General features: G+C 71.6%; 50 protein-coding genes (1 of these 50 only partly in view). 37 read left to right on the plus strand and 13 right to left on the minus strand.

What is annotated here, in order from left to right:
- Positions 1-396: biotin carboxylase N-terminal domain-containing protein (locus tag ACSC1Q_RS20305; protein ID WP_436760275.1), on the minus strand; the 396-nt coding region annotated here is incomplete at its 3' end.
- Between the two features lie 335 nt (positions 397-731).
- Between ACSC1Q_RS20305 and ACSC1Q_RS20310 the strand changes: the two genes are divergently transcribed.
- Complete coding sequence (locus ACSC1Q_RS20310) at positions 732-1,004, plus strand: WXG100 family type VII secretion target (protein ID WP_344889587.1); 273 nt, start codon at positions 732-734, stop codon at positions 1,002-1,004.
- Between the two features lie 93 nt (positions 1,005-1,097).
- Here the strand turns inward: ACSC1Q_RS20310 and ACSC1Q_RS20315 are convergent, their stop codons facing one another.
- Positions 1,098-5,687 carry a type VII secretion EssC family protein gene (locus ACSC1Q_RS20315; RefSeq protein WP_436760276.1) on the minus strand — a complete coding sequence of 1,530 codons (4,590 nt, stop codon included), beginning with the start codon at positions 5,685-5,687 and terminating at the stop codon, positions 1,098-1,100.
- A gap of 586 nt (positions 5,688-6,273) precedes the next feature.
- On the opposite strand from ACSC1Q_RS20315, the gene ACSC1Q_RS20320 reads away from it, so the two are divergent.
- The 12 genes from ACSC1Q_RS20320 (at position 6,274) to ACSC1Q_RS20375 (ending at position 17,670) form a co-directional block, all read left to right on the plus strand.
- A complete protein-coding gene (locus tag ACSC1Q_RS20320) occupies positions 6,274-6,975 on the plus strand; it encodes a CpaB family protein (RefSeq protein WP_436760277.1) in 702 nt (233 codons plus the stop codon).
- A 1-nt stretch (position 6,976) separates the two neighbouring features.
- Entirely contained in the window at positions 6,977-7,819 is an 843-nt protein-coding gene (locus tag ACSC1Q_RS20325; RefSeq protein ID WP_436760278.1) for a CpaE/TadZ family protein, read from the plus strand.
- Between the two features lie 108 nt (positions 7,820-7,927).
- Positions 7,928-9,229 carry a TadA family conjugal transfer-associated ATPase gene (locus ACSC1Q_RS20330; protein ID WP_436760279.1) on the plus strand — a complete coding sequence of 434 codons (1,302 nt, stop codon included), beginning with the start codon at positions 7,928-7,930 and terminating at the stop codon, positions 9,227-9,229.
- Complete coding sequence (locus tag ACSC1Q_RS20335; protein WP_436760280.1) at positions 9,226-10,110, plus strand: type II secretion system F family protein; 885 nt, start codon at positions 9,226-9,228, stop codon at positions 10,108-10,110. The genes ACSC1Q_RS20330 and ACSC1Q_RS20335 overlap by 4 nt, the downstream gene beginning before the upstream one ends.
- Positions 10,103-11,038 (plus strand): type II secretion system F family protein, encoded by a 936-nt coding sequence (locus tag ACSC1Q_RS20340; RefSeq protein ID WP_436760281.1) that lies wholly within the window; start codon positions 10,103-10,105, stop codon positions 11,036-11,038. The genes ACSC1Q_RS20335 and ACSC1Q_RS20340 overlap by 8 nt, the downstream gene beginning before the upstream one ends.
- Positions 11,039-11,040: 2 nt before the next feature.
- The gene (locus tag ACSC1Q_RS20345; RefSeq protein WP_344750273.1) at positions 11,041-11,292 is read left to right on the plus strand and encodes a hypothetical protein; all 252 of its coding nucleotides are present in this window, start codon (positions 11,041-11,043) and stop codon (positions 11,290-11,292) included.
- 61 nt (positions 11,293-11,353) lie between these two features.
- The gene (locus tag ACSC1Q_RS20350; protein ID WP_436760282.1) at positions 11,354-11,893 is read left to right on the plus strand and encodes a TadE/TadG family type IV pilus assembly protein; all 540 of its coding nucleotides are present in this window, start codon (positions 11,354-11,356) and stop codon (positions 11,891-11,893) included.
- Positions 11,890-12,300: a TadE/TadG family type IV pilus assembly protein gene (locus ACSC1Q_RS20355; protein WP_436760283.1), complete on the plus strand. Its 411-nt coding sequence runs from the start codon at positions 11,890-11,892 to the stop codon at positions 12,298-12,300. The genes ACSC1Q_RS20350 and ACSC1Q_RS20355 overlap by 4 nt, the downstream gene beginning before the upstream one ends.
- A gap of 161 nt (positions 12,301-12,461) precedes the next feature.
- Positions 12,462-12,869: a pilus assembly protein TadG-related protein gene (locus tag ACSC1Q_RS20360; RefSeq protein WP_436760284.1), complete on the plus strand. Its 408-nt coding sequence runs from the start codon at positions 12,462-12,464 to the stop codon at positions 12,867-12,869.
- A 52-nt stretch (positions 12,870-12,921) separates the two neighbouring features.
- Positions 12,922-15,900 (plus strand): BTAD domain-containing putative transcriptional regulator, encoded by a 2,979-nt coding sequence (locus ACSC1Q_RS20365; protein ID WP_436760285.1) that lies wholly within the window; start codon positions 12,922-12,924, stop codon positions 15,898-15,900.
- 134 nt (positions 15,901-16,034) lie between these two features.
- On the plus strand, positions 16,035-16,703 hold the full coding sequence (locus ACSC1Q_RS20370; protein ID WP_436760286.1) for a hypothetical protein: 669 nt from the start codon (positions 16,035-16,037) through the stop codon (positions 16,701-16,703).
- Between the two features lie 46 nt (positions 16,704-16,749).
- A complete protein-coding gene (locus ACSC1Q_RS20375; RefSeq protein ID WP_436760287.1) occupies positions 16,750-17,670 on the plus strand; it encodes a hypothetical protein in 921 nt (306 codons plus the stop codon).
- A gap of 164 nt (positions 17,671-17,834) precedes the next feature.
- Here ACSC1Q_RS20375 and ACSC1Q_RS20380 read toward each other — a convergent pair whose 3' ends face one another.
- The 5 genes from ACSC1Q_RS20380 to ACSC1Q_RS20400 form a co-directional block, all read right to left on the minus strand.
- Positions 17,835-18,371 carry a methylated-DNA--[protein]-cysteine S-methyltransferase gene (locus ACSC1Q_RS20380; protein WP_436760288.1) on the minus strand — a complete coding sequence of 179 codons (537 nt, stop codon included), beginning with the start codon at positions 18,369-18,371 and terminating at the stop codon, positions 17,835-17,837.
- Positions 18,368-19,777, minus strand: coding sequence for an AlkA N-terminal domain-containing protein (locus tag ACSC1Q_RS20385; protein WP_436760289.1), 1,410 nt, complete (start codon positions 19,775-19,777; stop codon positions 18,368-18,370). Before ACSC1Q_RS20385 ends, ACSC1Q_RS20380 begins: the two co-directional genes overlap by 4 nt.
- A 66-nt stretch (positions 19,778-19,843) precedes the next feature.
- Entirely contained in the window at positions 19,844-20,788 is a 945-nt protein-coding gene (locus tag ACSC1Q_RS20390) for an NYN domain-containing protein (protein ID WP_436760290.1), read from the minus strand.
- 101 nt (positions 20,789-20,889) lie between these two features.
- On the minus strand, positions 20,890-21,096 hold the full coding sequence (locus tag ACSC1Q_RS20395) for an acyl-CoA carboxylase subunit epsilon (RefSeq protein WP_436760291.1): 207 nt from the start codon (positions 21,094-21,096) through the stop codon (positions 20,890-20,892).
- A complete protein-coding gene (locus tag ACSC1Q_RS20400) occupies positions 21,093-22,697 on the minus strand; it encodes an acyl-CoA carboxylase subunit beta (protein WP_436760292.1) in 1,605 nt (534 codons plus the stop codon). The genes ACSC1Q_RS20395 and ACSC1Q_RS20400 overlap by 4 nt, the downstream gene beginning before the upstream one ends.
- Before the next feature lie 101 nt (positions 22,698-22,798).
- Here ACSC1Q_RS20400 and ACSC1Q_RS20405 point away from each other — a divergent pair, with 101 nt between their 5' ends.
- The 3 genes from ACSC1Q_RS20405 to ACSC1Q_RS20415 all read left to right on the plus strand — a co-directional run bounded on the left by ACSC1Q_RS20405 (position 22,799) and on the right by ACSC1Q_RS20415 (position 28,072).
- Positions 22,799-23,587 (plus strand): ABC transporter ATP-binding protein, encoded by a 789-nt coding sequence (locus ACSC1Q_RS20405; RefSeq protein ID WP_436760293.1) that lies wholly within the window; start codon positions 22,799-22,801, stop codon positions 23,585-23,587.
- 146 nt (positions 23,588-23,733) lie between these two features.
- A complete protein-coding gene (locus ACSC1Q_RS20410; protein WP_436760294.1) occupies positions 23,734-25,314 on the plus strand; it encodes a hypothetical protein in 1,581 nt (526 codons plus the stop codon).
- A gap of 121 nt (positions 25,315-25,435) precedes the next feature.
- A complete protein-coding gene (locus ACSC1Q_RS20415; protein WP_436760295.1) occupies positions 25,436-28,072 on the plus strand; it encodes a phosphoenolpyruvate carboxylase in 2,637 nt (878 codons plus the stop codon).
- A 218-nt stretch (positions 28,073-28,290) separates the two neighbouring features.
- On the opposite strand, the gene fdhD is transcribed toward ACSC1Q_RS20415, so the two are convergent.
- On the minus strand, positions 28,291-29,238 hold the full coding sequence (fdhD, locus tag ACSC1Q_RS20420) for a formate dehydrogenase accessory sulfurtransferase FdhD (RefSeq protein ID WP_436760296.1): 948 nt from the start codon (positions 29,236-29,238) through the stop codon (positions 28,291-28,293).
- Positions 29,239-29,391: 153 nt separating this feature from the next.
- Here fdhD and ACSC1Q_RS20425 point away from each other — a divergent pair, with 153 nt between their 5' ends.
- The 9 genes from ACSC1Q_RS20425 (at position 29,392) to ACSC1Q_RS20465 (ending at position 36,691) form a co-directional block, all read left to right on the plus strand.
- Positions 29,392-30,216, plus strand: a complete 825-nt coding sequence (locus ACSC1Q_RS20425) for a biotin--[acetyl-CoA-carboxylase] ligase (RefSeq protein WP_436760297.1) — start codon at positions 29,392-29,394, stop codon at positions 30,214-30,216.
- Between the two features lie 33 nt (positions 30,217-30,249).
- A complete protein-coding gene (locus tag ACSC1Q_RS20430; RefSeq protein WP_436760298.1) occupies positions 30,250-30,768 on the plus strand; it encodes a PH domain-containing protein in 519 nt (172 codons plus the stop codon).
- Between the two features lie 3 nt (positions 30,769-30,771).
- Positions 30,772-31,809: an adenylate/guanylate cyclase domain-containing protein gene (locus ACSC1Q_RS20435; protein WP_436760299.1), complete on the plus strand. Its 1,038-nt coding sequence runs from the start codon at positions 30,772-30,774 to the stop codon at positions 31,807-31,809.
- A 75-nt stretch (positions 31,810-31,884) separates the two neighbouring features.
- Positions 31,885-32,970, plus strand: a complete 1,086-nt coding sequence (locus ACSC1Q_RS20440) for an S-(hydroxymethyl)mycothiol dehydrogenase (protein WP_436760553.1) — start codon at positions 31,885-31,887, stop codon at positions 32,968-32,970.
- Positions 32,967-33,584: an MBL fold metallo-hydrolase gene (locus ACSC1Q_RS20445; RefSeq protein ID WP_436760300.1), complete on the plus strand. Its 618-nt coding sequence runs from the start codon at positions 32,967-32,969 to the stop codon at positions 33,582-33,584. Before ACSC1Q_RS20440 ends, ACSC1Q_RS20445 begins: the two co-directional genes overlap by 4 nt.
- 228 nt (positions 33,585-33,812) lie before the next feature.
- Positions 33,813-33,992, plus strand: a complete 180-nt coding sequence (locus ACSC1Q_RS20450) for a (2Fe-2S)-binding protein (RefSeq protein WP_436760301.1) — start codon at positions 33,813-33,815, stop codon at positions 33,990-33,992.
- A gap of 15 nt (positions 33,993-34,007) precedes the next feature.
- On the plus strand, positions 34,008-34,490 hold the full coding sequence (gene bfr / locus ACSC1Q_RS20455; RefSeq protein WP_350975370.1) for a bacterioferritin: 483 nt from the start codon (positions 34,008-34,010) through the stop codon (positions 34,488-34,490).
- A gap of 251 nt (positions 34,491-34,741) precedes the next feature.
- On the plus strand, positions 34,742-35,410 hold the full coding sequence (locus ACSC1Q_RS20460; RefSeq protein ID WP_012888073.1) for a response regulator transcription factor: 669 nt from the start codon (positions 34,742-34,744) through the stop codon (positions 35,408-35,410).
- A gap of 36 nt (positions 35,411-35,446) precedes the next feature.
- Positions 35,447-36,691, plus strand: a complete 1,245-nt coding sequence (locus ACSC1Q_RS20465) for an ATP-binding protein (protein ID WP_436760302.1) — start codon at positions 35,447-35,449, stop codon at positions 36,689-36,691.
- Positions 36,692-36,821: 130 nt separating this feature from the next.
- Here ACSC1Q_RS20465 and ACSC1Q_RS20470 read toward each other — a convergent pair whose 3' ends face one another.
- Positions 36,822-37,385, minus strand: a complete 564-nt coding sequence (locus ACSC1Q_RS20470) for a GtrA family protein (protein ID WP_436760303.1) — start codon at positions 37,383-37,385, stop codon at positions 36,822-36,824.
- Positions 37,386-37,679: 294 nt separating this feature from the next.
- Between ACSC1Q_RS20470 and ACSC1Q_RS20475 the strand changes: the two genes are divergently transcribed.
- The 4 genes from ACSC1Q_RS20475 (at position 37,680) to ACSC1Q_RS20490 (ending at position 41,483) form a co-directional block, all read left to right on the plus strand.
- Positions 37,680-38,624, plus strand: coding sequence for a hypothetical protein (locus ACSC1Q_RS20475; RefSeq protein WP_436760304.1), 945 nt, complete (start codon positions 37,680-37,682; stop codon positions 38,622-38,624).
- A gap of 250 nt (positions 38,625-38,874) precedes the next feature.
- Entirely contained in the window at positions 38,875-39,987 is a 1,113-nt protein-coding gene (locus ACSC1Q_RS20480) for a 5-(carboxyamino)imidazole ribonucleotide synthase (RefSeq protein WP_436760554.1), read from the plus strand.
- Between the two features lie 160 nt (positions 39,988-40,147).
- Positions 40,148-40,651 (plus strand): 5-(carboxyamino)imidazole ribonucleotide mutase, encoded by a 504-nt coding sequence (gene purE / locus ACSC1Q_RS20485; RefSeq protein ID WP_436760305.1) that lies wholly within the window; start codon positions 40,148-40,150, stop codon positions 40,649-40,651.
- A 595-nt stretch (positions 40,652-41,246) separates the two neighbouring features.
- A complete protein-coding gene (locus ACSC1Q_RS20490) occupies positions 41,247-41,483 on the plus strand; it encodes a DUF397 domain-containing protein (RefSeq protein WP_436760306.1) in 237 nt (78 codons plus the stop codon).
- A gap of 652 nt (positions 41,484-42,135) precedes the next feature.
- Here ACSC1Q_RS20490 and ACSC1Q_RS20495 read toward each other — a convergent pair.
- Positions 42,136-43,437 carry a UDP-glucose dehydrogenase family protein gene (locus ACSC1Q_RS20495; RefSeq protein ID WP_436760555.1) on the minus strand — a complete coding sequence of 434 codons (1,302 nt, stop codon included), beginning with the start codon at positions 43,435-43,437 and terminating at the stop codon, positions 42,136-42,138.
- Between the two features lie 163 nt (positions 43,438-43,600).
- On the opposite strand from ACSC1Q_RS20495, the gene ACSC1Q_RS20500 reads away from it, so the two are divergent.
- The 4 genes from ACSC1Q_RS20500 to ACSC1Q_RS20515 all read left to right on the plus strand — a co-directional run bounded on the left by ACSC1Q_RS20500 (position 43,601) and on the right by ACSC1Q_RS20515 (position 46,289).
- Positions 43,601-44,764, plus strand: a complete 1,164-nt coding sequence (locus tag ACSC1Q_RS20500) for an acyl-CoA dehydrogenase family protein (RefSeq protein WP_436760307.1) — start codon at positions 43,601-43,603, stop codon at positions 44,762-44,764.
- A gap of 114 nt (positions 44,765-44,878) precedes the next feature.
- Positions 44,879-45,361 (plus strand): DUF4240 domain-containing protein, encoded by a 483-nt coding sequence (locus tag ACSC1Q_RS20505; RefSeq protein ID WP_436760308.1) that lies wholly within the window; start codon positions 44,879-44,881, stop codon positions 45,359-45,361.
- A 115-nt stretch (positions 45,362-45,476) separates the two neighbouring features.
- Complete coding sequence (locus ACSC1Q_RS20510) at positions 45,477-45,806, plus strand: hypothetical protein (protein WP_436760309.1); 330 nt, start codon at positions 45,477-45,479, stop codon at positions 45,804-45,806.
- Positions 45,807-45,986: 180 nt separating this feature from the next.
- Positions 45,987-46,289: a YchJ family protein gene (locus ACSC1Q_RS20515; RefSeq protein WP_436760310.1), complete on the plus strand. Its 303-nt coding sequence runs from the start codon at positions 45,987-45,989 to the stop codon at positions 46,287-46,289.
- A gap of 96 nt (positions 46,290-46,385) precedes the next feature.
- Here ACSC1Q_RS20515 and ACSC1Q_RS20520 read toward each other — a convergent pair whose 3' ends face one another.
- On the minus strand, positions 46,386-46,769 hold the full coding sequence (locus tag ACSC1Q_RS20520) for a DUF4282 domain-containing protein (protein ID WP_436760311.1): 384 nt from the start codon (positions 46,767-46,769) through the stop codon (positions 46,386-46,388).
- Between the two features lie 356 nt (positions 46,770-47,125).
- On the minus strand, positions 47,126-50,134 hold the full coding sequence (locus tag ACSC1Q_RS20525; protein WP_436760312.1) for a discoidin domain-containing protein: 3,009 nt from the start codon (positions 50,132-50,134) through the stop codon (positions 47,126-47,128).
- Positions 50,135-50,500: 366 nt separating this feature from the next.
- Here ACSC1Q_RS20525 and ACSC1Q_RS20530 point away from each other — a divergent pair, with 366 nt between their 5' ends.
- The 4 genes from ACSC1Q_RS20530 to ACSC1Q_RS20545 all read left to right on the plus strand — a co-directional run bounded on the left by ACSC1Q_RS20530 (position 50,501) and on the right by ACSC1Q_RS20545 (position 57,090).
- The gene (locus tag ACSC1Q_RS20530) at positions 50,501-51,850 is read left to right on the plus strand and encodes a DUF1996 domain-containing protein (protein ID WP_436760313.1); all 1,350 of its coding nucleotides are present in this window, start codon (positions 50,501-50,503) and stop codon (positions 51,848-51,850) included.
- A 237-nt stretch (positions 51,851-52,087) separates the two neighbouring features.
- Complete coding sequence (locus tag ACSC1Q_RS20535) at positions 52,088-54,586, plus strand: glycoside hydrolase family 3 C-terminal domain-containing protein (protein ID WP_436760314.1); 2,499 nt, start codon at positions 52,088-52,090, stop codon at positions 54,584-54,586.
- Between the two features lie 7 nt (positions 54,587-54,593).
- On the plus strand, positions 54,594-55,643 hold the full coding sequence (locus ACSC1Q_RS20540; protein WP_436760315.1) for a LacI family DNA-binding transcriptional regulator: 1,050 nt from the start codon (positions 54,594-54,596) through the stop codon (positions 55,641-55,643).
- Positions 55,644-56,601: 958 nt separating this feature from the next.
- Positions 56,602-57,090 carry a hypothetical protein gene (locus tag ACSC1Q_RS20545; RefSeq protein WP_436760316.1) on the plus strand — a complete coding sequence of 163 codons (489 nt, stop codon included), beginning with the start codon at positions 56,602-56,604 and terminating at the stop codon, positions 57,088-57,090.
- Here ACSC1Q_RS20545 and ACSC1Q_RS20550 read toward each other — a convergent pair.
- Positions 57,052-57,303, minus strand: the 3' portion of a protein-coding gene (locus tag ACSC1Q_RS20550) for an STAS domain-containing protein (protein WP_436760317.1). Its footprint extends 144 nt past the window's final position; only the last 252 of its 396 coding nucleotides appear in the window; its start codon lies off the right edge, out of view; its stop codon occupies positions 57,052-57,054. The two genes, ACSC1Q_RS20545 and ACSC1Q_RS20550, sit on opposite strands and share 39 nt — an antisense overlap.

The raw sequence follows: 57,303 nt of genomic DNA on the forward strand, positions 1-57,303 counted from the left end.
ACCGGCCACGAGCGGCGCGCCGACCTTCTGGGCGATGTGTCTGGCCTGCACCTTGTCGCCGAGCGCGGTGATCGCGGCCGGGGGCGGGCCGATCCAGGTGAGTCCCGCGTCGATCACGGCCTGGGCGAACCCGGCGTTCTCGGCGAGGAAGCCGTAACCGGGGTGCACCGCGTCGGCCCCGGCCTCGGCGGCGACGGCGAGCAGCTTGGCGACGTCGAGGTAGGTCTCCGCGGGAGACCGGCCGCCGAGCGCGCGGGCCTCGTCCGCGACCCGGACGTGGAGCGCGTCCAGGTCCTGGTCGGCGTAGACGGCGACGCTGGCCAGCCCGGCGTCCTTGCAGGCGCGGGCGATCCGCACCGCGATCTCACCACGATTGGCGATCAGGACCTTGTGCACCGACGTCGTTCCCTTCAGTACGTTGCCAGTACGTGCGGACGGAGGACTGGCGGGCCTTCAACGGAGTGTAGGCGTCCTTTGATCGTGAGGGGGTGGCGGGTTCCTCCCCGCCGGCCGTGAGGAGCGGGGCCTGCCCTCTGACCGATCAAGAGGTGTCACCCGCCCCTTGAATTACCAAAAATCAAGACAATGGAGAACGTTTAACCTCTTGGCGACCGAGGGAACGTCCATAGCCGCTCGGCATAACCCGGATACCTCTGTGATCCTTACGCCTATCGTGATTTCGTTTGGCGACTCCCCCCGATCCCCCCGACACCGATTCAAAGGAGACTGGCATGAGCCAGAACTTGCTCGGCGGCAATCCCGCGGAAATGCAGCAGATGGCCACCCAGTTCACCCAGCAGGCCGACCAGGTCAGGGCCACCGTGGCCGCCCTCGACCGGGAGGCCGCGAAGGTCGGCACCGCCTGGACGGGGCCCGGTGCCCAGCGTTTCGGCGAGGCCTGGCAGAACTACCGGGCCGCTTTCCAGCGCATGTCCGAGGAACTCGCCGAGGCCTCCCGGGTCATCAACACCTATCGCGGCAATATCGAGTCCGCCACGCGATAGGAAACGGTCCGCCGAAACGGTCCGTCGAAACGCCCCGGCCCCCATGGGCCGGGGCGTTTTCTCATTGTCGGCCCTCATGCGACGGGACGGCCCTCAGGTGACGGCGGCCTGGACGGGGACCACCGAGCCCAGGGTCACCAGCAGGCCGCGGCCGGGGGGACCGCCGACCGCGCCGCGCGGCAGGCGGACGGTGAACAGGTCGCCGTCCGCGGGACTCTGGACCGACAGCAGCAGGCCCGTACGGCCCTTGCGGGCCTCGGCCGCGAACCCCCGGTAGGCGGTGGTCAGGTCCCCGGTGGTGCCACCGACGATCATGCCGTGCTCGCCGTCCCTGCCGCTGCGCAGCACCTGCTCCAGCGCGGTGCCCAGGGGGGAGTCCGCGGAGATCAGCTCCGCGTCGTCGACGATCACGACGTAGCGGTCCTGCCCCGCGACGGCCTCGTGCAGGTCGCCGCCCGCGTCCAGTACGGCCAGCACGCCCGGGGTGTCCACCAGCGTGCACAGCGGGCTGCGCCGGGGGGTGACGAGGACCGTGGGGGTGCCGTGGGAGAGCAGCGAGTGGGTGGCGGTCAGCAGCGCCGTGGACCTGCCCGACCTGGGCGGGCCCGCGACGACCGCGGCGGGACCGTGGGCGAGCAGGTCGACGCCGAGCGGCGCCAGCGAGTCGCCCCCGGCGCCGAGCAGCGCCCACAGCGGGGACGGCGGCCGGAAGGAGGGCACCAGGTCCAGGACCTGCGCCGCGGTGACGCGCATCGGCAGCGCGTCCACCCGCAGCGGCGGGTCGGCGGCGATCTCCGGTGCCGAGCGGGCCAGTGCCTGGAGCGCGGCGACCTGCGCCGGTCCCGAGGGGTCGTCGCGGAGCAGCGCGATCTGGCTCTCGGTCGTGCCGTGCTCGCCGGTCGACAGCGCGCGGCCCGGCGCGAGGGTCGCGGGCAGGTCCTTGACGGGCAGGCCGGCCAGCGCGTAGTCGGAGGGGTCGGCCAGCCGCAGGATCAGCCGGTCGTCGAAGACCGTGGAGATCTGCCCGATCAGCGCGGACCTGTCGCCGGTCACCACGGCACGCAGCCCGACCGCGGGCCCCTCGCGCAGCAGCTGCATCAGCGACTCGATGAGCCGCCCGTAGTCGTACGCCTCGAACGCGGCGACGAACCCCTCCCACCGGTCGAGCATCAGGACCAGCCACGGCAGCCGGGGACCGTCCGTGGCGGCGCGCAGCTCGGCCAGCGAGGCGTACCCGGCCTCGGCGAGGAGCTGCTGGCGCCGTCCCACCTCCGCGCGCAGCCGGGTCAGCAGCCGCTCCACCCGGTCGAGCTGGTCGCGGGTCACCACCGCCCCGCAGTGCGGCATCGCCATCAGCGGCAGCAGCGAGCCCGAGCCGCAGTCGATCGCGTGCACGTGCACGTCGTCGGGGGAGGCCCCGGCGGCGATCGCCCCCGCCAGCGTGCGCAGCGCGGTGGACCGCCCGCTGCGCGAGGCGCCCGCGACGAGCAGGTGTCCCCCGTGGGCGAGGTCGAGCGCGAGCGCCCGCCGGTCCTGCGCCCAGGGCAGGTCGGTGATACCGAAGGCGAGCGGCGGCACCTCCTCGGCCCCCGCCCGGTACGGCAGCCCGCCGGGCGCGTCACCGGGCAGCACGGGCGCCGGGAGGACGGGGACGGTCACGAGGTCGGGAAGCGGTTCGAGCCAGGGACTCGGCTGCTCGGCGACCCCGGAGAGGCGGGCCGCCTCGACCAGGGCGTCGGCGAGTATGGACAGGTCGGTGACGTGGCCGCTCTCGGCCCCGGCGTGGACCGCCCTGGGATGCCCCAGGGCCTGCCAGCCGACCTCCGTCACCCGTACCCTCACCTCGCCGCCCGACGCGCCGGGGCTCCGGCCGCCGATCCGCGCGGTCTGCACGGCCGTCGCCGCCCCCGCGCCCGACTTCACGTAGCACCGGCCGGGAGCGGACTTGGGGATGTACGAGGCGTCGGGGCGGCCGATGACGTCGGCCGACTCCGACGCCTCGGTGACCCGCAGGGCGATCCGCAGGGAGGTGTTGGCCTGGATGTCGGCGGTCACCACGCCGCCGGGCCGCTGGGTGGCGAGGATGAGGTGGATGCCGAGCGAGCGCCCTCGCCTGGCGATGTCGACCAGCCCGGTCATGAAGTCGGGCAGCTCGCTCACCATCGCCGCGAACTCGTCGATGACCAGCACCAGCCGGGGCAGCGGGGCCGGGGGCTCCATCGAGGAGGATGCCGCGCGCCCGCGCGGCGGCCTGGCCTGCCGGCCGCTCCCGGCGACGAGCAGGTCGCGGGAGGCGCGGGCCGTGCGGGCGTCGCGCAGCTCGTGGTAGTCCTCGATGTCCTTCGCCCCCACGGCGAGCAGCAGGCGCTCGCGGCGGCGGATCTCCGCGGCGAGCGAGGCCAGCGCCCGCTGGGTCAGGTGGCCGTCGAGGTCGCTGACCATGCCCACCGTGTGCGGCAGCCGCACGCACTCCTTGAACGCGGCGCCGCCCTTGTAGTCGATGAGCACGAACGTCATCTCGTCCGGCCGGTTGGCCACCGCGAGCGAGCAGATCAGGGTCTGCAGCAGCTCCGACTTGCCCGCGCCCGTGGTGCCCGCGATGAGCGCGTGCGGCCCGTCCCTGCGCAGGTCGATCGAGAAGGGCCCCTCGGGGCCCGCTCCCACCACAGCCTCGGTGGCCCGGCCCCAGCGCCCGGCCAGGGCCGCGCCGGAGACCGACGGCAGCTCCAGCAGGTCCAGCAGCCGCGCGGAGTCCGGCAGGGCGAGCCCGGCGTCGTCGCGGCTGACGTCGCGGATCGGCGCCAGCGAGCGGGCCAGCCGGTCGCACCAGGCGGACGTCACCTGGTCGGCCAGGATCTCCCCGAGGTCGTCCAGGCCGCCGCCGCGCAGCCGCACCGTGCCGTCGGCCTCCACGGCGGCGACGGTCGCGCACTCCTCGGGCAGCAGCCGCTGGTCGCCGTCGATCGCCAGGGTGTAGACGCCCGCCCTGGGGCCCTGGCGCAGCACCTGGGGCATGCCGGGCAGGGCGCGCAGCACCTGCGCGCCGTCGAGCACGACCAGCACGTCGTAGGGGCGCTCGTCGTAGACGGGGGCGGCGTACGGCTGCTCGGACCCCGTACCCGTGGCTCCGCCCAGGTCGCCCCAGCCGGCCGGGATGCGCCCCGGCTTGGCCGCGGGGCCCCCGGCGGCGTCGTCGCCGAGGCGCTCGTCGATCAGCGCGGCGAGCTCGCTCACCCGGCGGGCCGCGGCCTCCGGGTCGGCGCCGACCAGGGCCACGCAGTCCTCGCCGCCGCGCGGGGCGCAGTGCGGCAGCCAGCGGACCCAGTTCCAGCGCTCCTCGCCGTCGCCGTGCGCGGACAGGACGACGATCGCCAGGTCGCGCGGGCTGTGCAGGGCGGCGGCCTGGCCGACCAGCCAGCGCGCCACCCCGGCCGCCGTGTTCCTGGGCCCGGTCAGGCCGGCGACGCCCAGGCGGCGCATGGCGAGCGCCACCGGCACCGCCTGGCAGGTGGGCGGCGCGGGCAGCGGGGCGTCGACCGGCGCGGAGCGCTCCGCGGCGAACTCCAGGTCGGCGGGGAGGTCGGCGAGGCCGACCCGCAGGCGCAGCGCGTCGGGGTCGTGGTCGCGCCGTTCCCAGAGCCGCCGCCGGGGGCCGGTCACGGTGAGCAGCACCTCGGCGGGGTCGGGCGCGGCGGCGCGGCGGGCGGTCTCGTCGTCGGCGCGGGCGCGGTCCACAGCCGCCTCGAAGACCTTCAGTCGCTGCTTGTACTCCTTGACCTGCTGGCGGTACTGCTTGCGGCCGTGCCGCCTGTCGCTCCACCACTGGCCGATCATGATCAGTGGCGTCATGAACGCGAACAGCAGGAAGTACCAGGAGTTGAGGGCGACGCACATGCCCACCCCCAGCGCGGCGGGCAGGAACGCGGTGAGCAGCTGCAGCCGCATGGTCTCGGCCCGTCTGGGCTCGGCCGGGACCTCGAAGCGCCGCGCGCCGCCCGGCGGCCGGAACCTGGGCGGCCGGTTGTAGGCCAGCCCTCCGTCGGGCTGCGCGTCCAGGTGGGCGTCGGGCGGCTCCACCGCCTTGAGGGTGAGCACGGTCCCGCCGCAGCTCAGCAGGGCGTGCTCGGACCAGGGCAGCGGGCCCTCCAGGGGGTCGCGGTCCAGCAGGGGTGTCGTGCCCTCCCCGGGTTCCACGGTGATGGCGTCCGGGGTGAGCCGCACCACCGCGGCCCGCGCGGGCAGCCGGGGGTCGGTCACGGCCACCGAGCAGGCGGGGTCGGAGCCGATGGTGTGCACCCCCAGGCTGAGGCGGTGTACCGACCCCGCGGCGGGCCCGCCGACCACCCGGATCTCCACGATCCCGCCGGGCTCCTCGGCGAGCGTGGCCACCGCGAGGGAGCGGTCGAGGGTGACGAGGTCGCCGTCGCGGAGCAGGCCGAGCGCGGGGGCGCCGGGGTCGAGGGGACGGCCGTCCATCCAGAGCGTCGGGGGCTCGGCCCCGGCGGAGTCGCGGTCCAGCCCGTACGGGGCCTTGCTGCGCGTCAGCCGCACCACGTTGCTCGGCCGCTCGCCCCCCTGGCCCGCCAGGGACTCCGCGAGCCGTGCCACCGTGGTCGTCTCGTCGCCCTCGACCACGACATCGCGGTCGGCGTGCTCGTTGAGCACGGTGAGCATGATCCGCATCGCCGCTCTCCTCGGGTCAGGCCCCGGATCCACCGTACAGAGTGAAAACCGTCCCCGAGAGAGTGTTCGTGGCAATGTCACGACTCGCGACCGGTATGTGGAAAACGATGAAACCTGTGGATAACTATCTGGGGGCGTTGACCGGTTATGCCGTCCCAGGTGGGCATTTGATGATACGAGGGTCTGCGGGCGGCGGCCTGTGCGCGAGGCCGGGCTGTGGAAAACCTGTTCGGAGAACGAGGGGGGAACGACGGGATTCCGGTCCGTGCCCGATCTGCGTGCGGCCGAGTCCGATCGGCGCCTCGGAGCGTCGGGGAAGGCGGCCGGAGCCGGGCACGTGAATGAAGGGTGAAAAAGGTGGGGCGATTGGTACGAGAGTTAATTACCGTCCTTATCACCCAGATAAGTCTTCCGTCATCTAGCCAAACGGCCATCTTCTTCTGAAGTGGCGTTGACAGACGTGTTCCTATCAAACGAGCATGGGTCCTGGATTTTGCCCGACAGCCCGTCGGCATGGTGCGCATAATGGCGTAAATTCGACCAGTAGTTCCCCATATTTATGATCACTCTGGGAGTCCCCCTACCCATGAGGACCAGTGAGAAGCCAACGGGCCGTGTCCCGGTCAACGCCGAGCGCCAGACTTCGGCGGGCAGCCTGTCGGGCCCGGCGTCGCGCAAGCTTCCCGTGCCCCCACGCGAGCGCAAACCAGCCCTCGCCGCCCTCGCCGTCCTCCTCATCCTGGGCGGCGCCCTCGCCACCACGCTGCTCGTCCTGCGCAGCGGCGACCGCGTCTCGGCGATCGCCATCTCCCAGCAGGTCGGTGCCGGGCAGCCCTTCACCGAGGCGATGCTGAGGGAGGTCCAGATCGCCGACACCGGCATCGGCTACGTGGCCTGGTCCCAGCGCGCCCGCGTCACCGAGAACTTCGCCCGGGTGACCCTCATCCCCGGCACGCTCCTCACCCGCGACATGGTGGTCTCCGCCAGCAGGGAGCTCGGCCCCGGCAAGGCGCAGGTCGGCCTGTCGCTCAAACCCGGCCAGACACCCGGCACCCTGGAACGCGGAGACCGGGTCCAGGTCGTCCACGTGCCGAGCAGGGGCGCCGGAGGCGACCGGGAGAGCCGGGTGCTGGCGCAGAGCGCCCTGGTCCACCAGATCGGCACACCGGGCAGGACCGGGGCGAACGGCCTGGTCACCATCATCGTCGACAGTTCCATCTCGCCGGAGATCGTCGCGTACGCCTCCACCGGCGAGATCGCGCTCGCCGAGCTGCCGGGAGCGCGCTGACGTGGCGCTCATCGTGCTGGCCGCCGACAAGGGCGCACCCGGCGTGACCACGGCGGCGACCGCGCTCGGCGCGATCTGGCCGCGCCCGGTGCTGCTCGCCGAGTGCGACCCGGCGGGCGGCGACCTCGCCTACCGCCTGCCCGCCGCCGACGGCGGCGTGCTCAACCCCGCCAGGGGCCTGCTCACCCTGGGGGCCACGGCCCGCCGGGGCCTGCACCCCGACCAGATCCACGAGCACACCCAGAAGATCATCGGCGGCCTGGACGTGCTGGCCGGGCTCACCCACGGCGAGCAGGCGTCCGGGCTGACCTGGCTCTGGGGCCCGCTCGGCCGCGCGCTGGCCACGCTGCCCGACGCCGACGTGCTGGCCGACTGCGGGCGCCTCGGCGGGCACCCCCAGCTCGCCGAGCTGACCGCGGAGGCCTCGCTCGTCGTGCTGTTCACCAGGGCGAGCCTCGACCACGTCGCCCACCTGCGCGAACGCCTGCAGATCATGCCGCGCGAGCCCCAGGTGGGCGTGGTCGTGATCGCCGACCCCCGCCAGTACCGCACGACCATCGACGAGGTGCGCCGGATCGTCGCGGGCACCGGCAGGCACGTCGCCTTCGTGAGCGGGCTCGCGCACGACCCCAAGGGCGCGGAGCTGCTGCGCGGCCAGTGGGGCGGGCGCCTGGACCGCTCCCTGCTGATCCGCACCGCCAGGGAGCTGGGCGGCCGTCTCGACGCCCAGCTCCGCGCCCAGGAGTCGGCGGAGTCGGCCTACCGCGCCCGGGAGCAGGCCGCCCGCCTGCCCGCCGAGCCGTCCCGCTCGCCCGCCGAGCCGACGGGCGGGGCGAGGCCGTGAGCATCGACGTGACCATCGATCACACGCCGGTCGGGCGCTTCCGGCAGGGGGCGAGGCCGTGACCATCGATCAGATGCCGGTCGGGCGCTTCCGGCAGGGGGCGCGACCGTGACCATCGACCACACGCTGGTCAAGCGCTTCCGGCAGGACGTCGGCGACCGGCTGGCCCACCAGCGCCGCCTCGACCAGGCGAGTGGCCTGCTGCCGATGACCGGCGAGGACGAGCGCCAGTTCGCCCGCGCCCTGATCGCCCAGATCCTGGAGGAGTTCGCCCGCGGCGAGATCGGCGTCGGCAGGACACCGCCCACCGCCGAGGAGGAGGAGGCGCTGGCGGCCGGGATCCACGCGGCCCTGTTCGGCGTCGGCCGCCTCCAGCCGCTGCTCGACGACCCCGAGGTCGAGAACATCGACATCAACGGCTGCGACCGGGTGTTCGTCGGCTACGCCGACGGCCAGGAGCTCATGCGCGAGCCTGTGGCCGAGTCCGACGAGGAGCTCGTCGAGCTGATCCAGATCCTCGCCGCCTACAGCGGCCTGTCCAGCAGGCCGTTCGACACCGCCAACCCCCAGCTCGACCTGCGCCTCCCCGACGGATCCCGTCTCTCAGCCGTGATGGACGTGACGGTGCGCCCGTCCATCTCCATCCGCCGTTCCCGGCTGGGCAAGGTGTTTCTTACCGATCTCGTGGGAAACGGCAGCCTGACTCCGGAATTGGGGCGTTTTCTCTCGGCCGCGGTGTCGGCGAGGAAGAACATCATGATTTCCGGCTCGACGAACGCCGGGAAAACGACCCTGTTGCGCGCGCTCGCCAATGAGATTCCGCCGTCCGAGCGGCTCATCACCGTCGAGCGCGCCCTGGAACTCGGCCTCGACCAGTTTCCCGAGCTCCATCCCAACGTGGTCGCCTTCGAGCAGCGGCTCCCCAACTCCGAGGGCCAGGGCGAGATCACCATGGCGGAGCTGGTCCGCCGCTCCCTGCGCATGAACCCGTCCCGGGTGATCGTCGGTGAGGTCCTCGGCGACGAGATCGTCACCATGCTCAACGCGATGACCCAGGGCAACGACGGCTCGCTGTCGACCATCCACGCCAACTCCTCGATGGAGGTCTTCAACCGCATCGCCACCTACGCGCTCCAGGCCTCAGAGCGCCTGCCGATCGAGGCCACCCACATGCTCATCGCGGGCGCGATCGACTTCGTGGTGTTCATCGAGAAGCGCAACGACTACGCGGTGGGCGGCAGGCTGCGCCGCTTCGTGTCGAGCGTGCGCGAGGTGGCCGGGGTGGACGGCCGGGTGCTCTCCTCCGAGGTGTTCGCCACCGCGCCCGACGGCCGCGTCCTGCCGCACGCGCCCGTGTCGTGCCTGGAGGAGCTGGCCCACTTCGGCTACGACCCGGGAGGCTGGGCATGACCTTCCCGCCGGGCCTGTTCGACCCGCTCGTGCTGCTCTCCGGCCTCGCGCTCGGCGCCGGGCTGTTCCTGCTCTTCCTCTCCCTGTACGGGGTGCCCGTCAAGCCGTCCACCCCCGGCAGGACGGCGGGCAGGCGCGAGTTCCTGCGCGCCCTGTCCACCCGGACCGCGGTGGGGGCGATCGTCGGGGTGGTCGTGCTCGTGGTGACCGGGTGGCCGGTCATGGCCGTGGGAGCCGTACTCCTCGCCATCGCCTGGCGGGGCCTGTCCGGCGGCGCCGCGGAGGAGCGGACCGCGATGCGGCGGCTGGAGGCCCTGGCCGCCTGGACCGAGTCGCTCCGCGACACCATCGCCGGAGCGGCCGGGCTGGAGCAGGCGATCCCGTCCTCGATCCGGGCCGCCGCCCCCACGCTCCGCCCGCACCTGCGGTCCATGGTCGACCGCCTGCACACCAGGATGGCGCTGCCCGACGCGCTCAGGCTGTTCGCCGACGAGCTCGACGACCCCTCCGCCGACCTGGTCGTGGCCGCCCTCATCCTCAACTCCAAGCTGCGCGGCCCCGGCCTGCGCGACGTCCTCGGCGCGCTGGCCGTGTCGGCGCGCGAGGAGCTCGACATGCGCCGCCGCGTCGAGGCCGAGCGCCGCTCCACCCGCCGCAGCGTGCAGATCGTGGTCGGTACGGCCGTCGCCTTCGCCGTGATGCTCGTCGTGTTCAACCCCTCCTACGTCGAGGAGTACGACAACACGCTCGGCCAGGCCGTGCTCGTGGTGGTCGCCGGTCTCTTCGGCGCCGGGTTCGCCTGGATGCGCCGCCTGGCCCGCTTCGACAAGCCCGCCCGCCTGCTCGGCCTGCCCTCCGGAGGTGAGGTACGCGATGACTGAGGCGCTGCTCGCCGGATCGGTGCTCGGGATAGGCCTGTTCCTGCTGTTCAGAGCGTTGTTCCCGGCCCGCCCCGGGTTGGTGACGCGACTGCTGGCCCTCGACGCGGCCAGGGAGGGCACCGACGCGCCCCGGGCCCGGCTCATCCTGCCCGACGAGGAGGTCAGCGCGTTCCGGCGCGGCCTGGGCGAGCGGATGGCCCGCTTCTACGCCGCCAGGGGCTGGGAGGCGCGCTCCGCCAGGGCCGACCTCGCGCTGCTCGGCAGGTCGTTCGAGGGCTTCTTCGCCACCAAGGTGCTGCTGGCGGTCTCCGGGCTGCTGGCGTTCCCGCTGCTGGTCGGCTGGCTGGTGCTGATGGAGTGGGGCGTCTCCCTCACCGTCCCGCTGTGGGCGGCGCTCGCGGTCGCAGGGGTCTTCTTCGTCCTGCCCGACCTGCAGGTCAAGCGGGACGCCGCGCGGATGCGCCGCGACTTCCGGCACGTCGTCGGCTCCTTCCTCGACCTCGTCGCGATGAACCTGGCGGGCGGGCGGGGGGTGCCCGAGGCGCTGATGATGGCGGTCTCCGTGGGCACCCCGGGGCCCGACGAGGAGGGGGCCAACTGGGCGATGTCCCGCATCCGCGAGGCGCTCGGCAACGCCCGGATCGTCGGCATCACCCCCTGGCAGGCCCTCGGCCAGCTCGGTGACGAGATCAACGTCGACGAGCTGCGCGACCTGTCCGCCGCGCTCGGGCTCGTCGCCGACGACGGCGCCAAGGTCCGCTCCTCCCTCACCGCCCGCGCCGCGACCATGCGGCGCCGCGAGCTCGCCGAGATCGAGGGACAGGCCGGCGAGCGCTCCCAGTCGATGCTCGTCGCCCAGCTCCTGCTCTGCGCGGGCTTCGTGATCTTTCTGAGTTTCCCTGCCGCTATGAAGATGTTGGGGTCCTGACCATGCTGAGCCATCCGTGGATCGTCTACGCGGCCGCCGTTCTGAGCGTCCGGATCGAGAAGGCGCGCAGCGCCCCCACCCGGGGAGCCTCCGCCGTCGAATGGGTCATCATCACGGCCATCATCGCCGGGGTGGCGCTCGGACTCGCCACCCTCATCAAGACCCTCGTCGAGGGGAAGCAGGCCGAGATCTCCAACCAGTTCGGCGGAGGCGGGGGCGGCGGGGGCGGGGGCGGCGAACTTGGCGACCCGTGATCGCTCCCGGCCCCGCGACCGGGAGGACCGGAAGCACCGTGAGGTCCGGGAGATCCGTGAAGTGCGGGAGGTCCGTGAGGTCCGGGAGAGGGACGGCGGGCGCTACCGGGCGGAGAGATCGCGGCGCGGCGGGCGCTCCTGCCCCGGAGGCCCCGGAGGCCCCGGAGGCCACGGAGGTCCCGGAGGTTCCGGAGGCCGTGGCGGCGAGCGCGGTGCCACGGTCGTCGAGCTGGCGATCATCATGCCGGTGGTGCTGGTCGTCATCCTGCTCATCGTGCAGACCGCCCTCTGGTTCCACGGACGCCAGATCGCCGACGCCGCGGCGAGGGAGGGGGCGCGGCTCGCCCGGGTCGACACCGAGTCCTGGCAGCAGGACGCCGAGTCCCGCGCCCAGGAGCTGATCCGGACCGTCGGCCCGAAACTCCTCGAAGGCGCCACGGTCACGGCCTGGGAGGAGGGCGACATGCGGGGTGTCGAGGTGACCGCCTCGGCGGTCCAGGTCGTCCCGCTGCTGCCGTCCACCACGTTCACCGTCACCGCGCGCTTCGGCGGTCCCATCGAGTGCTTCCGGCCGGACGACGGAAGCGAAGGGTGTGAGTGATCCGCTTGATCCCCGAGACCGGCGGCGACCGCGGGTCGCTCAGCGCCGAGACGGTGCTGCTCGCCCCGGTCTTCCTGCTGTTCCTGCTGTTCCTGGTGGGCGCGGGAAGGGTGGTGGAGGCCCAGGGGGAGGTCAACGGCGCCGCCAGGGACGCCGCCAGGGCCGCCTCCGTCGAGCGCACCCTGTCCGACGCCGAGGCCGCGGCGGACGAGGCGGCCCGCGGCGCCCTGTCGGGCGAGTGCGAGCCGGAGGTCAGCCTGTCCGGTACGAAATGGGAGGAGGGCGGCCAGGTGCACGCCGAGGTGACCTGCTCCCTGGACCTGGAGTTCCTGGGCTTCGGCGCGGCCAAGGAGATGAAGGGCGACTCGGTGGTCCCGCTGGAGCAGTTCCGGAGGGTCGAGGAGTGAACCCCGTGGATCCGTCCCCTCCGGAGCCCCGGGCGCACCGGAGCCCCGTACGCCCGCCCGCGGCATGGAGAGGGTCCGTGCGGCCGTTCGTGGTGTGCCGGGTGGCCGGGCGTCCGGCGCGCCCGGCCGGTGGGAGGGGGCGGCGCCGGGAACGGGGGTCGATGTCGATCTTCACGGTGATCTTCTCGGTGGTGGTGTTCCTGCTGGCCGGGCTGCTCGTCGACGGAGGGGCGGCGATCAATGCCCGGCTGCGCGCGGCCGACGTCGCCGAGCAGGCCGCCAGGGCCGCCGCCGACCAGATCGACGTCGAGCACCTGCGCGCCACCGGCCAGGCCCGGCTGCTGGGGGAGGGGGAGACCTGCGCGCCGGCCGAGGAGATCGTCTCCGCCCACGGCGGCGGCGACGTACAGCTCACGGAATGCGCGCTCGGCGGCGGCCAGGCCGAGGTCACCGTGAGCGTCTCCGTCACCTGGAAGGCGTTCTTCCTCGCCGCCTTCGGCTTCCCGGGATCGGACATGAGGGCCGAGGCCACGGCCGGCCCGGACATCGGGGAAGACCAATTGCCGTGAATCGCTGGCCCAGCGGTTGACCGAGGACGAATCTGGACGGGGAGGGAGACGAATGCCCACGCGACAGCCCGCGCGCATCAAGGCCAGGCGCACACCGGGAGACCTGCTGGCGGGCCTCGGCGCGCTGATCGTCCTGGTCGCGCTCATCGCGGGGGTTCCCTACGCCCTGTACCGGCTGGCCGGGCCGCCGCTCCCGCCCGAGCTGCTCAACCTCGACCTGCTCACCAGCCAGGTGGGCACGAGCACGATCGTCGCGATCCTCGTGCTGCTGGTCTGGCTCGCGTGGCTGCAGCTGGTCGTCTGCGTGCTGGTCGAGATCTACGCCGGGCTGCGCAGGGTCGGCATGCCGGCCAGGGTGCCGTTCTCCGGCGGCACGCAGATGTTCGCCAACCGGCTGGTCTCCGCGGCCATGCTGCTGTTCACCGTCTCGGCGGTGGCCCTGCCGATCGCGAAGCTGACCAGCCTGCCGCCCTCCGTCCCCAGCGTCGTCTCCACCGGGCTCTCCTCGGTGTCCGGCCCGGCCGCCGACGAGCGGGCCGAGCTGGAGCCGGTGCGGAAGGCCAAGAAGGTGTACGTGGTGCAACCGCCGCACGGGCGCCATCACGAGAGCCTGTGGGAGATCGCGGAGAAGTGCCTCGGCGACGGGCGCCGGTATCCGGAGATCTACCGGCTCAACCAGCACAAGGAGCAGCCCGACGGCAGCCGTCTCCACATGGCCGACCTGATCAGGCCGGGCTGGGTCCTGGACATGCCGGACGACGCGCGCAACATCCACCTCGTCCCGGCCTCCCAGCCGCGCGACGACACCCTCAAGGACCACCGGGACAAGCCGGTGGAGCTGGACGGCCGCACCCAGACCTTCACCCCCGGCCGCGCGGACCTCCCGGCGGAGCCCGCGCCCGAGGTCTCAGACCCCCGCGGCAGATCCGGTGAGAAGGTCGGCGAGCGGGCCGGTGAGAGGGCCGGCGCCGACGGGACCGACGGGACGAGGGAGACAGGCCAGGACCGGGCGCGTCAGGACACCTCCCGCGACCCGGTGCCCGCCGAACGCCCCCCGCGGGCCGTACCCGACACCGTGCCCGACACCGTGCCCGACAGCGAGCGGCGGGCCCCGGCGGTGGCGGACCCCGCCGACAACACCGGCAGCATCGGCAGCACCGGCAACGCCGAGAGCGCCGACAGCGGGCAGGGCGCGGGGCAGGACATCGGGCTTGGGGCGCTCGACTACCTGGCGGGGGCCTCGCTCGCGGCGGCGGGACTGCTCGCCGCGCTCGGGCGCAGGCGCAGGCAGCAGCTCTGGCACCGGGCGTTCGGGCGCCGGATCACCCGGCCCAGGGACGACGCGGCCCAGGCCGAGCTCGCGCTCAGGCTCGGCGCCGACGCCCCCGGCAGCCGGATGCTCGACATCGGGCTCCGGCTCCTCGGCAGGTCCCTCGCCGCCGAGAACCGCGTACCGCCCACGATCTACGCCGCCCACCTGTCGCCGCAGACCCTCGACCTGTGGATCCACCCGCCCGACCCCGACGCGCCCGCGCCCTGGACCGCCCACGACGGCGGCCAGGTCTGGCGGCTCCCCGCGCACGAGGGCCGGATGATCGACGAGCGGGCGCTCGCCGACGCGCCCGCCCCGTACCCGGGGCTGGTCTCGCTCGGTTCCAACGGGGAGGGCCGGGTGCTCGTCGACCTGGAGGCCGCCCACGGGCCGATCGGCGTCAACGGCCCGCAGGCCACCGCCGCCCTCGCCGCGCTCGCCGTGGAGCTGGCCACCAACCGCTGGTCGGACCGGATGCGCGTCACCCTCGTCGGCTTCGGCGAGGAGCTGACCGTGATCGCCCCCGACCGGATCAGGTACGTGGGGGCCCTGGCGGAGATCCTGCCCGAGCTGGAGGCCGGGGCCGAGGGGCGCGTCCACGGCGGCGGGGTGCTCACCGGCCGGATCCACGGGCGCGCGGCCGATCCGGTCTGCACGCCGCACTACCTGCTGTCCGCGATCGCCCCCACCCCCGAGGAGGGCCGCCGGCTGGCGCTGCTCGCCAGGAAGGGCGTGCGGACGGCCGCCGGATACGTCGTCGCGGGCGAGGTGCCGCACGCCACCTGGAACTGGACGATCACCCAGGAGGGCCGCGCGGAGGTGGACGCGCTCGGCTTTGACGTGGCCGCGCAGCTGCTGCCCCGCCGCCAGTACCGGGCGCTGATCGACCTGTTCCTGGCGACCGAGCGGCTGGAGGGCGAGCCGCTCTCCGACGAGCCGGAGCCCGTCACGGACACGCCCTCGGTCGAGGTGCGCGTCCTCGGCCCCGCCGAGGTGGTCGGCCCGCCGCCCATGGAGGAGGGGCGGGCCGTGATCGCCGTCGAGATGGCCGTCTACCTGGCGACGCACCCCGGCGGCGTCCACCCCGTGGTGCTCGGTGGCATCCTCTGGCCGAGGGGCGTGCAGCCGGTGGTCAGGGACGCCACGATCGCCAGGGTCGTCGCCTGGCTGGGCACCGACAGCCAGGGACGGCCCAACCTCTACGCCGACGAGTCCGGGCGGCTCCGGTTCGGCCCCGAGGTGCGCAGCGACTGGATGCTCTTCCGCGACCTCGTCCGCCGCTCGCACGCCAGCCCCGCCGGACGTCCCGAGCTCCTCGACGGGGCACTGAGCCTGGTACGGGGCCCGCTGCTGAACGGCCGCCCGCGTGGCCGCTACGCCTGGCTCGCCGCCGACGACCTGGAGTACGACGTGACCGCGGGCGTCGCGGACGCCGCGCACCGGCTCTGCGAGGTGCGGCTGGCCCGTGGCGAGACCGACCAGGCCGTGGCGGCGGTGCGCGCCGGGCTGCTGCTGGCCGCGGACGACGAGGGGCTCTGGCGCGACCTGCTGCGGGCCACCCATCTCACCGCCGATCCCGTCCGCCTGCGCGCCGTGGTCGACGCCCTGCACCGGCGGGCCGCCTCCCACCCCTACGGCGGCGGGATGGCCCCCGAGACCGAGGCCCTCATCGACGAGCTGCTGCCCTCGTGGCGGATGCGCTCGGCCCCGACGGCATGACGGCCCGGACCGGCTCGCACCGTACGCCGGGGAGCCGCTCGGAGGTCGAGGGGGATGGGGGCGGAGAAGGGGGAGTCATGCCGAATCGTGCATATCGGTGGTCCCGGCGGAGGGGCGCTCCTAGCGTGATCGGTGTGCGTGTTGTGATCGCGCTGGTCCTGGCCCTTGTCGCGTCGGCGGGCTGTGCCCCGTCGGAGGCTGAGCCGTTCACTCCCTCGGACCTGCCCGCGGGCACCTCCCCGCAGGGCGCCTCCGCGCTCCCCTCCCCGGCGGATCCGGCGCGGGCGGCGGCGCCGTGGGTGGAGACGGTCAGGGTCGCGCCGGGGGTGCGGGTGGTGGTCGAGTGGCCCGCCGCCCCCGACGCGGACACGACCGCGATGATCAAGGTGCTCCGCGACTACTTCGCCGGGGCGTTCAGGGCGGTCACGAGCGAGGGCCGCGACACCGGCTACCTCGACGTGGTCGAGCAGGACGCGGTCGGCGACGCGTCCTCCTGGGTACGGGCGTTCCTCGACCGGCGCAGGTCGGTGCGGGGGACCGCCCGGCTGTACGCGCTGAACGTCAGCGCGGTCAGCGGCTCGGGCGACGACCGGGGGGCGCAGCTGGACGTCTGCGTCGACGAGTCGAGGATGCGGCTCCTCGACGCCTCCACCGGCAAGCCGGTCGCCAGGCAGCCCGAATGGACCAGGAAGCCCTTCCTGCAGGCCGCCGCGATGGGGCGGGGCGACGACGGGGGCTGGCGCATCCGGCTCTTCCGCCACGCGAAGCTCCCCGACGAGCGTGCGAAGGGCTGTCTCAGATGACTCTCTCCCCGCGGCCGAGGCCCGGTCCCCACACCGGAGGTGTTTGATGATCGGAAACGTGATCGTCGCGGGGCTGCTGATGTTCGCCCCCCCTGACACCGGAGGAGCGACCGGTGAGGGCTACCAGCGCGGCCCGGAGGCCGGGGTCACGCTGAAGGACTCCCAGATCGTCGTCACGGGGACCGGGCTCAGCGGCAAGAGCGACGGCTACCGGATCAAGCGCCCCTGCTGGTACGAGCCCCGGGGCAACGCCGCCGACATGCTGGACTCGCAGATCGAGGCGCTCCCCGACGCCCTTCCCGGCCAGGAGTGGGAGAGGCGGAAGGAGGCCCTGGAGCCGTTCGAGGCACGGATCGGCCAGGAGGGCACCTGGTGGCAGCGCGCCTACAACTCCGCGGACCCGGCGGGGATGGCGTGCGCGGCGGGGCTCGCCGAGCCCTACGTGTTCGCGCCCCCGAACACCACGCCGCCCAACGGGATCACCATCGCCGAGCTCGTCGAGATCGCCCGCGCCGCGCTGACCGTGCCCGAGCCGAAGATCGAGCTCAACCCGGACGCCAAGAGCTACGTCAACCTGCCGACCTGGGTCTGGCTGGACGGCGCCGGCGACACCACCAGGTCCGTGACCGCGACGCTGCCCGGGGTGATGAGCGCCACCGTGACCGCCAACCTCACGAACCTGGAGATCGACTCGGGCACCACCGACGACCGGGCGACGGTCGAGACCAAGGGGTGCGGCCTGAGCGGCACGCCGTACAAGAAGGGGGGTGACTTCACCTGCGGGGTGAGCTACAAGCGGGCCTCGATCGACCAGCCGCGCGGCGTCTACGTGCTGGAGGTCACCTCGGTCTGGGAGATCGACATCGAGGACGACGTGGTGCCCTTCGCCTACGACCCGGTCGAGGTCGGGGCCACCCGCGACGTCCCGGTGGGCGAGGTGCAGAGCACGGTCAGGAAGACCGGCTAGCCGTACCGCCCACATTGGTTGAACACGCGTCGAGGAGCGGCCGGCCAGGCGCCTGTGACCGGTTGCGACGATGTACGGAGCGCGGTCGGGAGGACCGGCCGGCCGGGCCGTCACGTGCGTGTGACCGGCCCGGCGAGAGGTGTGGAGAACGGAGGGAAGGCCGGTCAGCGGCTCTCCGGCCTGGTCCTGAGACGTTCGGCGGCCGGGGCGCCCTCGTGGGTGAGCAGCCACCGCTTGACCGGGGTGCCGTAGTAGTAACCGCCGAACCCGCCGGTGGACGGCAGGACGCGGTGGCAGGGGACGAACGGCGCGATCAGGTTCCGCGCGCACGCGGAACCGGCGGCCCTCGCCGCGGTCCTGGGCAGCCCCGCCCGCTCGGCGAGCTCGGCGTAGCTGATCGTGACGCCCGCGGGCACCTGGCGCAGGGCGGTGAGCAGCCGCTGCCGGGTGGGCGTGCCCGGCTGTTCCACCGGCACCGCGTCGAGGGCGGTCAGGTCGCCGTCCAGATAGTCGCGTACCGCCCGCGCCGGCCCGCCCAGGTCGCCGGTGAGGGTGAGCCCCTCGGCGCGGAGCTCGGGGGAGAGCCGGGCGAACATCTCCTCGGGGCCGGTGGTGGTGAAGCCCGCCGCGAGCAGCACGCCCTCGCGGGCGAGCATGGCCAGCGGACCGGCCGGGGTGTCGAGAACCTGTGCCTCTATCATTCCGAGCTCCAAAGGTGCAGCGCGGCGTACGCCCGCCAGGGGCGCCACCGTTCGATGTGGTTTTCCGGGATGCCCAGGCAGGCCATGGCCCGCCGCAGGCCGAGGTCTCCGCCCGGCCAGGCGTCCGGGTCGCGCAGCGCCCGCAGCGCGATGTAGCCGGAGGTCCACGGCCCGATCCCGGGGACCTCCAGCAGCCCGGCGACCGCCTCCGCGGGCTCCTGCGCGCCGTCGAGGTCGAGGTCGCCGCCCGCCACCCTCACGGCGAGCGCCCTCAGCGTCGCCACCCGCCGCCCGGTCAGGCCCAGCCCGCCGAGATCGGCCTCGGCGAGCTCCTCCGCGGACGGGAACAGGTGGGTCAGCTCCTGCCCGCCGGTGGGGCGCCCGGCCCTGGCGGCGACGCGGCCGAGGATCGTACGGGCGCCCGCGACGGAGATCTGCTGGCCGATCACCGCGCGGACGGCCACCTCGAAACCGTCCCAGGCGCCGGGCACGCGCAGCCCCGGGCGGGCGGCGACGAGCGGTCCCAGCGAGGTCGCGCCGAGGGCGGAGGAGATGGCCTCGGGGTCCGCGTCGAGGTCGAGGAGGCGGCGGCAGCGGGCGACGATCCTGGCCAGGCGGCGGGTGTCGTCGACGCTCACCTCCAGCCGCACGTGGCCGGGTACGGGGGTGAGGGTGATCGTGCCGCCGGGGACGGCCCGGCTGTAGGACGTGCCGTCCGCGCGCTCCAGCCCGGGAATCGCCCGCGCCCCGAGGAACCGCATCAGGGGCGCGGCGTCGTACGGCTCCCTGCGGTGCAGCCGCAAGGTCAGGGCGTCGCCGCACATCCCGGGCTTGCCGCCCGTCGTCGCCCGCAGCTCGCCGGGGGTGAAGCCGTAGGTGTCCTTCATGGTCGCGTTGAACTGCCGGACGCTGCCGAAGCCCGAAGCGAACGCCACGTCGACGATCGGCAGCCCGGTCTCGGTGAGCAGCTGCTTGGCCAGCAGCAGGCGCTTGGTCCTGGCCACGGCGAGCGGGCCCACACCGATCTCCGCGGTGAACAGCCGGTGCAGGTGCCGTCCGGTGATGTGCAGCCGCCCGGCGAGCCGGGTCATCCCGCCGTCGTCCGCCACGCCCTCGTCGATCAGCCGCAGTGCCCGGCCGACCAGGTCGCCCCGGTGGTCCCAGCCGGGGTCGCCGGGGCTCAGCTCCGGCCGGCAGCGCTTGCACGGCCGGAACCCGGCCGCCTCGGCGGAGGCCGCGTGGCGGTAGAACCGCACGTTGCGGGTGGACGGGGTGCGCGCCGGGCAGATCGGCCGGCAGTAGATGCGGGTGGAGGTGACCGCCGTGTAGAACCGCCCGTCGAACCGGGCGTCCCTCGCGGCCACCGCGCGGTAACAGGAGTCGAAGTCGAGCTCTTTCACGGACACGCCGACGACGCTACCCGCGGCGCACGGGGTGCGGCTGGCGGGAATCGGACGTGGCCGTCACGCCCCTCACTTGGAGGAGACGCCGACCCCGATCTCGAACTCCCGGTAGACGCGGGCCCAGAATCCGTCGCGGAGCCAGACGCGTGCCTCGGGGTACGGGCGCAGGGAGTGGCCCAGCTCCTTCTCCGCCTCGATGAGCAGCTCGGTGTCGATCACCGTGGGCAGGATCGGCCCCGGCAGCAGGTCGCGGATGTTGTCGCGGCCACGGGTGAGGATCCACTTCTGGGCCACGTGCTCGCCGACCTCCTCGACGCGCGGGCGGCTCGGGCCGAGCTTGGTGACCTGGCCCACCGGGACCTTGGGCTTGGCGGCGGCGGTGCGCCCGGCGAAGACCTGGGCGGGGGAGGGGGCGATCGGCGGGACCGGCACCGGGACCGGCGCGGGGGCGCGGCTGAAGTAGGACCGCAGGAAGTCGGCGCTGATGATCTCGACGGTGTCGGACTCCCAGACCAGGCGCTCGGCCTGGTTGGTGCCGTAGGGGGGCTCCACGCCCCACAGGTGGATCCGCACCCCGTACGCCTGGGCGGCCTCGACGGCGGGGACCATGTCCTCGTCCCCGGCCAGCAGTATCGTGTCGCTCACCGCGTGGTGCCTGGCCAGCGCCTCCAGGTCGCTCCGTATCTGCGCGTCCACGCCCTTCTGCTGGCCCCGCGCGTTCAGGTTGCCCAGGCGCACCTTGACCCAGGGCAGCTGGGCGATGACCCGCTGGTCCACGGTCGGCACCCGGTCGCGGGCGGCGTCGTACCAGTAGATCCGGAGCAGCTCCCCGTGGATGCGCTCCTCCGCGTGCTTCTGCAACGCCTGGATCAGCTCGTCCGCCGCCACCCGGTACTCCTTGCGCTCCTTGGCACTCAGGAGCACCTCGCCGGCCGCCGCGTACAGATAGCCGACGTCGACGAGGACGGCGTACTTCGCGGCGATGGGATGCGACGTGAGGTCCAGGATGGTCATGTCGTCCTCCAGGCCTCGGAATTAACTGATCGGCTGACTATATGCGCCCATTTCTTAGATGGTCCCAACTCTCGTGCAACTTGACACCCTGTTCCCGGGATCTATCTCGGCAGTGCGCTGGATCGCCACGCGCCTTGTCCGGTAGGAAGTGCTTTTCGCATGCGATGTGAGTGATTGCTCCAGGATTTCGACGTCTGCGGGGCTTTCGGCGCCGGACTCGCCGGTACGGCACGCGCCGAGAGGGCGATCACCACCGCGGCGATCTCCTCGGGGGTCGCGTCCCCTTTAATGATCTTCAGGTGTCTCATAGCGGGATGTTCCCGTGCTTCTTCGGGGGCAGGGTCGCGCGCTTGTTGCGCAGGGTCCGCAGCGCCTTGACGATCTGGACCCGGGTGTCGGAGGGGCGGATCACGGCGTCCACATACCCACGTTCGGCCGCGAGATACGGGTTGGCGAGCGTGTCCTCGTACGCGGCCACGAACCCGGCCCGCTGGGCGTCCGGATCCTCGGCCGCGGCGAGCTCGCGCCGGTAGAGGATGTTGACCGCGCCCTGCGCGCCCATCACCGCGATCTGCGCGGTCGGCCAGGCCAGGTTGACGTCGGCGCCCAGGTGCTTGGACCCCATGACGTCGTACGCCCCGCCGTACGCCTTGCGGGTGATGACCGTGACCAGGGGCACGGTCGCCTCCGCGTAGGCGTAGAGCAGTTTGGCGCCGCGCCGGATGATCCCGTTCCATTCCTGGTCGGTGCCCGGCAGGAATCCCGGGACGTCGACGAATGTCAGGACGGGAATGTTGAAGGCGTCGCACGTACGGACGAATCTCGCGGCTTTCTCCGAGGCCGAGATGTCCAGCGTGCCGGCGAAACTCATCGGCTGGTTGGCGACGATCCCCACCGAGCGTCCCTCGACCCGGCCGAAACCCACGAGGATGTTGGGCGCGAATTGCGCGTGCACCTCCAGGAATTCGCCGTCGTCCAGAACGTGTTCGAGAACCGTGTGCATCTCGTACGGCTGGTTCGCCGAATCGGGGATCAGCGTGTCGAGCTCGCGGTCCTCGTCGGTCGTCTCCAGCGGCGGATCGGCGGCGAACGCCGGGGCGTCGTCCATGTTGTTGGACGGCAGGTAGGACAGCAGCGCCCTGGCGAACTCCAGGCAGTCGGCCTCGTCGGACGCCTCGTAGTGGGCGACGCCCGAGCGGGAGTTGTGGGTGTGCGCCCCGCCGAGCTCCTCGAACGTCACCTCCTCGCCGGTGACCGTCCTGATCACGTCGGGGCCGGTGATGAACATGTGCGACTTCTCCGACACCATCAGCACGAAGTCGGTGAGCGCGGGGGAGTAGACGGCGCCGCCCGCGCAGGGGCCCATGACCAGCGAGATCTGCGGGATCACCCCGGAGGCGTGGACGTTCCGCTTGAAGATCTCGGCGTACAGGCCGAGCGAGACGACGCCCTCCTGGATGCGCGCCCCTCCGGAGTCGTTGATCCCGATCACCGGGCAGCCGGTCTTCAGGGCGTGGTCCATGACCTTGACGATCTTCTCGCCGAAGACCTCGCCCAGGGAGCCGCCGAAGACGGTGAAGTCCTGGGCGAACACCGCCACCGGGCGGTCGTCGACCGTGCCGTACCCGGTCACGACCCCGTCGCCGTACGGCCGCTCGCGCTCCAGGCCGAAGCTCGTGGACCGGTGCCTGGCGAGCTTGTCGAACTCCACGAAGCTGCCCTCGTCGAGGAGGGCGAGCACCCGCTCCCTGGCGGTCATCTTCCCGGCCGCGTGCTGCTTCTCGACGGCGCGCGCCGAACCCGCGTGGGCCGCCTCGCCCAGGCGGCGCTCCAGGTCGGCCAGTTTCCCGGCCGTGGTGTGGATGTCGGGTCCGGAATCCGACGGCTCGGCGCTCAGGGACTCGCTCATCCCAGCAGGGTAACCGCCGTCTCACATCGCGAACTATCGGGGGCGATCGTTCGTTTCCCGTGCGGGGCGGCCGATCGGCGGGCCGCGGAAGGGGAGGCGCCATGCCGGAGGTCACGGAGGCGGTAAGGACGCGGGGGCTGCTCAAGAGGTTCGGGCAGCAGGTGGCCGTGGGGGGTGTCGACCTGGTGGTGCCGCAGGGCGGTTTCGCCGGGCTGGTCGGCCCGAACGGCGCGGGGAAGACCACCACGCTCAGCATGATCACCGGCCTCCTGCGCCCCGACGGCGGCTCGGTCCACATCGGCGGCGCCGACGTCTGGCGCGACCAGGTCGCGGTCAAGGGCCGCATCGGCGTGCTCCCCGAGGGGCTGCGCCTGTTCGAGCGGCTGTCGGGCAGGGAGCTGCTCTCCTACAACGGCCAGCTCCGCGGCATCCCGAGAGACGAGGTGGGACGGCGGGCGGAGGAGCTGCTGAAGGTCATGGACCTGACCGGCTCGGCCGACAAGCTCGTCGTCGACTACTCCACCGGCATGCGCAAGAAGATCGGCCTGGCCGCGGCGCTGCTGCACAACCCCGCGGTGCTCTTCCTCGACGAGCCGTTCGAGGGCGTCGACCCGGTGAGCGCCAACACGCTCGTCGAGGTGCTCAGGCGCTACACCGCCTCCGGGTCGACGGTGGTCTTCTCCAGCCACGTCATGGAGCTCGTCGAGCGCCTGTGCGACTGGGTCTCGGTGATGGACCGCGGGCGGATCGTCGCCCAGGGGCCGCTGGACGAGGTCAGGGCGGGCCGCGGCCTCAACGAGGCCTTCCTCGGCCTGGTCGGGGCCCGGGGCGGCGACGACGGCCAGGGTGGCCAGGGGGGCCTGTCGTGGCTGGGCGCGACCCCCTCGTGAGCGCGCCGGACGGCACCGGGCGGCGGGGGGACGACGGGAGGGGCGACGGGGTGAGCGCGAGCGCGCGGGGAGACGCCCTCACGGGAGGCGCTTTCGCGGGAGGCACGGGAGGCGCTTTCACGGGAGGCACGGGAGGCACGGCAGGCGTGGGGACCGTGCGGGTCGGGACCATGGTGTTCGTACGGCTCAAGCTGCGGCTCGTCGCCGGGAACCTGAGCGGCAGCACCCAGCGCCTGCTGGGGTTCGTCTTCACGGTGATCGCCGCGTTCCTCTTCGGCACCCTCGGCTTCCTGGCGACGGCCACGCTGCGCGTCGCGCCCGCGGACGTCGCGCTGGAGGCCGTGACCGTGCTGTTCACCGTCTTCCTGGTGGGCTGGGCGGTCGTGCCGCTGCTCGCGTTCGGGCTGGACGACACGCTCGACCCGTCGCGCCTGGCCCTGTTCCCGCTGCGGACCGGCCGGCTGGCCACCGGCATGTTCGCCGCCTCGGTCACCGGCGTGTGGCCGCTCGCCTCGCTGGCCGTGATGGCCGGGGCCGTGGCCGGCCTGGCCACCGGGATCGGCGGGGTGGTCCTGGGCGCGGTCGCGGTGCTGCTCCACTTCGCGCTCTGCGTCACGCTCTCCCGGCTGGTCACCACCTCGCTGTCGGGGGTCCTGCGGACCCGCAGGGGCCGCGACGTGCTGGCCGTCTCGGTGGTCTTCTTCGTCCTGGCGGCCCAGCTGCCCAACCTGCTGCTCAACGGCGGCCTGTCGGCCGACCCCAGGGCCGTGCTGCACGACGTCGCCTCGGTGCTGAGCTGGACCCCCTCCGGCGTCGCGGCCCGCGCCGTCGCCGACGGCGGCCTCGCGGCGGTCGCGGGATCGGCCCTGCTCGCGGTCCTGATCGCCGGGGCCGGGTGGCTGTGGATCGCGGCGCTGCGCCGCTCCCTGGTCTCCCCCGACGCCTCCACCCAGGGCGCGTCGGTGCGAAACTCCCAGGGCCTGCTGGCCAGGATCCTGCCCGACGGCCCGCTCGCCGCGGTCGCGGGCAAGGAGCTCAAGTACGCCCGGCGCGACCCCCGGGGCAGGGTCGGCTGGTTCGCCGCCGTCGCGGTCACCGGCGTGATGGCCTTCTCGATGTACGGGAACGGCGACGGCGCGTCCGGGGGAGCCCTGGCGATCACCCCCGCCTGCATCGGCGCGGTGATGATCAGCATCCAGTGGTGCAACGCCTTCGGCATCGACGGCCGCTCGCTGTGGATGAACGCCGTCGCCTACAGCACCGACCGCGACTGGCGCACCGACCTCGCCGGGCGGCACCTGGCCGTGGCGACGATCGGGGTCCCGCTGCTGCTCCTGCTCGCCACGGTCGCGGCCCTGCTCGCCGGGGACGTCCTGCGGGCGGTCCCGGCCGCGCTCACCGCGTGGGGCGTCCTCGGGGCGGGGCTCGGCGTGGGCGCGCTGACCAGCGTGCTGCTGCCGTACACCGTGCCCGAGCGGCTGAACGCCTTCACCGGCGCGGCCCCCGGGCAGGGCGGCATCGCCTTCGTGGCGTCGTTCGGCGCGCTGATCGGCACGGGCCTGTTCGCGCTGCCGATCGCCCTGCCGGTCCTGATGGGCCTCACGTGGGTGAGCGTGCTGGCGGTGCCGTACGGGCTGCTGATCTCCTGGGGCGGCCGGAGGGTCGCGGGGAAGATCGCTTTCGCCCGGTACCCCGCACTCCTGGAGGCGAGTTCCATGGCCACCTGATGGCCGCCGGATGAAGGGCCGGGAGCCGTCTGAACGACCCGTGAACGGCCTCCCGAGTGGTCTAGTCCAATGGGTGAGACCGGTCTCCGTTCGTCAAAACGGACTGGGTACGCTGGCGGGCATGCCCGCCACCGTGTCCCATCAGGCAGAGCGTTCCACCGCTGTCACCGAGATGCCCGACGAGCTGCGCGCGGACGTGCGACTGCTCGGCGAGCTCCTGGGGCAGGTCATCGCCGAGCATGGCGGCGATGACCTGCTCGCCGATGTCGAACGGCTGAGAAAGGCCGTCATCGGGGCCCGCAGAAAGCAGGTGTCGGTCGACGAGATCACCGCGATGGTGGCCGAGTGGCCGATCGACCGCGCGGTGCAGATCGCCCGCGCGTTCACCTGTTACTTCCACCTGGCGAACCTGGCCGAGGAGCACTTCAGGATCCGCACCCTGCGGGTCCGCGACACCGGCGAGGAGCCGCTGCCGGAGTCCCTGGCCCAGGCCGTCCAGGAGCTCGGCGACGGCAAGGTCGCCGACCTGGTCGAGGGGCTGCGCCTGCACCCCGTGCTGACCGCGCACCCCACCGAGGCCCGCAGGCGCGCCGTGGTCACCGCGATCCAGCGCATCAGCGGCCAGCTCGCCGCGTACAACAGCTCCGACAGGGGCGCGGCCGAGCGGGCGGAGACCCGGCGGCGGCTGCTGGAGGAGATCGACCTGCTGTGGCGGACCGCCCAGCTGCGGTCCACCAAGCTCGACCCGCTGGACGAGGTCCGCACCGCGATGGCGGCCTTCGACGAGACCCTCTTCCGGGTGGTCCCGCAGGTCTACCGCGCCCTGGACGCCGCGCTCGGCGGCGGGGCCGGCACCGGGAAGCCGCGGGCCCGCGCCTTCATCAGGTACGGCAGCTGGATCGGCGGCGACCGCGACGGCAACCCGAACGTCACCTCCAAGGTGACCAGGGACGCCGTGCTCATCCAGGCCGAGCACGTGCTGATCGCCCTGGAGAACGCCACGCTCAGGATCGGCCGCTCCCTCACCCTCACCGCCGACTACACCCCCGCCTCCGCCGGGCTGCGGGCCGCGCTGTCGAGCGCGGTGAACGACCATCCCGACGTGGTCTCGGAGATGGCCACCCGCTCCCCGAGGGAGCCGCACCGGCAGTGGCTGATGTTCGTCGCCGCCCGCATCGCGGCCACCCGGCAGCGCGGCCTCGACCTGGCCTACCGCTCGCCCGAGGAGCTCCTGACCGACCTGCGCGCCGCCCAGGACTCGCTGGTCGAGTCCGGCGCGAACCGGCAGGCGTACGGGGAGTTGCAGCACCTCATCTGGCAGGTCGAGACGTTCGGCTTCCACCTGGCCGAGCTGGAGGTCCGCCAGCACTCGCAGGTCCACGCCGCCGCGCTGGAGGACATCGCCGCCGGGCGCACCTCCGAGCGGACCGAGGAGGTCCTGGCCACGATCCGCACGATCGCCTGGATCCAGGAGCGGTTCGGGGTGACCGCCTGCTCCCGCTACGTCGTCTCCTTCACCCGCTCGGCCGACGACATCGCCGCGGTCCACACGCTGGCCGCGCACGCGCTGGGCGACAGGGCGCCCCGGCTCGACGTGGTCCCGCTGTTCGAGTCGGGCGCCGACCTGGCCGCCGCCCCCACCGTGCTGTCGGGGATGCTGGAGATCCCGGCCGTGCAGGCCAGGCTCGCCGCCGACCGGCGCCTGGAGGTCATGCTCGGCTACTCCGACTCCGCCAAGGAACTCGGCCCGGCCGCCGCGACCCTGAAGCTGTACGAGGCCCAGGAGGAGCTGGCCGCCTGGTCGATCGAGCACGACGTGCCGCTGACGCTGTTCCACGGCCGGGGCGGCGCCCTGGGCCGGGGCGGCGGCCCGGCCAACCGGGCCGTGCTCGCGCAGGCCCCGGGGTCGGTCGGCGGCAGGTTCAAGGTCACCGAGCAGGGTGAGGTCATCTTCGCCCGCTACGGCCACGACGCCATCGCCCGCCGCCACATGGAGCAGGTCACCTCGGCGGTGCTGCTCGCCTCCACCCCGTCCATCGAGGCCCGTACGGCCGACGCGGCGGGGCGCTTCCGCGGCGTGGCCGGGCAGGTCGCCTCCGCCTCGGAGAAGGCCTACCGGCGGCTCACCGAGGCGCCCGGCTTCCCCGAGTGGTTCTCCCTGGTCAGCCCGCTGGAGGAGATCGGCTCGCTCCGCCTGGGCTCCCGCCCCGCCCGGCGCGGCCTCGGTGCCCCCCGCTCCCTGGACGACCTGCGGGCCATCCCGTGGGTGTTCGCCTGGGCCCAGACCCGGGTCAACCTGCCTGGCTGGTACGGCCTGGGCAGCGGCCTGGAGGCGGTGATCTCCGAGGCGGGCCTGGACGAGCTGCGCGCCGCCTATCGCGAGTGGCCGCTGTTCGCCTCGCTGCTGGACAACGTGGAGATGTCGCTGGCCAAGACCGACCGCGACATCGCCGCCCGCTACCTCGCGCTCGGCGCCAGGGACGACTTCGTCGAGCAGGTCCTGACCGAGTACGACCTGACGCGCCGCCTGGTCCTGGAGATCACCGGCCACGCCCGGCTGCTGGAGGACCGCAAGGTCCTGTCCCGCGCGGTGCAGCTCCGCGACCCGTACGTGGACGCGCTCTCCCACCTGCAGCTGCGCGCCCTGTCCACCCTCCGCGCCGACGAGGGGCTGTCGGAGGACGAGCGCGAGCGCCTGTCCACGCTGCTGCTCCTGTCGGTCAACGGCGTCGCGGCGGGCCTGCAGAACACCGGATGATCCGCTGATCCGCGAGCCGTCCGCCCGGGACCCTTCCGGCCCGGGTGGACGGCTCAGAAGCCGATACCGGCGATTCGGGACGGGGATGAACTATCCGGCCAGGAGTGCTCTTTAGGGGCCGGAGCGGGCACCTCAGGGCCGGTACGGGACGGTCTGAGGTGTTCAGGGGAGCGGGGCTCGATCTGAGATGCCCTGAGGGGCGGGGTGCGGGCGGCGGCTCAGGGGCCGATGCGGTGCGCGCCCGCGTAGAGGTTGAAGCGCTCCTCACGCAGGAAGCCGACCAGCGTCATCCCGAACTCCCTGGCCAGGTCGACGGCGAGGGAGGACGGCGCGGAGACCGCGCAGACGACCGGCAGGCCCGCGGTGAGGGCCTTCTGCATGATCTCGTAGCTGGTCCGCCCGCTGACCATGAGCACGTGACCGCCCAGCGGCAGCCTCCCGGTCATCATGGCCCAGCCGACCAGCTTGTCCAGCGCGTTGTGCCGCCCCACGTCCTCGCGGACCGCGAGCGGCTCGCCCCCGGCGGTGAACAGACCGGCCGCGTGCAGCCCGCCGGTCTTGCCGAAGATCCCCTGGGCGCTTCTCAGCCTGCCGGGCAGGCCGTACAGGACCTCGGGGGAGACCAGCACGTCCTCCTGGCCGGGCAGCGGCGAGCAGCGGCCGCGCAGGGCGTCGAGGCTGGCGGTACCGCAGACGCCGCACGCGCTGGAGGTCATGAAGTGCCGGTCGAGCGAGGGCAGGTCGGGCAGCCCGTCGCCGCGCAGCCGTACGGTCACCGTGTTGTAGCGCGCCTCCGGGGGCACGTCCTCGTCGGTGCAGTAGGCGATGGCCCCGATGTCCGCCGGTGCCGCGACGCCCTCGCCGTACAGGAACCCGGCGGCCAGCTCGAAGTCGTGGCCCGGGGTGCGCATGGTGATCGCGACCGTGCGGCGTTCCTCGCCCGCCTGGATGCGGATCTCCAGCGGCTCCTCGGTGGCCAGGTCGTCCCGGCGCTCGCGGATCGTCCCCGACCGCATCTGCCCGACCCGCGCCCGGGTGGTGGGCCCCGGCCTCCGCACGACCTCCACCACCTCGGAGCCCGGATCCACCTCGGAGCCCGGAGCGTCCTTCACACCGGCCACGTCGGCCACGTCGGCACCGCTCCGCGCGGGGAGATGTCTGCTCATGCGTTCATAATCTCTTTTCGCCGCCGTCTGAACGGTTTCCCGCCCCGTCAGAAAGCCGGACCTTGCCCGCCGACCCAGACTTCGATAACAGTATTCCCTGGTCATTGGATTAATTCGGTAACAGGGGGTCGTTAGTGGAGGCAAGATGGCTAAGTGCTCGACTCGCCCTTCACTGATCTCGACCGCCCGCCGCTCTCCCAGGCGGCGCTCACCCGCGCGCTGGTCCGTCCCGGTGGACTCTGGTCCGGCATCTCCGTGGTCGACAGGACCGGATCGACCAACGCCGATCTCGCGCACGCCGTCCGCGACGGCGCGCGGCAGGGCGCCGTCGTCGTCGCCGAGTCCCAGTTCGCCGGACGTGGCAGGCTCGGCCGTGTCTGGAGCGCTCCACCTCGTTCGAGCCTGACGTTCTCGATCCTCCTGCGTCCCGACCCGCCCCTGTCCGAGCACGGATGGCTCCCCCTGCTCGTCGGCCTGGCGGTCGCGTCGGCCGTGCGGAAGGTCGCCGAGGTCGACGTACGCCTCAAGTGGCCCAACGACCTGCTGATCGGCGAGCGCAAGCTCGCCGGGGTGCTCGCCGAGCGGATCGACAGCGCGGTGATCGTGGGCGTCGGGCTCAACGTGAGCGTGCGCCCCGAGGAGCTGCCGGTGGAGACCGCCACCTCCCTGGCCATCGAGGGGGCCGCCTGCGCCGACCGCGATCCGATCCTGCGCGCGGTGCTCCGGGAGATCGAGACCCACTACCGCGAGTGGTCGGAGGCGAACGGCGACGTCGAGGCCTGCGGCCTGCGGGCCGCCTACCTCGCGGTCAGCGCCACAATCGGGCGGGAGGTCAGGGTGGAGCTGCCCGGCGAGCGGGTGCTCACCGGCACCGCCACCGGTGTCGACCGCGCCGGACGCCTGGTCGTCGGCTCCAGGGGAGAGGAGCACACGCTCAGCGCGGGCGACGTCGTGCATGTTCGACCCCACAGCTCATGACGTGGGGCGTGCGGGCGTGCCACGATTTGCCCCATGGGTCTACCCGATCACCACATGACGGAGGGGGAGCGACGGATCAGGTCGTTCCACCCTCACTGGAAGCGACTTATCGGCCCGTTCCTCGCGTTGATCCTGATCATCGTGGGGTCCGGCGCCGCCCTTTTCCTCATGCCCGACTTCGAGTACCGGTCCTACGCGCTCATCGCGGTGGCCGTGGTCGCCGTCGTCCTGCTGACCGTGTGGTCGTTCATCCCGTACCTGCGCTGGAAGAACACCTCGTACGTCCTCACCTCGCACCGGTTCACCATCGGCACGGGGGTGCTGAACACGTCCGTCGACGACATCCCGATGACCAAGGTGAACACGGTCAGCGCCGACCAGACCCTCGTGGAGAGGCTCTTCGGCTGCGGCACGCTGGTCGTCGAGTCGGCGGGCGACCACGGCCGGATCACGCTGCGGGACATCCCCCGGATCCAGGAGGTGCGGGCCGAGCTGTTCCGCGCGATCGACGACGCGGCCGACGGGGAGCCCTCGGAACCCGGCGGGCGGTGACCCATGGGGCGTGACCTCCCGGGCCCGGGGGAGGGCGGGGACGAGACGGAGGTCCCCGCCGGGCGCCCGACGGCCGAGCGGATCGAGCGCCTCTTCGTCGGAGGTTCTCCCCAGTACACCCGGATCCAGGTGGCGAGCCTGGCCCGGGTGCCGCAGGAGCTCACCGAGCGGATCTGGCGCGCGCTGGGCTTCGCCACGCTCCCCGACGACACCGTGGCCTTCACCGACGCGGACGTGGCCGTGCTGGAGCGGGTCAGGACGATGATGGAGAGCGGCCTGCTGGACGACCGGACCGTCATCCGGATGTCGAGGGCGCTCGGCCAGACGACGGCGAGGCTCGCCCAGTGGCAGGCCGAGATCATGATCGGCGCCATGCTCGACCCCGGCCGCCGGCCCACGGACGAGGACCTGGCGGCGGTCATGGAGACCTCGCGCCGGCTGCTCCCCGATTTCGAGAAGGTGCTGGTCCACGTCTGGCGCGCCCAGCTCGCCGCCGCCGGGACCCGCCTGCTGACGCTCGCCGACCTCACCGACGAGATCGTGCCGGCCAGGCTCACCCTCGCGGTGGGCTTCGCCGACCTGGTCTCCTTCACCAGGGTCTCCCGCGAGCTGGACGAACGGGGCCTGGCCGAGCTGGTCGAGGGCTTCGAGTCGCGGGCCTCCGACGTCGTCGCCGAGCACGGGGGGCGGATGGTCAAGACCCTCGGCGACGAGGTGTTCTTCACCGCGGCCGACCCGCGGACGGCCGCGACGATCGCCCTGGACCTGGTCGGCGCGATCCGCCAGTACGGTCCCGACGTGCGGATCGGGCTGGCGTACGGCCCGGTGCTGCCGATCATGGGCGACGTCTTCGGCACCACGGTGAACCTGGCGGCCAGGCTCACCGCCATCGCCCGCCCCGGCACCGTCGTCGCCGACGACAGGCTGGCCGAGGCGCTGAGGGACACGCCGGGCGTCGAGGTCGGCCGCATCCGCCAGCGGCCGGCCCGAGGCCTTGGGGTGGTGCAGCCGTACGTGCTACGCAGGGCTGGTAATCATTGAGGCCGGCGCCCCAGGGCCGTCCGACCGGTAAGCGGGCCCGCGAGGGCCGAAACCATGACAGATGAGGTGCAGGACATGCCGTACACCGTGCAAGGCGTGGTCGCGCGTGGCAAGGGCGAGCCCGTCTCGCTGGAGACCGTCATCGTGCCCGATCCGGGCCCCGGCGAGGCCGTGGTGACGGTCCAGGCCTGTGGCGTCTGCCACACGGACCTGCACTACCGCGAGGGCGGCATCAACGACGAGTTCCCGTTCCTGCTCGGCCACGAGGCGGCCGGGGTGGTCGAGGCCGTCGGCGAGGGCGTCACCGAGGTGGCCCCCGGTGACTTCGTGATCCTGAACTGGCGGGCCGTGTGCGGTGACTGCCGGGCCTGCCTGCGGGGCCGTCCGTGGTACTGCTTCAACACCCACAACGCCACCCAGAGGATGACCCTGGAGGACGGCACGCCGCTCAGCCCGGCCCTGGGCATCGGCGCCTTCGTCGAGAAGACCCTGGTCGCGGCCGGGCAGTGCACCAAGGTCGACCCGCTGGCACCGGCCCAGGTGGCCGGGCTGCTGGGCTGCGGCGTGATGGCCGGCATCGGCGCCGCGATCAACACCGGCGGGGTGACCCGCGGCGACAGCGTGGCGGTCATCGGGTGCGGCGGCGTCGGTGACGCGGCCATCCTGGGGGCCAGGCTCGCGGGCGCCTCGAAGATCATCGCGGTGGACGTGGACGACCGCAAGCTCGATTGGGCCAAGGACTTCGGCGCCACCCACACGGTCAACTCCCGCACCGCCGACGTGGTCGAGACGGTCAAGGAGCTCACCGGCGGCAACGGCGCCGACGTGGTCATCGAGGCGGTCGGCCGCCCCGAGACCTACAAGCAGGCCTTCTACGCCCGCGACCTCGCCGGGACCGTGGTCCTGGTCGGGGTGCCCACCCCGGACATGACGCTGGAGCTGCCGCTGCTCGACGTCTTCGGGCGCGGCGGCGCGCTGAAGTCCTCCTGGTACGGCGACTGCCTGCCCAGCCGCGACTTCCCCATGCTCATCGACCTCTACCGCCAGGGGCGGCTCGACCTCGACCGTTTCGTCTCCGAGACGATCGGCATCGGCGACGTCGAGGACGCCTTCGCCAAGATGCACCGCGGCGAGGTCCTGCGCTCGGTGGTGGTCCTGTGATCGACAGGGTCGTCACCTCCGGCACGTTCTCGCTGGACGGCGGGACGTGGGACGTCGACAACAACGTCTGGATCGTCGGCTCGGCCAGCGAGGTCGTCGTCGTCGACGCCGCGCACGACGCCGCCGCGATCGCCGAGCGGGTCGGTGATCGCGAGGTCAGGGCCATCGTCTGCACCCACGCGCACAACGACCACATCGACGCGGCGGCCGACCTCTCCGCGCGGACGGGCGCGCCGATCCTGCTCCACCCGGCCGACCAGGTGCTGTGGGAGATGGTCTACCCCGACCTGCCGTACACCCCGCTGGAGGACGGGCAGGTGCTCTCGGCCGGGGGGATCGAGCTGACCGTGCTGCACACGCCGGGCCACGCCCCGGGCGCGGTCTGCCTGTACGGGGCCGACATCGGCGCGGTCTTCACCGGCGACACCCTGTTCAACGGCGGTCCCGGCGCGACGGGGAGGTCCTTCTCCTCCTTCGACACGATCATCGAGTCGATCAAGGGGCGCCTGCTCGCCCTGCCGCCGGGGACGGCCGTGCACACCGGCCACGGCGCCTCCACCTCCATCGGCGCGGAGTCGGGGCACCTGGAGGAATGGCTGGCCAGAGGCCATTGATCCGCTGATCCGCTGATCCGCTTTTCGTCGCCGATCCACGTTTCGTGGCCGGCCGGCGTTCGACGCGCCCCGGTTTTCGCCGGGGCGCGTTCGCGTTTCCGGCGGGAAATTCGTGCTCGTGACGACGATATTAAGAATGTGTGTCCCACTTCACATAGGCAAGCCTTACCAAATGAGTTAGCTTAGGTGTGCCTAACCTATGGTAGTCTCCAGAGAGGTCGCATCCCCGTGTACGTATGCGTCTGCCGCGCGGTCACCGAGAACGAGGTGCACGACTGCATCTCGGCAGGTGCCAGGAGCGCGCGCCAGATCCGCGATGCCACGGGTGCCGGTGGCGACTGCGCTTCTTGCGTGCGAAAAATCTGTGCGATCCTAAAGCGGTCCGAAGATTTGATGCCGACCGCATAGCACGAGGAGCCCGCCATGCAGGGCGACAAGAAAATCATCGAACTGCTCAACGAGCAGCTGACCGCGGAGCTGACCGCGATCAACCAGTACTTCCTGCACGCCAAGATGCAGGAGAACTGGGGATATACCAGGCTGGCCAAATACACCCGCGAAGAGTCCATCGACGAGATGCGCCACGCGGAGAAGCTGACCGACCGCATCCTCTTCCTCGAAGGACTGCCCAACTACCAGAAGCTGGGCACCCTGCACATCGGCCAGACCGTCGCCGAGCAGCTCCGCGCCGACCTGGACGTCGAGCTTGAGGTGGTCACCCGGCTGAAGCCGGCCATCACCCTGATGCGGGAGAAGGGCGACGCCACCTCGGCCCGCCTCTTCGAGGAGATCCTCGCCGACGAGGAGCACCACATCGACTACCTGGAGACCGAGCTGGGTCTCATCGGGAGCCTTGGGGAGCAGCTCTACCTCGCCCGCTACACCGAGCCGCCGTCGGCGTCTTGAGGTGAATCGAGCAGAACACGCCCGCCGGATCCCTTCCGGTAGGGCGTGTTCTGCTTTGTCCGTCGATCCTTTGGTGGGCCTGTGCTTTCGAGGGACTTCCAATGCGGGAGACCTACTCCGTGGCCCCCGGCCGTTGCGGGATGACTATCCGGGATTTATCAGTGTTTGCCCAGGTCAATGGATAGGTCAACGACGAGTCAAACCGCGCGCTGTACCCGGGAAACGATCCCCTAAGGTCCTACGATCGCAACATGACCTGTGTACTACTCGCCGAGGATGACACCTCGATTTCCGAGCCGCTGGCTCGAGCCCTGCGCCGCGAGGGTTATCAAGTAGAGGTGAGCCCTGACGGCCCGCAGGCTCTGGAGCGGGCGCTGTCAGGTGGCATCGACCTGATCGTTCTCGACCTGGGCCTGCCCGAGATGGACGGCCTGGAGGTGGCCCGGCGCATCCGTGCCGAGGGTCACGGAACTCCCGTGCTGATCCTCACCGCCCGCGTCGACGAGGTCGACACGGTGGTGGGCCTCGACGCCGGGGCCGACGACTACGTGACCAAGCCGTTCCGCCTCGCCGAGCTGCTGGCGCGCGTCCGCGCGCTGCTGCGGCGCGGCACGTCCGAGACGCCCGTGGTCCAGGGCGTGCGCATCGACGCCGACTCCCGTCGCGCGTGGATGGGAGACAAGGAGCTGCATCTGACCACAAAGGAGTTCGACCTGCTGAGGGTCCTGGTCCGCGACGCCGGAAAGGTGGTCACCCGAGAGCAGATCATGCGCGAGGTGTGGGACACCAACTGGTGGGGTTCGACCAAGACCCTGGACATGCACATCTCGTGGCTCCGCCGGAAACTCGGTGACGACGCCGCCAAGCCCCGATACATCACAACCGTTCGAGGAGTCGGCTTCAGGTTCGAGCGCGAGTAGGAGATGCGCCGCCGTCTTCTCTCCTCAACTCTCCTCGTGGCGGTCATCGGGGTGTTGCTGCTCGGCATTCCCCTCGGTGTGGCGGTCAACCGGCTCATCGAGGAGGAGGCGACCCAGGAACTCTCCTCCCATGCCAAAAGCCTGCTCGGGGAGGTCGAGTACGCCCGGATCCAAGACCAGCCCGTCGACGAGCAACAGCTCGAACGCAAGTATTCCGATCTCTACATCCAGATCTACGCGAAGGGGACGCCCCCCCAGGTGATCACGGTGGGCACCGAGCCCCCCGAGAGCCAGAAGATGACCGAGGACGCGCAGTCGGAGAACGGCGTGTACGTCGCGGTCAGCCGGGACAAGACGGGAGTGGAGCGTGAGGTTCGCGCGTGGTTGTTCCTCATACTGGGACTCGCCGCCGCTGCCCTCGCGGTCGCGGTCGGGCTCGCCATAGTGCAGTCGCGCCGCCTGACGTTACCGCTCAGCGACCTTGCGATGATCGCTGAGCGGCTCGGTTCCGGTGACGCCAGACCGAGCAAGCACCGTTACGGCATCCAGGAGCTCGATCGGGTGGCCGAGGTGCTCGACCGCAGCGCGACCCGCATCTCCGACCTCCTGGCCAGGGAGCGGGAGTTCGCGACCGACGCCTCCCACCAGCTCCGCACCCCGCTCACCGGCCTGACCATGAGACTTGAGGAGATCGTCGCCGCCGCCGACGAGCCGGGAATCGTCAAGGAGGAGGGCGAGGCCGCCATCGTGCAGGCCGAGCGGCTCACCGCCGTGATCGACGAGCTGCTGGCCACCGCCAGACGGCAGCGTCAGGCGCAGTCCGAGATCGTCGAGCTCGACGTGCTGCTCGATCAGCAGTTCATCGAGTGGGGCCCGGCGTTCCGCAGGGCCGGGCGGCGGCTGAGCCTGATCGGCACGCGCGGCCTCCAGGCCCTGGGCACCGGCGGTGGCATCGGCCAGGTGGTCTCCACCCTGCTGGAGAACTCGCTGGAACACGGCGGCGGCACGGTGACGGTGACCACCAGCGCCAGGGACAGGTCCATCGTGATCGAGGTCGCGGACCAGGGGAGCGGCATCCCCGACGAGCTCGCCCCCAGGGTCTTCGAACGGAACGTGAGCGGGCGCGGCAGCACGGGTCTCGGCCTGCCCCTCGCCAGGACGCTGGCCGCCGCCGACGGGGGGCGCCTGGAGCTCGTACGGGCGCGTCCGGCGGCGTTCGCGTTCTTCCTGCGCCAGGTGGGCGAGCCGGGCAGGAACCGCGTCGTGCGCGGGCCCGCCTGAGCGCTTCGCCGAGGGCTCCGGGGTGCGGCTCTCCGGGGTGCGGCTCCCGGTCGCGGGCGGGGATCGGCCACCGGCGGACGCACCCGCCGGCCGGGGGGCCGGAGTCGGGAGACCGGCGCGGGGCCGGAGCCTACTGGCGCGGGCCGGGGGGCGGCGCGTTCTCCTCCGGGGTCTTGTTCAGGAGATACATGTGGCCGTTGACCTGGCTGTTCGGTGTCGTGGGCGGGGTCGGTGGCGTGCCGGGGACGGCGTCGGCCGGTGTCGCGCCGGGCAGGAAGACCCACTTCTTGTACGACCAGAACCTGAACAGGGTCCCGAGGGCGGTGCTCACGATCAGGGCGATGTTGTAGCTCAGCGCGTCCTGCAGGCCCAGGGTGTAGGTCACGAAGCCGAGCATCAGCAGCGAGATCAGCAGGCCGATGCCGTTGAGCACGAAGAACAGGAAGTATTCGCGGGCCAGGCCGCTCTGCTCGCGGTGCCTGAACGTCCAGTAGCGGTTGCCGACGTAGGCGAAGGTGGCCGCGACGATCGTGGCGATGACCTTGGAGGTGAGCGGTCCCCAGTCGAGGCCGAACCTGAGCAGGTTGGTGCCGCCGTAGTCGATCACGAAGGCGACCGCGCCGATCGTCCCGAACTTCGCCAGCTCTCGCGCCAGCTCGGCGAGCCGCCGGTAGGCGCCTCGGAGAAACTCCACGGTTCCTGCACGGTCCTTTCGGGGGTCGGCTGCCGATCCGCCACATCGGAGGACCTCGAACGCTCTTCGGGCCAGGCTACCGGTGAGGAGGCGTGATCCGCGCGAGGTTGACCCGTTGATGTCCATAGCAGTCAGCAGGGACTTTTTCTCCGAATGTCGCATAACACCGGATAAATGGGAGCGCTGGCGTTACGCTGATCCCCCAGACCACGGGAAGTCCCTGAAACTTTCACCTCCCGTGATCGGTCCAGACGGACTGCCGTACGCGACGGCCACTACCCCGGGGATCAACCCTTGCGCCGCCGACTCCTCGCCCTGATCCTCGGTCTGTCGATGACGACCGGCTGCGGCGCGCGGAGCGGCACGCCGGGCACCGCCCCCGAGATCGGCCCGTCGCGCGAGGCGTCCGCCGGGGTGCAGCTCGCCGAGGCCTCCAAGGCCTTCGCGCAGCTGAAGAGGCTCGACGACGCCTGGCGCGACCGGGACTGCGCGACCGTCGAGAAGCTCACCACCTGGGCGGAGAGAGCGCTGGGCGGCCGTGCCTGTGAGGCGACCCGGAACGGCCGCCCAGCCCCCGCCAGGAAGTCCTACGGCGACGTGGAGCTGTACCTGCCCGGCGTCGACGGCGAGGACCGCTGGTTCGTCGCCCTGGCCCGCGAGCCCGACCCGGCCTACTTCCTGTTCCTCCAGGAGGGCGGCGAGTGGCGGCTCGGCGCGGGACCCATCCCGATCCAGGGCGAGATCCGCGAGCCGACCGAGGGCGCGGTCCCCGCCGACGACCCCGACGCGGGGGTCAAGGCCCGTCTCGTGCCGCAGCGCTACCTGGCCTACCTGACCGACCCGGCGGGGGTGAGCGGGGTGACCTTCCCCAAGGGCGACCCGATCCGCGGTCTCTTCGACGACCTGGCCAGGCGCCCGCCGAAGGTGCGGCCCGACCGCCTCACCGCCGACGTCCGCCTGCTCGTCGGCCCCCAGCGCGCCCTGCTGCTGCCCACCGGCGGCGCCCTGGTCATCCACGCCCTGGAGATCGAATACCGGCAGAGAGCCCGTCAGGGCCGTTCCGCGCTGGCCCACCCCATCTACGGCAGGGCCGACCTGCGCGGTTTCACCGGCAGGACCAGAACCGCGAAGCTGACCGCGACCGAGGTCGTGCTCGTCGCCACCGAGATCATCGGCAACGGTTCCGAACTCGCCACGACCGGCATGCGCCGCGGCCTCGCCACCCTCACGACGGGCTGACCCGGAGGACCGACCCGGCGGACCGACCTGACCGCCCGGCGTGACGGGCTGACCCGGCCGGCGTGACGGACCGGTACGGCCGGCGCGGCGGGCCGACCCAGTGGATCCCCGGCAGGCACCCGGCCGCCGCCCTCCGCCGCCCTCCGGCGGCCTGCCGTCCGCCCACCGCCTGGCCGCGTACGGCGTGACAGTAAACTTAACCGCTGTGAGCAGCCCTTCTTTGGCCAGTCCCATCGGCCCCGTCGTCGGCATGATCGGAGCGGGCCAGCTGGCCCGGATGACACAGCAGGCGGCCATCGCCCTCGGCATCGAGCTGCGGGTCCTGGCCAACTCGACCGACGAGAGCGCCGCCCGCGTGATCGCCGATGTGCGTCTGGGTGACTACCGGTCCCTGGCCGACCTGCGCGATCTCGCCAAGGGATGCGACGCGGTCACCTTCGACCACGAGCACGTGCCCACCGAGCACGTCCGGGCCCTGGCCGACGACGGCTTCGCCGTGCGTCCCGGGGCCGACGCGCTCGTCCACGCCCAGGACAAGGCGGTGATGCGTGAGCGGCTGACCGCGATCGGCGTTCCCTGCCCGCCCTGGCGGCGGGTCGGGACGGCCGCCGACGTCGAGGGGTTCGCGGCGGAGAACGGCTGGCCGGTCGTGCTCAAGGCGGTCCGGGGCGGCTACGACGGGCGCGGGGTCTGGATCTGCCGCTCCGCGGACGACGCGACCGAGGTCCTCGCCTCCGGCGTGCCGCTGCTGGCCGAGGGGTTCGTGCCGTTCGAGCGTGAGCTCGCCGTGCTGGTCGCCAGGTCGCCGCACGGGCAGGGGGTCAGCTACCCGGTGGTGGAGACCGTCCAGCGCGACGGCATCTGCGTCGAGGTGATCGCCCCCGCCCCCGGCCTCGACCCCGAGTGGGCCGCGGTGGCCCAGCGGATCGCCCTCACCATCGCCAAGGAGCTGGGCGTGACCGGGCTGCTCGCCGTGGAGATGTTCGCCACCCCCTCGGGGCTGGTGGTGAACGAGCTGGCCATGCGCCCGCACAACAGCGGCCACTGGACGATCGACGGGGCCCGCACCTCCCAGTACGAGCAGCACCTGCGCGCGGTCCTCGACCTCCCGCTCGGGTCGCCCGCGCCGACCGCCCCCGTCGTGGTGATGGCCAACCTCCTGGGCGGCGACGATCCCGACATCTTCTCCCGGTACGAGCACGTGATGGCCCACGACCCGGGAATCAAGGTCCACTTCTACGGCAAGGAGGTGCGGCCGGGCCGCAAGATCGGCCACGTCACCGCGATGGGCACCGACCTGGACGAGGTCCGCGCGCGTGCCCGGCACGCCGCCGTCTACCTCACCGAGGGAAGATACACCTGAGCCGGTGAGCCGGCCGGTCCGTCCGGAACCCCGGGCCGTCGAGAGAATGGGCGCCGGGACCCTCCGGAGCCCCCCGCGCCGCCGGACGCGCCGTACCGGCGTGGACCACGGCACCACCGCGAACGCGCGCGGCCCCCGGGCCGCGAGGCAAGGAGACGCAATGACCACCGTCGGCATCGTCATGGGCAGCGACTCCGACTGGCCGGTGATGAAACTCGCCGCCGAGGCGCTGGCCGAGTTCGGGGTGGCGTTCGAGGCCGACGTGGTCTCCGCGCACCGCATGCCCGAGGAGATGATCGCGTACGGCGCGGAGGCGGCCGGGCGCGGGCTGAAGGTGATCATCGCGGGTGCCGGAGGAGCCGCCCACCTGCCGGGCATGCTCGCGTCGGTGACCCCGCTGCCGGTGATCGGCGTCCCCGTCCCGCTGAGGTATCTCGACGGCCTCGACTCCCTCCTCTCGATCGTCCAGATGCCCGCGGGGGTTCCCGTCGCGACCGTCGCCGTCGGCGGTGCCCGCAACGCGGGCCTGCTGGCCGTGCGGATCCTCGCCGCCGCCGACGAGGGGCTGCGGGGGAGGATGGAGGCGTTCCAGCGCGCGCTCAAGGATCAGGCTCACGCCAAGGGCGAGAAACTTCGGGCCGAGGCCGCCCAGCTCGGCGCCTGATATAAGCACTTTTGACCGATGGCTTGACAGCATCGCGGATAGATGGGGACGCGGAGGGAAGGGGAAAATCCTCAAATATCTTGGAGGTCGAGAACCATGAGGAACGCTATCCGCGCCATCCTCGGACTCACGATGGCTGTGCTGGCGGTGTTCGGCAGTCTGGGTGCCGGCGAGAGCCAGAAGCCCGTCGACTCCGCCGGGAGTTCCGTGTCGGCACGCTAGCCTCTGCCGGCCTCGCCCCCGGATCCCGGGGGAGGCGTCGTCGGGCCTGGCTGGGCTCTCGACGTTCGCGTCGCGCGTGATGTGCGTGATGTGCGCGGTGTTCTCGGTGACGTCGACGAAGCCGGTGTGGACGGTTGTCGTTGCGGACGTCGCCGGCGGTCCGGATACTGTGTCCGTGGAACCCGCCGCCGTTCGCGGAGCCGCCGTCCGTGGAGCCCGCCGCCGTCCGTGGAGCCCGGCGCTCTGCGGGCCGTCGCCGCAGGGCACGTCACGGGTCGCTCCCGGACGTGACGGAGGCGCGCCGGCGTCGCGGGGCGATCCGCTCGAAGACCCCGCCCCCGGGCGGCCGCCGACACAGCGAAGGTGAGACGACGTGGAAGCAGACCTCAGCAAGGCCGTCTGGCGCAGGGCGGCCCCGGAGGGGGACGACGGTGGCAACTGCGTCGAGGTGGCCGTGGTCGAGGCCCCCGCGGAGGGACACAAGGCCGGTTCGGGTTCTCTTTACGTATTGCGCGATTCCAGGAATCCCGACGGGCCGAAGCTGTTCTTCACCCGCTCGGAGTGGGACGCCTTCGTCGGGGGCGTGAAGCTCGGCGAGTTCGACAACTGACCTCGGCCGGTTCGGCAACCGGCCAGATGGGACCGGGACAGGCAGGGGCCTTCGTCGCGAGTCTCCAGGGCTTTCCCCGAGCCGCGACTCTCCCGGCGCTTTCCCCGATGGCCGCGATCGGGTCGCGTACCAGGTCGGCCGGCGGGAGACGCGGCCCCCACGGGGCTCGCCCGCGCGGCCGCGGGTTTCTCGCGAGGGTAAAGACCCTTTTGTCGAACGCACAGGAAGAAGTGGTTTCGCGAGGCATCGCGCATTCACCACGACGAGAGTGGCCTCACCGTAATGGCCACCAAAAACCTTCTATAACTAATCTAGAAGGGCTTCTGTCCGTTTTGCGTTGATATGTCCCATATCGTAGTAATTGTCATATCCGAGAGATTACTGCGAAAGGGGGGCGTCCCTATGGGTATCTCAATGTTCCCGGGAGGGGCCTGGCCCGCCCACGATCCCTACTGGCGTCGCCGCCGCCGCTGGCGCCGTCGTCGCTGGCGCCGCTGGTACTACTGGGGCTGGTGACGCGATAAGGCCATGGCGACCCATGTGATTTCTGAGAAGTCGACGCTTACCCGGCGGGTTCCCGGTATCTACCGGGAGCCCGTTGTCATGTCCGGGACGGGGGGCGCGACGGGACGGGCCGCGCCCAGGGCCGTGCTCAGGGGCGGCCCAGGGCGCGGTAGTGCCAGCCGGCGGCCCGCCAGGTCTCGGCGTCGAGGGCGTTGCGACCATCGACGATCTTGCGGGAGGCCACCACGGCACCCAGCTCCTCGGGGTCCATCGCGATGAACTCCTGCCACTCGGTCAGCAGCAGCACGACGTGGGCGTTCTTGGCCGCGTCGAGGGCTGAGGCGCCGTACGAGAGCCCGGGGTGGGCCTTGCGGGCGTTCTCCTGGGCGACGGGGTCGTAGACGGTGACCCGGCCCCCCTGCTCACTGATCTTGACGGCGACGTCCAGGGCGGGCGAGTCGCGGATGTCGTCGGAGTTGGGCTTGAACGCGGCGCCGAGCACCGCGACCGTACAGCCTCGGAAGGAACCCCCGGCCAGCTCGCGGGCCAGGTCGACCATGCGGGCGCGGCGGCGCATGTTGATCGCGTCGACCTCCCGCAGGAAGGTCAGCGCCTGGTCGGCGCCGAGCTCGCCGGCCCGCGCCATGAAGGCGCGGATGTCCTTGGGCAGGCAGCCGCCGCCGAAGCCGAGACCGGGGTTGAGGAACTTGCCGCCGATGCGGTCGTCGAAGGACAGCGCCAGGGACAGCTGCTTGACGTCTGCGTGGGCGGCCTCGCAGACCTCGGCCATCGCGTTGATGAAGGAGATCTTCGTGGCGAGGAAGGCGTTGGCGGCCACCTTGACCAGCTCGGCCGTGGGGTAGTCGGTGATCACCATCGGGGTGCCCATCGCCAGCATGGAGGCGTACACCTCCCGCATGACCTTCTCGGCCCTGTCGGAGGCGACGCCGAGCACGATCCGGTCGGGGTGCAGGGTGTCCTTCACCGCGAAGCCCTCGCGGAGGAACTCGGGGTTCCAGGCCAGCTCGGCGCCCGCGCCGATGGGGGCGAGCCTGGCCAGCTTGTCGGCGAGGCGCTGCGCGGTGCCGACCGGGACGGTCGACTTTCCGACGATCAGGCACTCGCGGTCGAGGTGGGGGGCGAGCGACTCGATCGCGGCGTCCAGGTAGGACACGTCGGCCGCGTACTCCCCCGGTTTCTGGGGGGTGCCCAGGCACAGGAAGTGCACGTCACCGAAGGCCGCGGCCTCCTCGTACGAGGTGGTGAAGCGCAGCCGCCCGTTGGCCAGGTTGCGGCGCAGGATCTCCTGCAGACCCGGTTCGTAGATGGGCAGATCGCCGGCCCGCAGGCGGTCGATCTTCTCCGCGTCCACGTCGACGCCGAGGACTTCGAAGCCCAGCTCGGCCATGCACGCGGACGTCGTCGCACCGAGGTATCCGGTTCCCACCATCGTCAGGCGGTAGGCCACTGGTGCTCCTTTCGGTTCTGCCCAATTCTTTGCCGACAGGGTACCGGCATCTGGCGCTTCCACTTTGCCACCTGCGCAAACGCCGGGGTACATATCACCTGGGGTGGAGCGCTCCAGGTTTTGTTGGACGTCCTACTATTTGCCCATGAGCTACCCTCTCTACGCACTGCCCGAGGAGCACGAGATGCTCCGTGAGACGGTCCGCGCCCTCGCCGACGAGAAGATCGCCCCCCACGCCGCCGCGGCCGACGAGACCGCGGAGTTCCCGGCGGACAGCTACAAGGCGCTCGTCGCGGCGGATCTGCACGCCGTGCACATCCCCGAGGAGTACGGGGGTGCCGGTGCCGACGCCCTCGCGACGGTGATCGTCATCGAGGAGGTGGCGCGGGCCTGCGCCTCGTCCTCGCTGATCCCCGCCGTCAACAAGCTCGGCACCGTCCCGCTGCTGCTCTCCGCCTCCGAGGAGCTCAAGCGGAGCTACCTCACGCCGGTCGCGGGAGGTGACGCGATGTTCTCGTACGCCCTCTCGGAGGCCGAGGCGGGCAGCGACGCCGCCGCGATGAAGACCCGCGCGGTCCTCGACGGCGACCACTACGTGCTCGACGGCGCCAAGATGTGGATCACCAACGCCGGGGTGTCGGAGTACTACACGGTGATGGCCGTCACCGAGCCGGGCGCCGGGGCGAGGGGCATCTCCGCGTTCGTCGTGGAGAAGGGCGACGAGGGCGTCAGCTTCGGGGCCAAGGAGCGCAAGCTCGGCATCAAGGGCTCCCCGACCCGGCAGGTCATCCTGGAGAACGTGCGGATCCCCGCGTCCCGGATGATCGGCGAGCCCGGCACCGGCTTCAAGACCGCCCTGGCCACCCTGGACCACACCCGCATCACCATCGCCGCCCAGGCGCTCGGCATCGCCCAGGGCGCGCTGGACTACGCGATCGGCTACGTCAAGGAGCGCAGGCAGTTCGGCAAGGCCGTCGCCGACTTCCAGGGCGTCCAGTTCATGGTCGCCGACATGGCCATGAAGCTGGAGGCCGCCCGCCAGCTCACCTACGCCGCCGCGGCCAGGTCCGAGCTGGCCATGCGCGGAGAGCCGCAGAAGGACCTCACCTTCCTCTCCAGCGCCGCCAAGTGCGCCGCCTCCGACGCCGCCATGGAGATCACCACCGACGCCGTCCAGCTCCTGGGCGGGTACGGCTACACCAGCGACTACCCGGTCGAGCGCATGATGCGCGACGCGAAGATCACCCAGATCTACGAGGGCACGAACCAGATCCAGCGCGTGGTGATGGCCAGGCAGCTCCTCAAGTAGGTCGCCAAGCAGCGGAAACCCGGTCCGGAACACGCCCGCGGACCGGGTTTCGCACGTGACGGGTGGAGGTCCCCTGGTCTCATGCGCCGCGGACGTGTACACGGATGCCCGTGAATGCCAAGATCACGTCTCATGGACGAGAACGCCTTCTGGGAACTGATCGAGCGGTCCGGCCGGGAGACCGGCACCAGATGGGGGTCACTGGACGGCTTCGAGTACTTCGTGAAATGGCTCGTGAGCCTGGGACGCGCGGCGTTCGAACAGGTGGCGGCCGGTCCGGATCGCGTGATCGAACTACCCGAGTTCCTGCGCCCGCTGGAGGTACGCCGCGAGAGACTCGCCAACGACGAGTTTCCCGTGTGGTCGGCGGAGGAGGAACCGGAGTTCGAGCTCCTCGGCTACGTGACGTTCGGTCCCTACGAGAAGGCCACGGGCCTGGACGTGGTGCGTCTGGGGGACGCCGTACACGCCCGGGGAGTGCGCGGGAAGTTCCCTCTCATCGGTGCGGCCTTCGACGGGGAGGAGTGGGATTTCGGGGACGAGACGGAGTTCGCCCGCGGACTTCCCCGCCTGACCGCGTACCGAGGTGTCCGATGAGGAAGTCATCCGATGGCACTCTCCTTGAGCAGGCGCGTCACGCCTGCGGCGGTGCCCTGTCCCGTCGCCGCTTCAGCGGAAACCGGGCGGGCCCGCCGTCCTGCATCATGGTGGGGTGAGATCTTCACCCGACACCGGCTGGTACTCCGTCCGATGTGTCTTCCGCTGGGAGTCGCCACGTGACGCCTACGAGGAACGGGTCACGCTGTGGAAGGCCGATTCGTTCGACCAGGCCATCGTCATGGCGGAGCGTGAGGCGGCGGAGTACGGCTCGGACGGGGCGATGCGGTATCTGGGGCTGGCCCGGGCGTACCGGCTGCCGGACGACGTGATCGAGCCGGGCACGGAGGTCTTCTCCCTCATCAGGGACAGCGACCTCGAACCGGAGAAGTATCTCGACACCTTCTTCGACGCCGGTGACGAGCGCCAGGGGCGTGTCTCGTAGGTCGCCTGGCCGAGGCGGGCGCCGGGAACGGGCCTGGTGGGGCGCGCGGGCATACTGGGGGACGTGCCACGACGTGATCCACGACCCCGAGTCCGTTCCACTCCCGCGTCCGCCGCCTCGTGTCCGTGCGGGCTGCCCGCGTCGTACGGGGACTGCTGCGGGCGGCTGCACCGGGGGGCGGTGCCCGCGCCCACGGCCGAGGCGCTGATGCGGTCGCGGTTCAGCGCCTTCGGTGTCGGGGACGCCGGGTATCTTCTCCGCACCTGGCATCCGTCGACGCGTCCACCCGCCGTCGAGCTCGACGGCTCGGTCCGGTGGACGCGCCTGGAGGTGCTGGAGACGACCGGCGGCAGCTCCTTCCACACCGAGGGCACCGTCCGCTTCCGCGCCCACTACGTCGAGCGCGGCGAGGCGGGTCACATGGAGGAGCACAGCCGCTTCGCCCGGCACGGGGGCGGCTGGGTGTACGTCGGAGCGATCTAGTCGGAGCGATCTAGGAGCCGCGTCTCACCGCGTCGCGGTCCAGGCGCCGTGCCGGCGGCCGTCGCGGGAGTGGACGTGACCGCCGGGCCGGACGTCTCAGAACCCGCCGCGACCTCGGATCGCTCCCAGGTCCTCCTTGATCTTGAAGATGATCACCAGCAGTTCCATCCACACGCGGGTGAACAGGATGGCGAGGAACCAGGTGATCGGTGCGAGCAGGAGCGCGGTGACGCCGGCCGCCGTGCTCGTGCTGAAGGCGTAGATCGAGAACCCGAGTATCCACAGCGTGTGGACCACCACGATGACGGTGAAGATGACCTTGATGATGCTCGTCGTCACATAGTGGTCGAAGCTGAAATCGAAAAGGCGGCCGAAGAACCCCTTTTGCGTGGGCGCGGGCTGGTACGTCTGCTGGTAGGCGGCCTGGGGGTGCTGTCCGTGGCCGTACTGCGGGTCCTGCATCTGATAGGGGCTGGTCATCGTTCCGTCCATGATCGGGGGAGTGGTCGCGGGTGGGAGGGCGCCGTCCGGCGAGGTCGACGACCTGCGGCGTTACGGACGGCGAATCCGGTGCGGGCATGATTTCAAGATGATCTTGTAGCTGCCTTGGATACGACTTCGGTCACCCACCGGCCCCGGCACGCTCCGCGTGGCGGTCGCGTCTCCCCCTCGCCAGGGCTGCGTGGAGACGTAGAGAGACCCGGTCCGGGCACGTGCCTCCCGGGCCGGGTCTCTCCGCGTGCGGTCCACGCCTAACTGAACACGCCTAACTGAACACGCCTAGCTGCAGACGCCTAACTGACCACGTTTAACTGACCGCGTTTGACTGACCGCGCCTAGCTGTAGACGCCGAACTCCCACAGCGAGTAGCCGTACGCCGTGCCGCGCTGGGTGAGGTTCACCCGGACGTACCTGGCCGACGCGTTGAGGTCGACGGAGTCGAACCCGCCGTCGCCGGTCGTGGTGGAGTGGACGTTGGTCCAGGTCGAGCCGTTGGTGGAGGTCTGGATCTGGTACGCCCTGCCGTAGGCGCCCTCCCAGCCGAGCTGGACGTGCCTGATGGTGGTGGTCGCGCCGAGGTCCACCTGGATCCACTGCGGGTCGGCCCACTCGCTGGCCCACCGGGAGGTGAAGCTGCCGTCGGTGGCCCGGTTCGCGGTGAACGGGCCGCCGTCGCCGGTCGGCTGGTAGGAGGAGGCGGTGGTCGGCTTGCCGAGCGCCACGTTGGTCCCGGCGACCGTCGGCGGGACGACGCGGAACGACCGCTGCTCGATGCCCGCGTTGCCGTGCCCGTCGAAGGCGTACACGTACACCTTCCACACGCCCATCTGCTCGGGCGCGGTCACCGTGAACCTGCCGGGGCCGGTCTGGACGAACCTGACGTTGTCGAAGCCCCGGTTGCCGTTGATGTGCTTGTTGCTGAACATCAGGTTGTAGCGGATCAGGTCGCTGTTCGGGTCGGTCGCGGCGACCTCGACGGTGAAGGTCTTCCCGGCCTGGACGGCGGTCTGCGAGCCGACCGTCATCGAGGTGATCTCCGGGGGGGTGTTCGTCGAGGGCTGCCCGGTGTAGGCCGCCTTGAGCGAGTGGTAGCCGTGCCTGCGCCAGCCGCCGGTGGTGGTGTTGAGCCACACCCCGCCGAAGTCGTTCTCCAGGCCGTAGTGGAACTCGGTCGCGCCGAGCGCGACGCCGGGGTGGCCCTTGATCGCGTTCCAGCTCGCGGTGTACTGGTCACGCTTCTGCAGGTCGGTCGGCTCGTTGGGGACGCCGTTGACGTCGTTGGGAACCTCCCACTCGCCGTCGGGCCCGGCCTCGGTGACGATGTACGGCTTGGTGTACCCGCCGCTGATCCAGTCCGGCTTGACGGTGTGGATGGCGCCGTAGGAGTTGACCGCGAGCAGGTCGAGGGCGGGGGAGTGGGCCTTGTAGTAGGTCCACGCGTGGGTGTACGCGTCGGTGGAGGTGACCGGGTGGTTGGGGTCGGCGGCGTGGATCGCCTGCGCCACCTCGTTGACGAACTTCGCGTACGCCACCCGCCGCTGCTCGACCACCTCGGCGGACAGGCCGTGGTCCTGCATGGTGAGGATGACCTCGTTGCCGACGTCCCACATGAGCACGCCCTGGCGGTTCTTGAGGGCGTTGACGCGGGCGACGATCTCGTTCTTCACGCTGGTCTTGTACGCGGTGTCGTTGACGTAGTCGGCGCCCTGGTTGAGCCAGTGCCCGACGACGACCTTGATGCCCTGCTGGGCGGCCTTGTCCAGCAGCGCCGGGGTGTGGGTGTCGTCGACGCCCCAGGTGCGGATCGTGTTGACGCCCATGTTCTTGAGGTCGCGCATGTAGCCGTCGGCCGCGGCCTGCGGCGGGCCGTAGGTCAGGCCCTTGACCACGTACGGGGCGCCGTTCACCTGGAGCTGCCAGTTGCCCTGCGTGCCGGTCACCCTGACGACGCTCGGCCCGGCCGGGGTCGCCGGGTCGGTCATCGCGGTGGGTGTGGTGCCGGTCTGCTTGGCCACCGAGATCCGGTCGACGCTGAGCACGCCGCCTGAGGTGGTGGCGGCGGTCGGCGTCGTGCCGCCCGCGAGCGCGTTGGGCAGCGAGCCGCCGATGGCGAGGTCGAGGCGTAGGTAGAAGCCGTGGTGCAGGGCCGCCCGCCACGCGGTGACGCCGACCTGGCTCTGGCGCACGACCCAGGTCTGCCTGCCGTCGAGGTAGAAGCGGATCTCCTCGTCGGTCTTGGTGCGGTCGATGACCTGGGCGTACTCGTGGTAGCCGGTCTGGCAGCCGTCACAGGTGGCGAAACCGCTGGTCCGGCCGTTGTACTCGTTGCACACGCCCTCGGGCGCGGTGCCGCAGTGCAGGGTGTTGGCCAGCTGGTTGCGGCCGTTGACGCCGGTCATGATGTCGGTCTCGCCGACGGACGGCCAGTTGTTGTAGTTGCCGCGGTAGGCGGCGCCGGTCGCGCGGAAGCCGGGCCAGTAGCCCAGGGCGTTCGCGACGTCGGGCTGCTTGAGCCGGGCGCTGAACCTGAGCAGCTCGCCCGGCTGCGGCGCGAAGTCGGTGCGCTGGGTCTCGATCCGGCCGGAGGTCCAGTTGCCCGCGCCGTCCTTGATCGCCTTGATGTTCAGGTTGCCGGTGCCGTCGAGGTAGACGTTCGCCGTCGAGGCGCTCATGGTCTCGACCTCGCCGGTGCCCCAGTTGGCGGCGCCGCCGGGGTAGGAGGTGCCGGTGCGCAGGATCCAGTTGGCGGCCGAGGGGGAGGTGCCGGCCGAGCCGTTGAAGTCGTCCTGCCACACCTCGGTCCAGGTGCCGGGCTCCCCGGGCTCCTCAGGCTCCTGGGGGCCGCCGGTGCTGCCGTAGACCTGGAACTCCCACAGCGAGTAGCCGTAGCCGGTGCCTCTGGCGGTGCCGTGCATCCGTACGTACCGGCCGGAACCGGTCACGTCCAGGGTCTGGGTGCCGCCGGTGCCGGTGGTGGTCGAGTAGATGTCGGTCCAGGACGAGCCGTTGGCCGAGGTCTGGATCTTGAAGGCCCTGCCGTACGCGGCCTCCCAGGTCAGCACCACCCGGCTGATCGTGGCCGTCTCGCCGAGGTCGACCTGGAGCCACTGCGGGTCGCTGAACGCGCTGGCCCACCGGGTGCCCGTCAGGTTTCCGTCGACCGCCAGCGACGCGACGTAACCGGCGCCCTCGGATGACGAGGACGTCGCCGTCTTGCCCTGCGACAGCAGGCCGTCGGCCGCCGCCGCGGGGCCGGTGAATGCCAGCCCGGACAGGACCAGTGCCGCCAGAGCGGCGATGACCAGGCCCAACCGGAAGCGGCCCGAACTACGAGCTGGATACACGATCTCTCCTCGAAAGGGGGATGCCCGCCAGGGGACGGCGAGGGGGGAGAGCGCTCTCCGTAACCGAGGGTGCTCCCGTGCGCCGAGCGGTGTCAAGGCCCTACTTTCCGCGAGGTCGAAACGCGCTGCTCACGCACCGGAAACTTCTTCCCAGTGGACATATCCCTTCAAAGACCACCTTCTCGCACGTCCACTGACACGTCCGCGAAGAGAAGACGGGCGCGCCCCTGTGTCGGTGACGTGAACGGCGGGTTTCAGATTGGGTTGGCTGTCGTCTTGACAATTCGCAACAGGGGGGATCAACCTCGTAGGAGAGCGCTCTCCCTGTGCCGTTCCCAACGGCCACCCCCCACTGAAGGAGAGGCAATGCGCCCATCCCGAAGTCCAGTCAGATTCCGACTGGGACTGGTCGCCGCCGCGATCACCGCGCTGGTCGCGGCCGGTCTGGCGATCATCTCCCCCGCCAGCGCGGCGGACGGCCTGATCTCCCAGAGCCGGCCCGCGACCGCCTCCTCCTCGGAGGGAGGCGGCTACGGCGCCGGCGCCGCCTTCGACGGCAACAACACGACCCGGTGGGCCAGCGCCGCCGCCGACCCGCAGTGGCTCCAGGTCGACCTGGGCGGCACCGCGACGATCTCCCAGGTCGTCCTCAACTGGGAGGGCGCGTACGGCAGGTCGTTCAAGATCCAGACCTCGGCCAACGGTTCGTCCTGGACCGACGTCTACTCGACCACCACCGGCACCGGCGGCACCCAGACCCTCACCGTCTCGGGCTCCGGCCGGTACGTGCGGCTGTACGGCACCGCCAGAGGCACCGGCTACGGCTACTCGCTGTGGGAGTTCAAGGTGTACGGCACCGGCGGCTCCCCGGTCACCCCGAGGCCGAAGCCGACGTTCACCGACGAGGTGACGCACCACGAGTTCCAGGCCAACTGCTCCCCGACGGCGAACCGGCCCGACGACCCGATCATCTACCCCGGCCTGCCCGGCGCCTCGCACATGCACACCTTTGTCGGCAACAGGACGACCAACGCGCACAGCACGCAGTCGTCGCTCCTCGGCGGCGGCACCTCGTGCACCAACCCGCACGACAGGTCTGCCTACTGGTTCCCGAGCTTCTACAAGGGCACCCAGCTGATCGAGCCGACCGGCAACCAGGTCATCTACTACAAGTCCGGCATCCTCAACTACTGGGAGGTGCAGCCCTTCCCGCAGGGCCTGCGCTTCGTCGTAGGCAGCCCGACCGCGACGCTCGCCGAGTTCCGTGACTCCCCGGGCGCCGTCGAGGGCTTCGAGTGCGGCGACATCTCCAAGAGCTGGGACATCCCGACGTCCTGCGTCGCGGGCAGCCAGGTGAACGTCCGCTATCAGGCGCCGAGCTGCTGGGATGGCGTCAACCTCGACAGCGCCAACCACAAGACCCACATGTCCTACCCCGTCAGCGGCTACTGCCCGCCCAGCCACCCGGTGGCGGTGCCGATGCTGGAGTTCAAGATCGCCTTCCCCGCCAGCGGTGACCTGTCGCAGGCGCGGCTGGCCAGCGGGCGCGGTTACACCTGGCACTACGACTTCTTCAACGCCTGGGACAACCCCGCCATCCTGGACGCCCTGGTGACCCACTGCATCAACGGTGGCCTCCAGTGCAACCCGCGCGGTTACGACCTGTACAAGCCGCACCGCGGCGCCGCCCTCACGGAGAACTTCGAGCTCCCCTGACCTTTCCCGGTCCTCCCTGACCCTCCTCTACCGCATGTGCTCGGCTCCGGCCTCGGGTGCCCCGGACTCCGGCACCCGTGGGCCGGGGCCGGGCACGTGCTTTTTCCGGCTTTTTCTCGACACGGGGCCTTCTCCCGGTACGGGGGCGTGTCCGCTCCCGGACAATTCCCGACATTGACAGCGCGGGACCGTCGTGACGTACTGGAGAGCGCTCTCCAACAGCGAAGGGAAACACACGTGGGCATCGACGAGCTCGACCGGTTGGTGGAGAAGCTGGACCTGGAACGCAAGGTGCGGCTGCTCGCCGGGGCGACCGTGTGGTCCACCCACGCGGAGCCGGGCATCGGGCTGCGGGCCATGGTCACCTCCGACGGCCCGGTCGGCGTGCGCGGGCAGGGCTGGGACGAACGGAGCACCTCCCTCACCCTGCCCTCCGCGACCGCGCTGGCCGCCACCTGGGACGACGACCTGGTGGAGCTGCTGGGCGGGCTGCTCGCCGACGAGGCGCGGCGCAAGGGCGTGGACGTCCTGCTCGCCCCGACGCTCAACCTGCACCGCTCGCCGCTCGGCGGGCGCCACTTCGAGTGCTACTCCGAGGACCCCCTGCTGACCGGCAGGATCGGCGCCGCCTGCATCCGGGGCATCCAGGCGGGCGGGGTGGCGGCCACCGCCAAGCACTACGTCGCCAACGACTCCGAGACCGAACGGCTCACCCTCGACGCCCGCGTCGACGAGCGGACCCTGCGCGAGCTGTACCTGGCGCCGTTCGAGGCCGCGGTGGAGGCGGGCGTCTGGGTCGTCATGTCCGCCTACAACGGGGTGAACGGGACCACGATGTCGGAGAGCCCTCTCCTGGCCGACCCGCTCAAGGAGAGCTGGGGGTTCGACGGGGTGGTCGTGTCGGACTGGGGCGGCGTCCGCTCCACCGGTCCCGCCGCCCGCGCCGCGCAGGACCTCGCGATGCCGGGTCCCGAGAGTGCCTGGGGGGAGGCGCTGGTCGCCGCGGTGCGCGCTGGCGAGGTGCCGGAGGCCGCGATCGACGACAAGGTCCGGCGCCTGCTCCGGCTGGCCTCCCGGGTCGGCGCGCTGACCCTCGCCGCCGAGGACTCCCCTGTCCTCCCCGGCCCCGCCGAACAGGGAGAACAGGAGGGGCGAGAGGAGTACGGCGCGCTGCTGCGCCGGGCCGTCGCCGCGAGCACCGTCCTCCTGCGCAACGAGGACTCGCTGCTCCCCCTGGACCCCTCGCGCCTGCGCAGGGTCGCCGTGATCGGCCCGAACGCCGCCGCCCCCCGGATCCAGGGAGGCGGCAGCGCGGGCGTGTACCCCGTGTCCGTCGTGTCCCCCCTCGATGGCATCCGTGAGGCGCTGGCCGGTACGGCGGAGGTGCTCCACGGCCCCGGCCCGCACCTCGACGACCGGCCGACCCCGCTGGGCACGGACAACGCCCGCGACCCCCTGACCGGCGAACCCGGCGTCCTGGTCCGGCTGCTGGACGCCGCCGGGGCGGAGATCCACGCCGAGCACCGGCTCACCGGCCGCGTCCTGGAACCCGCCAGGATCGACGCCGCCGTCACCGTCGAGATCCGCGCCCTGCTGAGCCCGGAGGTGGACGGGCTGTGGGAGCTGGCCGTCGCCGGATGGGGTCACGTCCAGTTGGAGGCGGACGGCCACGTCCTGGTCGACGAGGAGGTGGAGCGTGACACCGACGACCCCGCCACCGTGCACCTGTCCCCGCCGTACCGTCGTGCCAGGTTCCCCGTGACGGCGGGCCGGGACGTGGAGCTCGTCTCCCGGCGGCGGCTCGTCCCCGGCAGCGGGATCGCCTCGGTCCTGGCCGCGGACCCGCCCCGGCGCGCCGACGAGGTGGAGCTGGCCGCCGCGGTCGAGCTCGCCCGTACCTGCGACGCCGTGATCGTCGTGGTCGGCTCCACGGAGGAGATCGAGAACGAGGGCGCCGACCGTACGCACCTGGAGCTGCCCGGACGCCAGGACGAGCTGGTCCGCGCGGTGGCCGCCGTCAACCCGGCGACCGTCGTGGTCGTCAACTCCGGTGGACCCATGCTGCTGCCGTGGCGCGAGGAGGTGCCGGCCGTGCTCCTGAGCTGGTTCCCCGGGCAGGAGATGGGGCACGGCCTCGCCGACGTGCTGTTCGGCCGGGCCGAACCCGGTGGCCGGCTGCCCACGACCTGGGCCGACAGGGCGCTCGTCTCCACCGTCCCCGAGGACGGGACGCTCACCTACGCCGAGGGCCTCGACATCGGGTACCGCGCCTGGCTGCGGCGGCCCGCGCCGCCCGCGTACTGGTTCGGGCACGGCCTCGGATACACCTCCTGGTCCTACGAGGACGTCTCCGTGCCCTGGGACGTCTCCCCGGAGAGCGCGCTGCCCGTCCGGGTACGGCTGCGCAACACCGGCGAGCGCGCCGGCCGCGAGGTCGTCCAGGTCTACCTGTCCCGGCCGGAGACGGGCGTGACCCGTCCCGTGCGCTGGCTGGCCGGATACGCCCTCGCCGACGCGGGGCCGGGCGAGGTCGTCGAGGTCACGGTGGACGTCCCGGCACGGGCCTTCCTGCACTGGTCGGCCGAGCACCACGCCTGGCGGGCCGAGGAGGGCGCCTTCACGGTGCTCGCCGGACGCTCGGCCGCCGACCTGCCGCTGAGCGCCCCGGTACTCCTCGGCACGGAGCCGCCGACCTCGCGAGACCCCTCGGGAGAGCGCTCTCTCGCTGTGCTATAAAAGCCCTATGAGCGAAGGCCTACCGCGAGTGTCGGCACCCCCGACCTTGGAGGATGTGGCGCGGGCGGCAGGAGTCTCCCGTGCCACGGTCTCGCGCGTGATCAACGGGATCCGCAATGTCGATCTCGCGATCCAGGAGAAGGTCAAGCAGGCGATCGCCCTCACCGGCTACGTCCCCAACCAGGCCGCGCGCTCCCTGGTCACCCGGCGTACGGGGACGATCGCCCTGATCGTCTCCGGGGCGGGCAGCAGCGAGGAGAGCCCGTTCCCCGGCCACGTCTTCGCCGACCCGTTCTTCGGGCGGGTGGCCGGGGGTGTCGTCGGCTTCCTGCGCCCGCTGGGCATCTACCCGATCCTGATGTTCGCCGACACCCCGGAGACCCGGGACCAGGTCATCACCTACCTGCGCCGGGGCAACGTCGACGGGGCCATCCTGGTCTCCATCAGCGCCGAGGACACGTTGCCCAAGCTGCTCGCCGACGCCTCGCTGCCCGCCGTGCTCTTCGCCAGACCGGCCAGGCCGATCCCGATCAGCTACGTCGACGTCGGGCACCGGGCCGGGGGCAAGCTGGCCGCCGACCATCTCGTCGCCCGGGGCTGCCGCAGGCTGGCGACCATCTCGGGCCCGCTCGACGTCCCGGCCAGCCAGGACCGCCTGGCGGGCTTCCAGGAGGCGATGGCCGTGCACGGCCATCCCTACATCCCCTGCGCCGAGGGCAACTTCACCCTCCACAGCGGCGAGGTGGCGATGGAACGGCTGCTCGCCGAGCACCCCGACATCGACGGCGTCTTCGCGGCCAACGACCTGATGGCCCAGGGCGCCCTGCTGGTGCTGCGCCAGCACGGGCGCGACGTGCCCGGCGACGTGGCCATGGTCGGTTTCGACGACAGCAGCGCGGCCCTGGCCTGCCGCCCGCCGCTCACCACCGTCCGCCACCCCGTCGAGGACATGGCCGCCGAGATGGGACGGCTGCTGCTCACCCACATCGAGCATCCGGACCACCCGGTGACCTCACGGATCTTCGAACCGACCCTGGTGATCAGAGAGTCCGCCTGACCCGGACGGCTCTCCGGCCGGCCCCGGACCGCTGTCTGAACTCCTGGGTCGCCGTCGTCTCCCGGGACGGTAGGGGCCTCGCATCCGTAAGTGCCGCTCTTCACGGCCACAGCACCCGTACGTCATCATTCCGCCCTGTGCCCCCTGTACGACACCTACTGTCGCCCTAATTCCGTTTTCTGGACGACCGTCCCATGTGGTGCCAGTAGATTTGCCCCTTCCAGTCATTCCCTGTTTGCTTTTGCGCAGCTCTCGAATGGGGAATGGAGAACAGAAGCCGCCTGATCGTTTTGGTCCGGTCAGGCGGGCTCCGCAAGGCACTCGACACGGAAGGGGGGAGTGCGAAGCGGTTCCGCGTGGCGGCGACGATCATTTCGGGGAATCCGCCCAGGCCGAGCGTCGCGTCGGCGAAAATCCGGTCCGCGCTCTCGGCGGGACGGGAAGCTCCCGCCATCTTGGGAGCGTAGGGTGTGAGGATCTGTGCTTCGCGACGGATCGGGATAATTTGATCAGGCCTTCGACCGCCTGTCACCGTTCGAATCCGCCGCCAAGAAAAGCCGTCCACCCGTGTTCCGTGATTCTCGTTTGCGCGGCGGACGGTTCCGGTCCTGTCACGGATGAGCATGACCGTTCGCGCGAAAGGCCAATGTCATTTATGCGCCCGCGAAGAGCGGGGCATGTCCCCATGGACCTGGGGGCCGCGCTGTCGCGGTGAGATCCAAACCGTTCGAACAACCGAACCCGAAAAGGATGGCCGACGTGAAGAAGAACATTTGCGAGGACGCCGAGTCGCTGGTCCCGACCGATGTGACCGACTCGGTGACCATTCCTCAACAGGAGCAGTCTCACCGAGTCGCTCGGCCCGCAGCCGAGCGATCTGGTCGTCATCGAGACCGACGGCTCGTACGAGCAGGTCGACTCCCTGAAGACGGCGTACGACGGCGCCCCCGCCACGGGGATGAGCGTCCGCGACCACTGCCTGGACGAGGTGGCCCGCCATCCGGGTTTCGGTGACCGGCGGTCCGGGACGGCCGGCCTGTCCGCCCAGTGCCGGGCCTGCCCGGTGGTCGAGACCTGTGGCGGGGGCCTCTACACCCACCGCTACCGCACGGGATCGGGCTTCGACAATCCCAGCGTCTACTGCGCCGACCTGCTGCGCCTGATAACGCATGTCAACGAGACGGTCAGCGGCCTCGCTCGTCACACGTTCCGGGCCGCGGACATCGCCGCGCTGGCCGCCGGCTACGGGGAGGGCGACGCGATCCTCGCGCTGGAGGCGGTCCAGCGAAGCCTGCGCCGCGTTCTTCTCGGCAGGGTCGGCGCCGTCGCCACCGCGCCGGAGGCCTGGATCTCGAACCGCAGCCCTGGTGATCAGATGATTCGCTCCCCTCTTCTTCGGGGGCCGGGACTATCTGTCGGCGAGAGGGGAGGCCGCCTGGATGTGTGACGCGGCCTCGGAACAGCCCGGTGGCGGGCTCATCGCCCCGGTGCGGGAGATCACGGTGAAGGACGCGTCGAGGTTGGTCAGCTTCAGGAGCTTGAGGACCACCGGCGGGGCTCCGGCCAGGAGCAGGGGCGTGTCGTGCTCGCGTGCGTACCGTTTGACGGCGATCAGCGCGCTCAGGCCGCAGGCGTCGATGAAGGTGACGCCGGCCAGGTC

This window comes from Streptosporangium heterodermiicola (assembly GCF_051390675.1).
GTDB lineage: Bacteria > Actinomycetota > Actinomycetes > Streptosporangiales > Streptosporangiaceae > Streptosporangium.

Coding starts and splice junctions, on each gene's coding strand:
- ACSC1Q_RS20380 (WP_436760288.1), bottom strand. CDS start 18,371: ATGATAGAGGCACAGGTTCTCGACACCCCGGCCGGTCCGCTGGCCATG.
- fdhD (WP_436760296.1), bottom strand. CDS start 29,238: ATGAGCAGACATCTCCCCGCGCGGAGCGGTGCCGACGTGGCCGACGTG.
- ACSC1Q_RS20345 (WP_344750273.1), top strand. CDS start 11,041: ATGCTGAGCCATCCGTGGATCGTCTACGCGGCCGCCGTTCTGAGCGTC.
- ACSC1Q_RS20405 (WP_436760293.1), top strand. CDS start 22,799: ATGCCGGAGGTCACGGAGGCGGTAAGGACGCGGGGGCTGCTCAAGAGG.
- ACSC1Q_RS20460 (WP_012888073.1), top strand. CDS start 34,742: ATGACCTGTGTACTACTCGCCGAGGATGACACCTCGATTTCCGAGCCG.
- ACSC1Q_RS20365 (WP_436760285.1), top strand. CDS start 12,922: ATGCCCACGCGACAGCCCGCGCGCATCAAGGCCAGGCGCACACCGGGA.
- ACSC1Q_RS20430 (WP_436760298.1), top strand. CDS start 30,250: ATGGGTCTACCCGATCACCACATGACGGAGGGGGAGCGACGGATCAGG.
- ACSC1Q_RS20360 (WP_436760284.1), top strand. CDS start 12,462: ATGTCGATCTTCACGGTGATCTTCTCGGTGGTGGTGTTCCTGCTGGCC.
- ACSC1Q_RS20545 (WP_436760316.1), top strand. CDS start 56,602: ATGAGCGTCCGCGACCACTGCCTGGACGAGGTGGCCCGCCATCCGGGT.
- bfr (WP_350975370.1), top strand. CDS start 34,008: ATGCAGGGCGACAAGAAAATCATCGAACTGCTCAACGAGCAGCTGACC.
- ACSC1Q_RS20390 (WP_436760290.1), bottom strand. CDS start 20,788: ATGACCATCCTGGACCTCACGTCGCATCCCATCGCCGCGAAGTACGCC.
- ACSC1Q_RS20335 (WP_436760280.1), top strand. CDS start 9,226: ATGACCTTCCCGCCGGGCCTGTTCGACCCGCTCGTGCTGCTCTCCGGC.
- purE (WP_436760305.1), top strand. CDS start 40,148: ATGACCACCGTCGGCATCGTCATGGGCAGCGACTCCGACTGGCCGGTG.
- ACSC1Q_RS20340 (WP_436760281.1), top strand. CDS start 10,103: ATGACTGAGGCGCTGCTCGCCGGATCGGTGCTCGGGATAGGCCTGTTC.
- ACSC1Q_RS20540 (WP_436760315.1), top strand. CDS start 54,594: ATGAGCGAAGGCCTACCGCGAGTGTCGGCACCCCCGACCTTGGAGGAT.
- ACSC1Q_RS20505 (WP_436760308.1), top strand. CDS start 44,879: ATGCCAAGATCACGTCTCATGGACGAGAACGCCTTCTGGGAACTGATC.
- ACSC1Q_RS20500 (WP_436760307.1), top strand. CDS start 43,601: ATGAGCTACCCTCTCTACGCACTGCCCGAGGAGCACGAGATGCTCCGT.
- ACSC1Q_RS20480 (WP_436760554.1), top strand. CDS start 38,875: ATGATCGGAGCGGGCCAGCTGGCCCGGATGACACAGCAGGCGGCCATC.
- ACSC1Q_RS20315 (WP_436760276.1), bottom strand. CDS start 5,687: ATGCGGATCATGCTCACCGTGCTCAACGAGCACGCCGACCGCGATGTC.
- ACSC1Q_RS20400 (WP_436760292.1), bottom strand. CDS start 22,697: ATGAGCGAGTCCCTGAGCGCCGAGCCGTCGGATTCCGGACCCGACATC.
- ACSC1Q_RS20520 (WP_436760311.1), bottom strand. CDS start 46,769: ATGACCAGCCCCTATCAGATGCAGGACCCGCAGTACGGCCACGGACAG.
- ACSC1Q_RS20440 (WP_436760553.1), top strand. CDS start 31,885: ATGCCGTACACCGTGCAAGGCGTGGTCGCGCGTGGCAAGGGCGAGCCC.
- ACSC1Q_RS20395 (WP_436760291.1), bottom strand. CDS start 21,096: ATGAGACACCTGAAGATCATTAAAGGGGACGCGACCCCCGAGGAGATC.
- ACSC1Q_RS20435 (WP_436760299.1), top strand. CDS start 30,772: ATGGGGCGTGACCTCCCGGGCCCGGGGGAGGGCGGGGACGAGACGGAG.
- ACSC1Q_RS20495 (WP_436760555.1), bottom strand. CDS start 43,437: ATGGTGGGAACCGGATACCTCGGTGCGACGACGTCCGCGTGCATGGCC.
- ACSC1Q_RS20320 (WP_436760277.1), top strand. CDS start 6,274: ATGAGGACCAGTGAGAAGCCAACGGGCCGTGTCCCGGTCAACGCCGAG.
- ACSC1Q_RS20375 (WP_436760287.1), top strand. CDS start 16,750: ATGATCGGAAACGTGATCGTCGCGGGGCTGCTGATGTTCGCCCCCCCT.
- ACSC1Q_RS20415 (WP_436760295.1), top strand. CDS start 25,436: ATGCCCGCCACCGTGTCCCATCAGGCAGAGCGTTCCACCGCTGTCACC.
- ACSC1Q_RS20530 (WP_436760313.1), top strand. CDS start 50,501: ATGCGCCCATCCCGAAGTCCAGTCAGATTCCGACTGGGACTGGTCGCC.
- ACSC1Q_RS20310 (WP_344889587.1), top strand. CDS start 732: ATGAGCCAGAACTTGCTCGGCGGCAATCCCGCGGAAATGCAGCAGATG.